The sequence below is a fragment of the Leucobacter sp. VD1 genome (assembly GCF_037150695.1).
Lineage (GTDB): Bacteria > Actinomycetota > Actinomycetes > Actinomycetales > Microbacteriaceae > Leucobacter.
In genome coordinates this window covers 1038090-1094065 of the sequence record NZ_JBBCPO010000001.1, presented here as the reverse complement: position 1 = coordinate 1094065, position 55976 = coordinate 1038090, and the positions used below count along the sequence as shown (strand labels likewise).

The following is a 55976-nucleotide window of genomic DNA, read 5'->3' as shown; positions in this document are numbered from 1 at the left end:
CCTGTCAGGCTCACCAGCAGCGCCGAGTTCATGGCCTCCGTCGAGCGCGCCAAACGGCACATCGTCGACGGCGACATCTTCCAGGTGGTGCCGTCGCAGCGCTTCGACCAGCGCTGCGACGCCGACCCCCTCGACGTCTACAGGGTGCTCCGCCACCTCAACCCCAGCCCCTACCTGTACCTGCTGCAGCTCACCGACAGCAACGGCGCACCCTTCGCCGTCGTCGGATCAAGCCCCGAAGCCCTCGTCACCGTGCAAGAAAGCGGGCACGTGATGACGCACCCCATCGCAGGGTCACGCCCCCGCGGCGCCACAGTCGACGAAGACCAGCAGCACGAACGCGATCTTCTCGCCGACGAAAAAGAGCGGGCCGAGCACCTCATGCTCGTCGACCTCGCCCGCAACGACCTGCTGCGGGTGTGCCAGCCCGCAAGCGTCGAAGTGACCGAGTTCATGCGCGTCGAACGATTCAGCCACATTATGCACATCGTCTCAACCGTTGAGGGGCGCACCCGTGACGGTCAGAACCCCGTCGATGTATTCCGCGCCACCTTCCCGGCAGGCACGCTCAGCGGCGCTCCCAAGCCGCGCGCGCTCGAGATCATCGACGAACTCGAACCGGTCCAGCGGGGGGTCTACGGCGGTGTGGTCGGCTACTTCGGCCTCGGGGGAGCGGCGGATCTCGCGATCGCGATCCGCACCGCCACGATTATGGGCGGCACAGCGACCGTGCAGGCAGGTGCCGGGATTGTCGCAGACTCCGTGCCCGCAACCGAGGATGCTGAATGCAGCAGCAAAGCGGCCGCCCCGCTGCGGGCCATCGCAATCGCGAACACCCTGCATGAGCTTCGTAACGACGTGACGGAGGGTTCTGATGCGCGCTAAACCGATATCGCTCGCAGGCATCGCCCTCGCTGGCGGCCTCGCCCTGCTTGCCGGCTCGCAAACCTGGATTTCCTTCATGCTCGACAGCGCGCACGCCGTCGAAACAGTCACCGGCCACGAAGTGAACGCCGCCCTGTCGCCGGTCTCGATCGCGATCGTCGCATCAGCACTCGCCCTCACCATCGCCGGCCCCATCTTCAGGCGGGTGCTCGGTGGGCTCGTGGCGCTGCTCGGCATTGGCCTCGTCGCCCTCACCTCAACCGCGCTGCTGTCACCCGCCGGCGCGATCAGCGGCCGCGTCACAGAGCTCACGGGCATCGCAGGCGGCGACGGAGGAGCCGTTATCTGGAGCAGCCTCTCGGGATGGGCGTGGGCGTGCGCAGCCGCCGGAATTCTCGCCGCAGGGCTCGGGATCGCGGTCGTCGTCACCGGTGGGCGCTGGATCGCCGCTGGACGCAAATACGACGCTGCGCAGTCAACGCCCACCGCTGGGAAAACAGACCGCATCTCCGACTGGGACTCGCTGTCCGAAGGCGGTGACCCGACTTCGTCGGATTGAGTCATCCTGAACCGCTCGCGGGGCGCTCGCGGCGGCGTGGCCGCGAAACGCTGGCGCGTTTCTCTGGGCGGCCGGCCGGGCGGTGACCCGACTTCGTCGGATTGAGTCATCCTGAACCGCTCGCGGGGCGCTCCTTCCGAAGCGCACACCAGCCGAGTGGGGAAAATCCCGGTCACATGAGACGAAACGGCCGAAAAACCCTCCACTCGGCGAGGCGCCGACTCCAGCTGAGATTTCAGGTAGGCTGGAATCCTTCACGTCTGTTCAGAGGAGATTCATGAGTACCCAGCACGGAGACCCTGGTCACGGTGACTCGCCCGCCGCATGGACGGCGGTCGTGGTGATGCTGCTCGGCATCGCAGCCGGAACCGTTTTCTTCTTCCTGCACAATGCGACGATGGTGTGGGTGTGCGCCGGTGTGGTTGCATTCGGCTGGATCCTCGGCTGGATTCTCTCCAAGGCCGGATTCGGCGTGAACGGCCCGCGGTTCAGCCCCAAGTCGCACGACTGACGTGCTCGAGAACCTGCTTGCGGGCGCCCTCGAAGACGCATACAGTCGTCGCGAGGTGCGCCCCTATGCGCAGCTCGAAGCCGCTGCGCTCGAACGGCCAGCGGCCCTCGACGCACTGGTAGCGCTGGCACCCGCCGATCACATGAAGGTGATCGCCGAGGTCAAGCGCGCAAGCCCGTCACGAGGCCACCTCGCCGAGATCCCCGAACCGCAGGCACTTGCCGCGCAGTACGAGGCAGGCGGGGCGAGCGCGGTCAGTGTGCTCACCGAAGAACGCAAGTTCAAGGGATCACTCTCTGACCTCGAAGCCGTGCGTAAGGCCGTGAGTATCCCGGTGCTCCGCAAGGACTTCATCGGTGACGAGTATCAGGTGCTCGAAGCCCGTGCCGCCGGAGCCGATCTGGTGCTGCTCATCGTCGCAGCACTGCCGCAGGACCGTATTGAGCGGCTGCACGCAATGATCCGCGAACTCGGCATGACGCCGCTCGTCGAAGCGCACTCGGCTGACGAGGTCGCACGCGCCGTCGACCTCGGCTCCCAGCTGATCGGCGTCAATGCCCGAGACCTCCGCACCTTCGAGCTCGACCGAGACCTGTTCGGGCGCGTCGCCGACCAGATCCCTGCCGGCGTCGTGCGCGTCGCAGAGTCGGCGGTGCTCGACGTCGCCGATGTGCAGCGCTACCGCGAAGCCGGGGCAGATGCCGTGCTCGTGGGCGAAGCGCTCGTCACCGGTGACCCCATCGCCACGCTGCAGGCGTACCTGAGCGTCTGAGCGGCCGCGATGGGGAGTAGCGCCGCACCACGCGGGCGGCCCCCATCCGATCACAAGCTCGGCACTCCGGGCACCCCAACTGAGAGGTCGACATGACAGAGCAGGCGGGCGGAGTTACGAGTCTCCGCGACCAGCACGGACCCTTCTTCGGCGACTACGGCGGGCGCTACATGCCCGAATCGCTTATCGCTGCGATCGACGAGCTCACCGAAGCCTACGAGTCGGCGAAGCGCGACCCGGCGTTCCAGGCTGAGTTGCTCGAACTCCTTGCGTCCTACGCGGGCCGGCCCTCGCCGATCACCGAGGTGCCCCGCTTCGCGGAGCACGCCGGCGGTGCACGCATCTTCCTCAAGCGAGAAGATCTCAACCACACGGGTTCGCACAAGATCAACAATGTGCTCGGCCAGGCGCTGCTCACCAAGCGCCTCGGCAAAACCCGCGTAATCGCTGAAACCGGTGCGGGCCAGCACGGTGTCGCCACCGCCACCGCGGCAGCCCTCTTCGGGCTCGAATGCACCATCTACATGGGCGAGGTCGACACCGAACGCCAGGCCCTCAATGTTGCCCGTATGCGGCTGCTCGGTGCCGAGGTGGTGCCCGTGACGGCAGGCTCGCGCACCCTTAAGGACGCAATCAACGAGGCCTACCGTGACTGGGTGGCGAGCGTCGATCGCACCAACTACATCTTCGGCACGGCAGCCGGCCCGCACCCCTTCCCCGCAATGGTGCGCGACTTCCAGAAGATCATCTCCGAGGAGGCGCGCGCGCAGCTGCTCGAGCGCACCGGCAGGCTTCCCGACGTCGTCGTCGCGTGCGTCGGCGGCGGCTCGAACGCCATCGGCATGTTTGATGCCTTCCTCGACGACGAGAACGTGAAGATCTACGGCGTCGAAGCCGCAGGCGAGGGCGTTGACACGGTGCGTCAGGCCGCTTCGATCGCCCGCGGCCGCCCCGGTGTGCTGCACGGCGCAAAGACCTACGTGCTGCAGGACGAAGACGGCCAGACCATCGAATCGCATTCGATCTCTGCTGGTCTCGACTACCCCGGCGTCGGCCCCGAACATGCCTGGCTCGCCGACATCGGTCGTGTGGAGTACATCCCCGCAACCGACGACGAGGCGATGCAGGCGTTGCGACTGCTTAGCCGCACGGAGGGCATCATCCCCGCCATCGAGTCGGCGCACGCGCTCGCCGGGGCGATCCGCATTGGCCGTGAACTCGGCCCTGAAGCGATCATTGCCGTGAGCCTATCCGGCCGCGGCGACAAAGACATGGCAACCGCCGGCCGCTACTTCGGCCTGCTCGCCGGTGAAACGGAGCTCGAGGCATGAGCGCGCATGCATCACAGGTGGCCACCGCGATCCGCGCCGCGAAACAGGAGCGTGCAGGCGCGCTCGTGGGCTACCTTCCCGTCGGCTTCCCCGACCTCGACACCAGCGTTGAGGCCGCCATCGCGATGGCTCGCAACGGCGTCGATGTGCTTGAACTCGGGCTGCCCTACTCCGACCCGGTGATGGACGGGGCCGTGATCCAGGAGGCCACGCAGACCGCGCTCGCGCAGGGGTTCCGTGTCTCTGACGTCTTTGAAGCCGTGCGCCGCGTGCGCGAAGCCGTCGATGTGCCCGTGCTCGTGATGACCTACTGGAACCCGGTGCTGCAGTATGGCGTCGAGCGGTTCGCGACGCAGCTCGTCGAAGCGGGCGGTGCCGGGCTGATCACGCCCGACATCACCCCCGAAGCTGCGCCCGAGTGGATCGAGACGAGCGACAGGCTCGGCCTCGATCGCGTGTTCCTCGCCGCGCCCAGCTCGAGCGATGCGCGACTGCGCCTCGTGGTCGAGCAGTCGCGCGGCTTCGTCTACACGGTTTCCACGATGGGCATCACCGGTGAGCGGGCGCAGCTCGACGCCGCCGCTCGCGCGCTCACCGCTCGTCTGCGCGAGCAGGGCGTCGACCTGGCCTGCGTCGGTATCGGTCTGTCGACCGCTCAGCAAGTGGCCGACGCGCTCGGCTACGCCGATGGCGCAATTGTTGGCACGGCGTTCGTGCGTGCGCTGCGTGACGGCGGCGTTGAGCGGCTGGCTGAGGTGGTGCGCGACATCGCTGCCGGAGCTCAGCGCTCCGGTGACGCGGTCGCCGAGGGCCCCTCGCTGTAGGATTGACTTGATCGCCGTGAGGATTCCATCCGCGCGGCTCCCCAACGACAGTTTCCGCGGCAGCACGTCGCGAGCGATCACCGGCACGTGCCGGAGGCGAAAGAGGAGTGGATGATTCTCCCGTTCAGTATCCCGAGCCCCGAGATGCAGTTCTTCCAGATCGGGCCGCTGCGCATCTACATTTACGCGCTGTGCATCATCGTCGGCATCATCCTTGCCGCAATCTGGACGGGCCGCCGCCTCAGCAGCCGCGGCGGTGAGCGCGGAGCGGTTTTCGACTTCCTCGTGTGGGCGCTGGTGCTCGGCATCGTGGGCGCGCGTCTGTACCATGTGGTCACTCACTGGGGCGACTATTTTGGGGCGGATCGCAACCCGCTCGACGCCCTCGCCTTCTGGCAGGGGGGTATCGCCATCTTCGGTGCGCTGCTCGGCGGGGCCGTGGGCGTGCTCATCGCTTCGCGCATCACCGGGATTCGTTTCTGGTCGTTTGCCGATGCGCTCGTGCCTGGCCTGCTGCTCGCACAGGCTGTTGGGCGTCTGGGCAACTGGTTCAACCATGAGCTGTTCGGTGGCCCGACCACCCTCCCGTGGGGGCTTGAGATCGAGTCTTCCAACCCGGCGTTCCCGATCGGGCTGCCTGAGGGCACGCTGTTCCACCCGACCTTCCTCTACGAGGCTGTCTGGAACCTGCTCGGCATCGTGGTGCTGCTCGCCATCGAGCGCAAGTGGCGCCCGCGTTGGGGCACGTTCTTCGCGCTCTACCTCGTGTGGTACGGCATCGGCCGCACCTTTACCGAATCGCTGCGAGTCGATCCGAGCCTGCTGTTCCTGGGGATCCGCACCAATGTGCTGGCGGCCTTCCTCGCTGTGGTGGTGGGTGTCATCATCTTCATCGTGCAGCGTCGCCGTCACGTCGGCATTGAATCGTCGGTGTACCTCCCGGGCCGTCGCAACCCGAGCGACTCGGTGCTCGCAGACACCGCGAACCCCGACGAGTTCTTCCACGTCCTGCCGCACGGCGACGCCCCGGCGGTGCCATTCAGAGACGGACAGGCGGCAGAGGCACCCGCGGTGTCCGACGGCGCTGCAGAGCCCGCTCGTACCGTCTAGCCTCCGCACAGGACCAAGCAGCAAGGAGCCGACATGCGTCACGCCAAGATCGTCGCCACCTGGGGACCCGCGGTCTCCAGCTACGACCACACTCTCGATCTGATCCGGGCGGGCGTCAATGTCGCACGGCTCAACATGTCCCACGGCACCTACAACGTGCACGAGGGCATCTACCGCAATATCCGCCGCGCCGAGACGGAGGTCGGCCGACCGATCGCGGTGCTCGCCGACCTGCAAGGACCGAAGATCCGCCTCGGCAAGTTCGAGGGTGGCCCGTACCACCTCGAGGTCGGCGACGAGTTCGCGATCACCACGCGCGATATCGTGGGCGATCGCACTATCTGCAGCACCACCCACAAAGGCTTGCCCGGTGATGTGAATCCCGGCGATCCGTTGCTCATCGATGACGGCAAAGTGGCGCTGCGCGCCGAGCGCGTCACCGAAGATACCGTCTACACGACAGTGGTGGTTCCGGGAGCGGTGTCGAACAACAAGGGCATCAACCTGCCTGGCGTCGCCGTCAACGTGCCCGCGCTCTCCGAGAAGGATGAGCAGGATCTGCGCTGGGCCCTGCAGCTCGGCGTCGACTACATCGCGCTGTCATTCGTGCGGGACGCGGCCGACATCACCCGTGTGCACGAGATCATGGACGAGGAGGGGATCCGCCTCCCGGTGATCGCCAAGATCGAGAAGCCGCAGGCTGTTGATCACCTTGAAGAGATCGTCATCGCGTTTGACGGCATCATGGTTGCGCGAGGTGATCTGGGTGTCGAACTGCCGCTGGAGCGCGTGCCGCTCGTGCAGACCGAGGCGATTGCGCTGGCGCGACGCAACGCGAAGCCCGTGATCGTGGCGACGCAGGTGCTCGAATCCATGATCGAGAACCCGCGCCCCACCCGTGCCGAAGCATCTGACTGCGCCAACGCGATTCTCGACGGCGCCGACGCCGTGATGCTCTCGGGCGAGACCAGCGTGGGGGCGTACCCGGTGCAGGCCGTCGAGACGATGGCGCGCATCATCACCGCCACCGAGGATCACGCCCTCGATCGCATCGAACCGCTCGGCTCGGCACCCCGCACCCAGGGTGGTGCGCTCACCCTCGCTGCCTCCGACGTCGCAGACTTCGTGGGTGCGCGCTACATTTGCGTGTTCACCGAGTCCGGTGACACCGTGCGTCGCATGTCGCGTCTGCGTCGTCCGATCCCGATCATCGGCTTCACCCCCGAGGTCGATACGCGACGCCGCATGGAACTCACCTGGGGTGCTCGAAGCTACGAGGTGCCGCGGGTGGGCAGCACCGATGAGATGTTCGCGCAAGTCGACGATGTGCTGCTCGATCACTCTCGTGCGGAGATCGGAGACAAGGTTGTGATTATTGCCGGATCGCCTCCCGGTGTGGTGGGCACCACGAATACGCTGCGCATCCACAGGATCGGAGAGGCCACCGGTCAGCTCCCGGAGGCGGGGCCGCGCAAACACGCCCTGGGTCGCGGCAGTATCCCCGTGTGATCCGATAGACTGGGTTGCTGGCCCAGTCAGGCTTCGCGAGTGCATCCCACCAGATACACTCATCTGCGGAGCCACACATGCCGGATTGGTGGAATTGGCAGACACGGCGCACTCAAAATGCGCTGCCGAAAGGTGTGCGGGTTCGAGTCCCGCATCCGGCACCCGCGGTGCGGGATCGTGAGTATCGATCCCGCACCGGACACCCCGTTATCCCTCGATCGCAGGAGTACACTTCTCAGCATGACTGAACAGAGCACCGCACCCGCGCGACGCGTCGTCGTAGCGGAAGACGAGTCCCTGATCCGCCTCGACATCGTCGAGACGCTTCGCGATAACGGCTATGACGTTGTCGGTGAGGCTGGTGACGGCGAGGAAGCAGTGCGCCTCGTCGAGGAGCTGCGCCCCGATCTGGTGGTCATGGATGTGAAGATGCCCAAGCTCGACGGCATCTCGGCGGCCGAGCAGATCAACAAAGATCACATCGCCCCCGTGGTGCTGCTTACGGCGTTCAGCCAGCGCGAGCTCGTGGAACGGGCCACCGAGGCGGGTGCGCTCGCCTACGTGGTGAAGCCGTTCACCCCCGCAGACCTCATTCCCGCGATCGAAATCGCACTTTCGCGTTTCCAGCAGATCGTGGCACTCGAGAGCGAGGTCGCCGACCTCGCCGAGCGCTTCGAGACCCGCAAGCTCGTTGACCGTGCCAAGGGCATCCTCAATGACAAGATGGGGCTCAGCGAGCCCGAGGCGTTCCGCTGGATCCAGAAGGCCTCCATGGACCGTCGACTCACGATGCAGGATGTCGCGAAGACGATCATCGACCAGCTCGGTCCGAAGAAGGACTAACCTCCGCACGCAGCAGCGCCCCCGGCCGAATGGTCGGGGGCGCTGCTGCGTGTGCGGGCCGAGCGTTAGCGGAGCTGCTTGTAGAAGTTGGTGATGCGCACGGTCGAACAGCGACGGCCCTGTTCGTCACTCACCACGATCTCGTGCACGGTGATGGAACGCCCCAGCTTGATGGGGGTGCAGACTCCGGTGACGAGACCCGATGTGGCCGAACCGGTGTGGGTTGCATTGATGTCGACACCCACGGCGACGTGTCCCTCGGGGGCTACGAAGTTTGCGTGCATCGACCCGAGCGTTTCGCCGAGCACCACGTAGGCGCCGCCGTGCAGCAGCATGACCGGTTGCGTGTTGCCTGCGACGGGCATGGTGGCGACGGCGCGGTCGCGCCCGAACTCGATGACCTCGATGCCCATGCGGTCTGCGAGGGCGCCGAGGCCGCGCGCGCGAATGTACTCGAGCCCCGGCATGGACGCATCCTGCGCGGGTGCCTGCGGTGCGGTGGTCTCGGGGGATTCGGTCATCGTGCTGCTGTGTCCTTGTCAGTGGTGGCTTGTAGGCTGTTCACGTGTCGAATTCTCAGCCTACCCTCATGATCATCGACGGCCACTCGCTGGCCTTTCGGGCGTTCTACGCCCTGCCGGTCGACAGTTTCCAGACCCAGACGGGCCAGCATACGAACGCCATCCACGGCTTCATCTCGATGCTCATCAATCTGCTCGGCAATGAGAACCCCGATGCACTCGCGATCGCCTTCGATATTTCGAGGCATTCCTTCCGCACCGAGGAGTACCCCGAATACAAGGGCACCCGCGGCGAGACCCCGCCGGAGTTCAAGGGCCAAGTGCCGCTGCTGCAGGAGGCGCTGCACGCAATGGGGATCCGCACCCTCGAGAAAGAGAACTACGAGGCCGACGATATCCTCGCGACCCTCGCAACGCGCGGCGCAGATGCCGGCTACCGAGTGCTCGTAGTCAGCGGCGACCGCGACACGATTCAGCTCGTCGACGACCGCATTACGCTGCTCTACCCCTCGAAGCAGGGAGTGAGCGAACTCACCCGCTACGACACCGAGAAGGTGATGGAGCGGTACGGGGTGCGCCCCGAGCAGTACCCGGAGATCGCGGCGCTGGTCGGCGAGACGAGCGACAACCTGCCGGGTGTGCCGCGCGTCGGCGAGAAGACTGCTGTGAAGTGGATCAACCAGTTCGGTTCGCTCGAGGAGATTTTGCGCAGGCAGGATGAGATCGGCGGCAAGGTGGGCGAAAGCCTGCGCGAGAACGCGCACCTCGCTGAACGCAATAGGCGCCTCAACCGCTTGGTGCGCGATGTTGAGCTCGATGTCACGCTCGATGAGCTGAAACGCGGCGAGATCGACATGGCTGCAGTGCAGCAGGTGTTCTCGCGGCTGGAGTTTCGCACGCTGTTGCAGAGGGTGGGCAAGCTCGCTGGCGCTGAGGTGCCTGCGGGGGGTGCGACAGCGGTGTCGCTCGTGCCCGAGCAGCCGCAGGCGAAGAACCTCATCGATGAGGAGCTTGCCGACTGGCTGGCGAAGGTTGAACGTCCCGCGGTGCTGATGCAGCTGAGCGGCGACGGTGTCGAGGTGGGCGTCGCCACGGCTGATGCTTCGGTGCTGTTCCACTGGTTGCCTGGCGGGCGCGACTACGCCCTGTTCGAGCAGTGGCTCGCCTCCGATGCGCCCAAGGTATTCTTCGACGCCAAGCAGCAGATCGCGGTGGCGGCGAGCGTTAATGCGGTGATCGGTGGAATCGATGGCGATCTGCTGATTGCATCGTGGTTGCTGCGGCCGCAGACCCCTGAGAAGTCGCTTTCCGAGGCGGTGTTCCGGTTCTTGGGGGAGCAGATTCCCGAGGGCGACCCGAATCAGCTCGTGCCCGATGAGGGCTCCGTTGCCGATTCGGCTGCGCTGGCTTGGTACATTGCTCGCGCTCACGAGTCCGCGGTGTCGCGATTCGAGTCGCGCACCGGGGAGATCTACCGCGATATTGAGCTGCCGCTGGTGCCGGTGCTCGCGGCGCTCGAACATCGCGGTGTGCAGATCGACCTGCCGCTGCTTGAGGCGCACGACGCCGAACTGACCGCGCGAGTGGCCGAACTGCAGCAGCAGGCGTTCGATGCGATTGGTCGCGAGGTGAACCTCTCCTCGCCGAAGCAGCTGCAGGAGGTGCTCTTCGAGCAGCTTGAGATGCCGAAGACCCGCAAGACGAAGAGTGGATACACCACCGATGCGGCGGCGCTCGCCGAACTGCAGCTGAAGAATCCGCACCCCTTCCTCGACGCGCTGCTTGCGCACCGCGACGCCAATAAGTTGCGGCAGATGGTCGAGACGCTTATCAAGGCGGTGCAGCAGGACGGTCGCATCCGCACCACCTTCGTGCAGGTCGGGTCGAGCACTGGTCGTCTCGCCTCTACCGACCCGAATTTGCAGAACATTCCGGTGCGTTCAGAGGAGGGTCGTCGCATTCGCGAGGGCTTCATCCATGCCCCTGAGTTCGAGACCCTTATGACCGCCGACTACTCGCAGATCGAGATGCGGATCATGGCGCACCTCTCGGGCGACGAGGGGCTGATCGAGGCGTTCTTGCAGGGAGAAGATCTGCACCGCTTCGTGGGCTCCCGCATTTTCGGTGTGCCGCCCGAGGAAGTCACCAGCGATATGCGCTCGAAGGTGAAGGCCATGTCATACGGCCTCGCCTACGGCCTGTCGGCTTTCGGACTTTCGAAGCAGTTGAATATCTCGGCGGCCGAGGCCAAGCAGCTGATGGAAGACTATTTCGAGCGCTTCGGCGGGGTGCGAGACTATCTGCGTTCAGTGGTGGATCAGGCCAAGCGTGACAGCTTCACGGAGACGATCTTCGGTCGCCGTCGTCCCTTTCCTGATCTCGCGAGCCCGAACCGCATCCTGCGCGAGAATGCGGAGCGCGCGGCGCTTAATGCCCCCATCCAGGGCTCGGCGGCAGACATCATCAAGCGCGCCATGATCAAGGTCGAAGATCGCATGGTTGCTGCCGGTATGCAGTCGCGAATGCTGCTGCAGATCCATGACGAACTCATGTTCGAGGTTGCCGAGGGGGAGTGGGACGCGCTCGAGGAAATCGTGCGCGCCGAGATGGCCGGCGCTGCCGAGCTGTCGGTGCCGCTCGAGGTGCAGGTGGGTCGCGGCGCGAACTGGAATGCCGCCGCGCACTAGCCCGGGATCAGCAAGCGGGGTCTCCGGTGCGGCGTGTGATCGCGCGGGAGCCTCGCGGGTAATGGGCGACTTCCGCGTGATTCCGCGACTGGCCGAACGGTCGAGTCGCGGAATCACGCGTTTTGGGGCTGCGTGCGCGCACCCGCTGCTTGGATCGAGAACATGAACATGGACATCACCAAACAAGACTTCGGACGCTTCGTCACGGAACGTCGCCGCGCCGCCGGCCTCACCCAGCGCCAGCTCGCCGAGCGGCTGCACGTCACTGAATCGGCGGTCTCAAAATGGGAGCGCGGGCTCTCGTACCCAGACATCACCCTGGTGCAGGCGATCGCCTCCGAGCTCGGCGTCAGCGGGCAAGAACTCATCAGTGCGAGCGAAGATCACGAGGGCCGAGCCGAGAAACGCGACGCCCGCAGCTACCGCGGCTGGCGCAACGCGATCCTGTGGTCCACGCTGTTTGCCTGGGCCGCAGCCGTCATCACCTGCTTCATCGTCAACCTGTCGGTGCAGCACACCCTGAGCTGGTTCTGGGTGGTGCTGCCCGCAGTGGGTCTCGCGTTCTCACTCACCACGCTGCCCCTGCTGCCGGTGCCACGGCCAGGCTGGCTGGCCCTTGCCGGTGCCACGATCTGCCTGATGGCGCTGCTGCTCGTGGTCTGGATGCAGTTCGCCGCCGGATCGTGGCTCGCGATCACGGTTTCGGGGGTGTTGTTCGGGCTGCTGCTCGTCTTCGCGCCGATTTGGGTGGCGCTGCTGGAACTCCCTGCCGGGCTTGCGCGCCATCGCACCCTGCTCACCCTGGTGATCGACACCGTGGCACTGATCGTGTTCCTGCTCATCGTGTTCGTGGCCCTCGGATACCCTGAGCTGTGGGTGTGGCCCGTGCTGCCGATTCTGGCCATCGGGGCGACGCCGATCTGGGTGACGGCGCTCGCGATCCGCTATCTGCCGTTGTCCGGGCTCGCGATCGCAGCGATTGTTACCGCGTTTCTCGGTGCCTGCGCTCCGGTGATCAACCGTGCGATCGAGGCGGTGCTCGGCACCGGTGAGCCGTGGACACTCGATCTCTCCACTTGGAACGCAGCCACGATGGATGCGAACATTCAGTTCTTGATCTTCATCGCCTGCATGGGTGCGGCGCTGCTGCTCGGTCTGGCGGCGGTCGTGCGCGCCGTTTCGGGCCGCCGTGCGGGCATCGCCGAGGCCCAGTGAACCCTGCGCGCAGTGCTCGTCGACATCCTGCAGGCACGGCGTGCGATCTCGGCTGCGCGCCGCGAAACGCGGGCGGCTTTCTACTTGATCCCGGGCGTGTCCGCGGGATAAGATCGAGTGTCACAGTTCTGTGGCGACTCAACCATGTCCACATGCGTGAACGCCTCGCGGATCATCCCGATCCGACCGGCCCTCGGTGCGATCCCGCCTGATTCCATGTCCATTCTGGAGACCAATTTCATGACGAACGCAACGACCGAGAGCAAGCAGGTCGCAGTTAACGACATCGGCTCAGCCGAAGACTTCCTTGCAGCGGTCGAATCGACCCTGAAGTTCTTCAACGACGGCGACCTCATCGAGGGCACCGTGGTGAAGATCGACCGCGACGAGGTGCTCCTCGACGTCGGTTACAAGACCGAGGGTGTCATCCCCTCGCGCGAGCTGTCCATCAAGCACGATGTGAACCCTGATGAGGTTGTTCAGGTCGGCGATCCCGTCGAGGCACTCGTGCTCCAGAAGGAGGACAAGGAAGGTCGCCTCATCCTGTCCAAGAAGCGTGCTCAGTACGAGCGCGCCTGGGGCGACGTGGAGAAGATCAAGGAGAACGAGGGTGTCGTCACCGGCACCGTCATCGAGGTCGTCAAGGGCGGCCTGATCGTTGACATCGGGCTCCGTGGCTTCCTCCCCGCCTCGCTGATCGAGCTGCGCCGCGTGCGCGACCTGACCCCTTACCTGGGCCAGGAGATCGAGGCGAAGATCCTCGAGCTCGACAAGAACCGCAACAACGTGGTGCTGTCGCGTCGTGCGCTCCTCGAGGAGACGCAGTCGGCCACTCGCTCCTCGTTCCTCGCCGAGCTCAAGCCCGGCCAGGTGCGCAAGGGCGTTATCTCGTCGATCGTCAACTTCGGTGCGTTCGTCGACCTGGGCGGCGTTGACGGCCTCGTGCACGTCTCTGAGCTGTCGTGGAAGCACATCGAGCACGCCTCCGACGTTGTCGAGGTCGGCCAGGAAGTCACCGTCGAGGTGCTCTCCGTCGAGCTCGATCGCGAGCGCGTCTCGCTGTCGCTCAAGGCAACCCAGGAAGATCCGTGGCAGGTCTTCGCTCGCACCCACGCGATCGGCCAGATCGCCCCGGGCGTCGTCACCAAGCTCGTTCCCTTCGGTGCCTTTGTGCGCGTTGCAGACGGCATCGAGGGCCTCGTGCACATCTCGGAGCTGTCGGGTCAGCACGTCGAGCTCGCCGAGCAGGTCGTGTCGGCCGGCCAGGAGGTCTTCGTCAAGATCATCGACATCGATCTCGAGCGTCGCCGCATCTCGCTCAGCCTCAAGCAGGCCAACGAGGGCGTCGATCCCGAGGGCACCGAGTTCGATCCGGCTCTGTACGGTATGACCACCGAGTACGACGAGAACGGCGAGTACAAGTACCCCGAGGGCTTCGATCCCGAGACTCAGGAGTGGAAGGAAGGCTTCGAGTCGCAGCGCGAGAAGTGGGAGCAGGAGTACGCTGCTGCCCAGGAGCGCTGGGAGGCTCACAAGAAGCAGGTCGCCGCTTCGCTCGTCGAGGCTGCCGCTGCTCCCGCCGCCGATTCCTCCGCTTCGAGCTTCTCGAGCGAGTCGTCGTCGACCGGTGCGCTCGCTGACGACGCGGCTCTTGCCGCTCTGAAGGCGCAGCTCGAGGGCAACTAAGAGTCGCCCGCTGAGCTTTTCGCTCGGTGATGAGTGCACGAAGGCCCGGTCCCCGTTCGGGGGCCGGGCCTTCGGCGTATATGGGCTCGGGGAGCAGCCGAGGTGGTCAGAGGGTGCCGGGCGCCGCGACGCCGGAGGCTTGTTCGCGGCGTCGCCGCTGCAGCCGTTGCAATCGACGCACGAGCGTGACGATCACGATGACCAGCAGCGCGAATGCGAGCAACGGCACGATGACTGCGAGGAGCGTGAGCAGCACAGCGCCGACATCCTCGAGGAAACTCGTCACCGCGGCACCCGCGCCGGCAGTCAGCGTGTTGATGACGGGGCGCGCGATCGCTTTCAGCAGGTGCGGCACGAGCGCAATGACCACGCCCAGCACGAACGGCCAGAACGCGGCGGAGGAGACGAAGGAGGCGGGGTCGGTGACGGCGATGGTCTGGCTCGACGCTCCGGCGCTGAAGACCATGCCGCCCGATGCCGGGCGCACCACCGTCTGCAACACATCGTTGGCGGTATCGAGCACCGGGAACTTGTCGACGAGCACCTCCACGACAAGCAGCACCCCGAGGATGCCGAGGCTCCACTCATTTTCGAGCCACGCCCACGCGGGCGGTAGCTGCACGATCTCGGTGAAGCGCGAGAGTAGACCGAGACCGAGCAGCGGAATATAGGCGTTGAGCCCTGCCGATGCGGCCAGGGTGATCCCGGTGACGACTTCGAGCATGCCGCCAGCATAGACCCGCCCGCCGTGCGGCTGCCGGTATCGTGACAGTCATGACAGTGATCGCACTCACAGGGGGTATTGCCTCGGGCAAGTCGACGATCGGACGGCGTCTCGCCGAACTGGGGGCGGTGCGCATCGACGCCGACGAGCTGGCGCGTGAGGCGGTCGCGCCGGGCTCACCCGGTCTCACTCGGGTGGTGCAGCGTTTCGGCAGTGACATGATCGGGGCGAACGGTGAGCTTGAGCGGGCAGCGCTCGGTGCTGTCGCGTTCAGTGATCCTGCGGCTCTCGCAGAGCTCAATGCGATTGTGCATCCCGAGGTGCGGCGGATCGCGGCGGATCGGATCGCCGCCGCAGAGGCGGCCAACCCTGACGCTGTCGTGGTCTATGAGATCCCGCTGCTCGTGGAGACAGGCTCGGCGCGCGATGGCGACTGGGATCTGGTGTTGGTCGCAGATGCGCCGGCGGAACAGCGGATTGCGCGCATGGTTGAGTTGCGGGGGATGTCGGCTGCTGAGGCGCGCGCACGCATCGCTCATCAGGCGAGTGACTCTGAGCGGCTCGCGGTGGCCGACGCGGTGATCGACACTTCGCGCAGCGAGGCAGAGACCCTGGCGCAGGTGGATGCGCTGTGGGCTGAGCTGCGTGGGCGCTGAGAGCGGATCGCCGAAGCCGGATCAGGCTCTGGCGAACTCCGAGAGCCAGTCGAGGCGCATCTGCGCGAGGAAAGCGAGCACCACGTAGCAGAGCAGAATGATCACCCAGGTCCACGAGTACAGGCGCGAGAAGAGTCGCTGTGTGTTGGCGCCGAGGGGGATGTCGCCCACTGCATAGGGGCGGAATGCGGTGATCCACCACAGGGGAATCGTGACCGACCACACCACCATGCACCACGGACAGAGGGTGCCGAGCACGAAGACGCTCTGCGAAAACAGCCAGCAGATGAACACGAATCCGCCCAGCAGGCCGAGTTGGTAGAGCCGCCAGAACCAGGCCGAGAAGCGGGCCCCTGCGAGCAGAGCCACCCCTACCGCGATCGGGGCGATGAAGGCGGAGACGCCGATGATCGTGTTGCTGAATCCGAAGAGCGACCCTTGCCAGGATCCCATGTTGGGGCCGCAGGTGACGAGTACGCTCACGGTGCAGTTGGGTACGTAGTCGGGATTCGCGAGCGTCTTCATGTACTCGGTGAGCAGTTCGAAGGAGGCGAACCAGCCGATCGCTCCGGCAATGATCGAGAAGACGGCGAAGGCGACGGGGCGCGTGGCTCTGGGCTCCTGGCTCATGCGCCGATCCTATCCCTCGGTTCCTGCGAAGACGCGGGTCGAATGGCAATCCGGCGACGGTGGCGACTCCGTGACATAATGGAGTGCGGTGCGAGATGCTGAGAAGGCGGATCGCACGCACAGTCTTTTGGCGGCCGAGAGGCGGTCACCGGTCGAAGACCGACCGAGCGCGAGTGCGCGGCATTCGCGGAGAACAGGATTTGCGGATCACACCGCACGAATAGGGTTTCCGGCGAGAGCGAGACGCTCCCCGGGTAGAGGAGACACCAGGAATGGTGAACAGCGCAACAGAAGACCACCGCGACGAGACTGCGGGCGAGCAGTTCGAAGATGCGAAGCTGCAGGGCGAGGAGGCCACTGCGGCCGATGCGCCCGAGGGCGCGATCGAGGCGGGTGAGGGCGGCACCGCCGAACCCGACACGAAGCCTGAGGCACCCAAGCTGCTGCTGCCGCTCGCCGAGATGACTCCCGAGGAGCGCTTCCGGGCGACCACGCGACTCATCTTTCTCGCGCCGGACGTGCCGCCGGTGCAGCCGCGCCCGCGTCGCCTCGAATGGCGTCAGAGCGACGCGTTCCAGCGTCATGAGGAGCCTCGCCAGGGTGAGCTGAGCCAGCTTGACGACCTGCTCGATCAGCGCTTCCAGCGCGATGACGAAGCCTCCGACCGCGATGGCGGCTCGTCTTCGCGTCGCACCCGCCGTCGTTCGGCCGGGGGAGACGCGAACGGTTCGGAAGACGAGCCGCGCCGCCGCGAGCGCCAGGCCCCGGTGATCACCGAGCCCCAGAAGGTCAAGGGATCCACCCGGCTGGAAGCGAAGAAGCAGCGCCGCCGCGACGGTCGCGATGCCGGTCGTCGCCGCATGGTGATCACCGAGTCCGAGTTTCTTGCGCGCCGTGAGGCCGTGGACCGTGAGATGATCGTGCGCACCACCGCGGATCGCGTGCAGATCGGCGTGCTCGAAGACAAGGTGCTCGTTGAGCACTACGTGGCACGGTCGAGCGAGTCTTCGCTGATCGGCAACGTTTATCTGGGCCGCGTGCAGAATGTGCTGCCGAGCATGGAAGCCGCATTCGTCGATATCGGCCGCGGCCGCAACGCCGTGCTGTACTCGGGCGAGGTTGATTGGTCGGAGTTCGAGGGTGGCAATACCGCCCGTCGTATAGAGAATGCCCTGAAGCCTGGCGACCAGGTGCTCGTGCAGGTCACGAAGGATCCGGTGGGGCATAAGGGTGCCCGCCTGACGAGTCAGATCTCGCTGCCGGGTCGCTTCCTCGTGTATGTTCCGGGCGGTGCCATGAACGGCATCTCGCGTAAGCTCCCTGATACCGAGCGCGCGCGCCTGAAGAAGATCCTCAAAGAGGTGCTGCCGAGCGGCGCGGGTGTGATTGTGCGTACCGCCGCCGAGGGCGCTAGCGAGGATCAGCTCACGCACGATGTGCAGCGGCTCACCCGCCAGTGGGAGTCGATTCAGAAGCGCGTTGAGAAGGGTGGCGGGCCGGTGCTGCTGCACTCGGAGCCCGACATGCTCATCAAGATCGTGCGCGACGTCTTCAACGAAGACTTCCACCGGATGCGCATCTCCGGCGACGAAACTTACGAGACGATCGAGCGCTACCTCTCGCAGGTGGCTCCTGATCTGATGCAGCGTGTCGAGCGCTACAGCGGTGAGCGTGACATCTTCGACGAGTACCGGGTGACTGAGCAGATCGCGAAGGCGCTTGATCGCAAGGTGTGGCTGCCTTCGGGCGGGTCGCTCGTGATTGACCGCACCGAGGCGATGACCGTTGTCGACGTCAACACCGGCAAGTTCGTCGGCTCGGGCGGCAACCTCGAGGAAACCGTCACGAAGAACAACCTGGAGGCGGCCGAGGAGATCGTGCGTCAGCTGCGGTTGCGCGATATCGGCGGCATTATCGTGATCGACTTCATCGACATGGTGCTTGAATCGAACCGTGACCTTGTGCTGCGTCGTCTGGTCGAGTGCCTGAGCCGTGATCGTACGAAGCATCAGGTTGCAGAGGTGACCTCGCTCGGTCTGGTGCAGATGACGCGTAAAAAGCTGGGGCTCGGTCTGCTGGAGTCGTTCAGCGAGCCCTGCGAGGTCTGCGCCGGGCGCGGGGTCATCGTGCACCACGAACCCGTTGCCAAGCACCGCAGCGAAAGCCAGCCGCGCAACTCCAAGCGCAGCAAGGGCGGGCAGCCTCAGCAGCAGGAAGCCAAGACCCAGAATCAGACGCACGCCATTACCGACGGCGCGAAGAATATGCTTGCGCAGGTGGCTGCATCCACTCTGCAGGCCGCAAAGGCTGATGATCGCCCCGCTGGTGAGACGCCAGCGGCGGCGGAGTCGGCAGCACCTGCTGCGGCAGTGTCCCCGCGCACCGATACTGAGGTGAAGGTGAGCGGCAAGGTCTCCTCGCGTCCCGCACGCGAGTCGGCTGCGCCGCGCACGCGAGTCGCGGCCGAGGCTCCCGCGAGCGGAGGCTTGCTTGATTCGGTGCTCGACGCATTGCCGGAGGCACCGAGCGCCGGCACCGGCCGTGCCCGCAATCGGCGCGTCTCGACGGCACCGATAACAGGTGGTGCTGAACGGCCCGTCGTCGCGGAGAGCGACGATGCGAAGTCGGCTCAGCAGGCGCTTGCGGAGGCGCTCGATGCGACGGCCCGCCGAAAGGGCGCCGGTCGGGAGTGACACGCGGGGTGGCCTATTTGACCGCATCCGGTGATTCACGGTATTATTGAGCGTTGGTGTCACCCGATAGGCGACGGCACCTCAGACTTCGAAGGCGGCACGGCCGCACTTCGACACGGAAGAAGATCCTCAAGAAAAGGGTGACAAGTGGTTTACGCAGTAGTGCGCACAAGCGGCCGTCAGGAGAAGGTCGAGGTCGGCTCGATCATCACCGTCAATCGTGTGGCGGGCGACGCCAAGGGCAAGCTTCAGCTTCCCGCGGTACTCCTCGTTGATGGCGACAAGGTGACGACCGACGCCGCGGCTCTTGCCAAGGTGAAGGTGACCGCAGAGGTGCTCAACGACCTCCGTGGTCCGAAGATCGTCATCCAGCGTTACAAGAACAAGACCGGTTACAAGAGCCGCCAGGGTCACCGTCAGGATCTGACCCGCATCAAGGTCACCGGCATCAAGTAATCGCCTCGGCATCACTGAAGGAGTAGAGACTCATGGCACATAAGAAGGGCGCAAGCTCGACCCGTAACGGTCGCGACTCGAACCCCCAGTACCTCGGCGTGAAGCGCTTCGGCGGCCAGCAGGTCGGCGCGGGCGAGATCCTCGTCCGCCAGCGCGGCACCAAGTTCCACCCGGGTGCGAACGTCGGTCGCGGTGGCGACGACACCCTCTTCGCACTTGCGGCCGGCGAGGTCGAGTTCGGTGTGAAGGGCGGCCGCAAGGTCGTCAACATCGTGGCTGCTGCCTAACCACAGGCATTCGACGGCGAGTCGGCCCCTCGATCAGCTCGAGGACCGGCTCGCCGTTTGCCGTATTCAGAGATAGTGGTCATCCCGCAGCCCGAAACGGCAGGGCCGGGATGATTCCCTGCAGTTTGATGCAGGGAGACGCAGGGCGGGAGACGCAGTTATGGTGACCTTCGTGGATCGGGTGCAGGTGCACCTTCAGGCGGGACGCGGCGGAAATGGCTGCGTGTCGGTTCGGCGCGAGAAATTCAAGCCCCTCGCGGGCCCCGATGGCGGGGCCGGGGGTCATGGCGGCGACGTCGTACTCGTTGCCGATCCGCAGGTCACCACTCTGCTTGAATACCACCGCCGCCCCCACCGCACCGCCGAGAACGGCGGCTACGGTGCCGGCGGCTACCGTGAAGGCACCCACGGTGCCGAGATGGTGCTGCCCGTGCCCGTCGGCACCGTCGTGAAGGACGAAGCGGGGGAGACCCTTATCGACCTCACCGAGCCGGGAACCCGCTATATCGCTGCGAAGGGCGGCATCGGTGGCCTCGGCAACAACCAGCTCGCCAGCACCAAGCGCAAAGCCCCCGGCTTCGCTCTGCTCGGCACCGAGGGTGCCCAGTGCACAGTGACCCTCGAACTCAAGACCATCGCCGACGTGGCATTCGTGGGCTACCCGTCGGCCGGTAAATCGAGCCTCATCGCCGCGATGAGCGCGGCGAAGCCGAAGATCGCCGACTACCCGTTCACCACCCTGCACCCCAACCTGGGCGTCGTGCAGGCCGGCGACCACCGCTACACCGTCGCCGACGTTCCCGGTCTCATCGAAGGTGCCAGCGAGGGGCGCGGCTTGGGCCTCGACTTTCTGCGCCACGTCGAGCGCTGCAGCGCGCTGCTACACGTGCTCGACTGCGCCACCCTCGAACCGGGCCGCGATCCGCTCTCCGACCTCGAAGTGATCCGCGGCGAGCTCGCCGCTTACCCCGTGCCCGAAGGTCAGGTGCCGCTGCTCGAACGGCCGCAGCTCGTCGCGCTCAACAAGATCGACGTGCCCGAAGCCCGCGAACTCGCAGACTTCGTGCGCCCCGAGCTTGAATCGCAGGGCTACCGCGTCTTCGAGATCTCCACGGTCTCGCACGAGGGCCTGCGCGACCTCAGCTTCGCCCTCGCAGAACTCGTCGAGCAGTCGCGCGAACGCGAACTCGCTGAGGCCGCCCACCAGCCGCGCATCGTGCTGCAGCCGAAGGCCGTCGACGACAGCGGCTTCCGTGTGGTGCCCGAGGGTGGCAGCTACGGCACCATCTACCGCATTCTCGGCACGAAGCCGCAGCGCTGGGTCGAGCAGACCGACTTCAAGAACGACGAAGCCGTGGGCTACCTCGCCGACCGACTGCAGAAGATCGGCATCGAAGACGCCCTCGTCAAGGCCGGTGCCACCGCGGGCTCCACTGTGGTCATCGGGCCGGGCGCCGGCGTCATCTTCGACTGGGAGCCGACCGTCACCAGCGCCGCCGAAGTACAAATGGGCTCCCGCGGCTCCGATCTGCGCGTCGACCAGAATCAGAGACGCACCAACAAGGAACGCCGCGTCGACTACCACGAGATGATGGACGCGAAGGCTGAGGCCCGCGCCGAACTCGAACGCGAGCGCAAGTCTGGCATGTGGGAGAGCGAATCGTGACTCCCGGATCGCTCACCACCGGCGAGGAGCTGCTCGGCGCCCGCCGCGTGGTGGTGAAAGTCGGTTCGTCGTCGGTCAGCGGTGACAACGCGGGTCAGATCCCCCATCTCGTTTCCTGCCTCGCACGCATGTATCGGGCCGGTGCCCAGGTGATCCTGGTCTCCAGCGGCGCAATCGCCACGGGTGTGCCCTTCCTGCGCCTGGACGAGCGGCCCGATGATCTCGCAACGCAGCAGGCCGCAGCCGCCGTGGGGCAGAATATTCTCGTCAACCGCTACCAGCGGGCGCTCACAGCGCACGAGATCATCGCGGGTCAGGTGCTGCTCACCGCGCACGACATGGAGAATCCCACGCACCGAGGCAACGCCAGGCGCTCGATCGAGCGGCTGCTGCAGCTCGGGATCCTCCCCATCATCAACGAGAACGACACCGTCGCGACCCACGAGATTCGCTTCGGCGATAACGACCGTCTCGCCGCGCTTGTGGCGCGACTGGTGGGGGCCGACAGACTGGTGCTGCTCTCCGATGTCGACGCCCTCTACACCGCGCCCCCTGCAATGGCCGGCGCGGAGCGCATTGAGTTCGTGCCCTACGGTGATCCGCTCGACGGCATCGAGATCGGTGAGTCGCAATCTGGTTGGGGCACCGGCGGCGCAGCCACGAAGGTGCAGGCCGCGAGGCTCGCCGCCGACGCGGGCACCGCAGTGCTGCTCACGGAGACAAAGCTGCTGGCTCCCGTGCTCGACGGCGAACGCCACGGCACCTCCTTCGAAGCGAAGCGCGGCGGCGAATCGGTAGGCTAGGGGTCATGACCCAGGCTGATCCCTTCCTCGTCAAGCTCGAACGCGCGCGCGCCGCATCCAAGCGGCTCGCCACCGTCACCACCACGCAGAAAAACGCGGCGCTCGAAGCCATTGCGGCAGAACTCGAGAACAGCGTCGATGAGGTTGTCGCAGCAAACGCCCTCGATCTCGCCCGCGGTGTGGAGAACGGCATCGGGCAGGGGCTGCTGGATCGCCTGCGCCTCGATGCCGAACGCCTGCGCGGCCTGGCCGCAGCCGTGCGCGAGGTCATCGCGCTGCCCGACCCCGTGGGGCAGGTGGTGCGCGGCAGCACCCTCGCCAACGGGGTCGCCATCAGCCAGGTTCGTGTGCCCTTCGGCGTGGTCGGTGCCATCTATGAGGCGCGACCCAATGTGACCGTCGATATCGCCGCCCTCGCGCTGAAGAGCGGCAACGGTGCGGTGCTGCGCGGCGGCAGCGCGGCAGAGCACTCGAATCGGGTGCTCGTGGCGCTGATTCAGCGCGCCATCGATCGTGCGGGTCTCGACGGTGACGCCGTGCAGACCATCGACGAGTTCGGTCGAGAGGGAGCCTCCCGCCTGATGCGCGCGCGCGGCTACGTCGATGTGCTCATCCCACGCGGCAGCGCAGGGCTCATCTCGACAGTGGTGAACGAGTCGACCGTGCCGGTGATCGAGACAGGCTCGGGTATCGTGCACGTCTTCGTCGACGCGAGCGCCGACGAAGAGATGGCCGTCTCCGTGGTCAAGAACGCGAAGACCCACCGCCCGAGCGTGTGCAACGCTGCTGAAACGCTGCTCGTGCATCGCGACGCCGCCGAACGGCTGCTGCCGAGGCTCGCGAGCGAACTCATCGGTGCCGGCGTGGAGCTGAGCGGCGACGAGGCCGCTCGGGGCGTGGCTGAGGGAGTGCTTGCGGCGAACGACGAGACCTGGGCCACCGAGCATCTCGCGCTTGAGATGGGTGTGCGGGTTGTCGACTCGCTCGACGAGGCGCTGGCGCACATCGAGCGCTACTCGACCCGTCATACCGACGCGATCGTCACTCAGGATTACGCCAATGCCGAGCGATTCCTCGCCGAGGTCGACTCGGCTGTGGTGATGGTGAACGCATCCACCCGATTCACTGACGGCGGCGAGTTCGGCTTTGGTGCTGAGGTGGGAATCTCGACGCAGAAGCTGCACGCCCGAGGCCCCATGGGTCTTCCCGAGCTCACGAGCACGAAGTGGCTTGTGCGGGGCGCCGGTCAGATCCGCTGATCAAACCCGATACACTGAATGTATCTTCCTTTATCCGTCATGAATGCAGGGGTCTCAATGTCACTTGTCGCCACGATCGCCGTCGCCGCCGAAGAGGGGCACCACATCGTCAACGAGCTGCCCTTCCCGGCCCCTGTTTTCGGTGCCATCGCCTTCGTCGCCTTCACCGCGCTCGCGCTGGTGACGTTCTCGTTCCGCGACGTCGCGAACCGCCACGCTGAGAAGGCTGAGGCCTACGCTCGCGAGCACGGCGCCGCACAGCACCACTGAGCATCGGCACTCCGTGGCAACACGACGCCGCATCGGGGTGATGGGCGGCACCTTCGATCCGATCCATCACGGGCACCTGGTCGCGGCGAGTGAGGTCGCGCAGAGCTTCGACCTTGACGAAGTAATTTTCGTCCCAACTGGCCGACCCTGGCAGAAGCAGCATGTCTCGCCCAGTGAACACCGGTATCTGATGACGGTCATTGCGACCGCATCGAACCCCAGGTTCACGGTCAGCAGAGTAGATGTGGATCGCGCCGGCCCCACCTACACCGTTGATACGCTGCGTGATCTTCGCGCTCAGTACCCTGATGACGACCTCTTTTTCATCTCAGGGGCTGACGCCGTCGAGCAGATCCTTGGCTGGAAGGACATCGACAGGCTCTGGGATCTCGCCCATTTTATCGCCGTGTCGCGCCCCGGGCACGAGCTCTCGCTTTCGGGTTTGTCGGGTGACCACGTAAGCTTGTTAGAAGTCCCCGCTCTGGCAATCTCATCTACGGACTGCCGGGAGCGGGTGGCGCGGGGGTATCCGGTGTGGTACCTGGTGCCTGACGGTGTAGTGCAATACATCGCGAAGCACGGTTTGTACACCGAGGAAGCGACAGAGAATGAGTGAGCAGGACGAACAGCGACCGCTGAGCCGCCGTGAGCGGCGGTTGCGGGAGATGGCGGAGACCGGCGCGCTGGATCTCTCCGAGATCTCAGAGATGGTGGCTGAGCCGAAGCCGGTGAGCCAGCCGAAGATCGACAACGAGATCGAAATCTCGCCGTTCCACGAAGATGGCACGCCGCGCAGCCGTCGCGAGATGCGCGAACTCCGCGAGCGGGCACTTGCTGAGCGAGCGCAAGCGGCCCCGGAAGCTGCTGACGGCGCCGATGTTGAGGCGTCGGACCCTGCTGAGTCGACGACCGATGCTGCATCTGAGACCTCCGAGATCGATGACGTGGCTGCTGAAGATGCACCCGCAGAGGCGGCTCAGGCAGAGCGGGCCTCCGTTGAGGAGGTGCCGGTCGAGCCTGCAGGCGAGTTGATTCCCGAACCTGTACCCGCGGTACGTCCCGCTCCCACCCAGCCGTGGTCGTCGGCTCCTGAGGCCGACGCTGCAGTCGCATCCGCGGATGATGCGCCTGAGGCTTTTGGGGTTGATGGTGACACCTCTGAGGCTGACGCCGCTGAGCAGCTGGGGCACGATCCCGCGCCGGGCGATCAGACCGGTGCGATCGACTTCGATACGTTGATTGCCCCGCCGACCGAGCCGTTTACCGTGGCAGAGTTGCAGGAGGCGGAAGCCGCTGCAGCCGATGAGCTCGACGAGGAAGACGAGCCGGCGGGGGCCAGCGCAGACGAGCCCGCGCCCGTTGAGGCGGCGCCCGCTGAGAAGCCGAAGCGTCGCTTCCCCTGGCAGCGCAAGACCACCGCTGACGACGTTGCGGATGCCTCCCCGTCGGATGAGGCAAGCGCGGAAGGCGCTGCTGAACAGTCTCAGGCAGGCGACGCCGAGAGCGATTCGGTGACCACGACTGACGAAGTGCCCGAGGCTGCGACAGAAGCTGTCGCCGTCGAGGATGTCGTCGTTGTTGAGGAGACCGTGGCCATCGCTGAGGTGGCGGAGCCCGAAGCAGAACCCACGCCCGAAGAGGCGAGCCCTGAGCAGAAGGCCAGCTACTCCTTCCCGGATATCGCCCCGCCCGAGGAGTGGCGGTCGGTGTTCGATGACCCCACCTCCCGTAAGGTGCCCGATCAGGGTGGTCAGGGCGGCGACTTCGACGATCTCATCTCCCGGGCGGTCGCTCAGGAGGGCACGTCGACCACGGCGGGCACCTCGGCGCTGATCCTGCCGTCCATGCCGGAAGACACCGGTGGTCTCACCGGCCCGATCGGCGCCACCGGAGAGTTGTATGTGACCGGCTCCCTGCAGCTGCCGAAGTCGCTCGGTGAAACCGGGGGACACTCGGCGCTCCATGACTCGATCGAGATCGATCCGATCACGGGCGAAGAGTCCGCTGATCTCCATATGACCGGCGAGGGCCCCGCGCCTGTTTCGGCTCGGCACGCCGTGAGTGCGCGTGCTGCGTCGGGTCTTCCGATGGCGAAGCCCGTGACGGATCGCAGCAAGCTGCCGCTCGTACTGTCGCTCACCGGTGGTGGCCTGCTCGTGGTCATCGTTGCGCTGGGAGTCTGGGGCGCAAGCAACGGGATGTTTGGGTAGCTCCGAGCGAGTTCTCTCCTGCGGGCGTGTGCCCGCCGAACGAAGGAAACACACTGAAGACTGAAGTGAATCAGGCCAACGACGTGCTGTCCGATCTGCGGATCGCGGTTCGTGCGGCCGACGACAAGGGCGCAACTGCTCCTGTGGCGCTGCTGGTGACGGAGCAGTTCGGCCTCGCCGACGCGTTCTTGATCGTGACCGGCGCGGTGGAGCGCAATGTGCAGGCGATCTCAGACGCCATCGAAGACGCACTTAACGAGGCTGGTGTGCGCACCGTGCGTCGTGAGGGGCGCGAGACGGGTCGATGGGTGCTGCTCGATTTCGGCGACCTCATTGTGCACATCTTCCATCAGGAGGAGCGCGACTTCTACCAGCTTGAGCGTCTCTGGCAGGACTGCCCGGTGATTGAGGTGGCGCCTATGCTCGAGACCGCCGAAGACAGCGGCCAGGCCTAGCCGTGACAAGAGGTGCGACGCGCCCGGGAACGCCCGATTTGCGCGCTGCACCCCCTTCCGGTGTAAAGTAGAGGAGTTGTCGGGGGAGCATTTCTCCGACTTCCACGGGTCTGTGGCGCAGCTGGTAGCGCACCTGCATGGCATGCAGGGGGTCAGGGGTTCGAGTCCCCTCAGATCCACCATTCCTTGAAAAGCCCCGCTCCGGCGGGGCTTTTCGTCTTGAGAAAGGGACGGCGTGCTGTACTCGGGGCTGCTCTGGCCTGCCGGGAAGCGCCGGCGGAAACGTCGGTACAGTCTGTCGGGGGAGTGCGTCGACAACGCCACTCGGCCCCGATCCACCACGCCCCGATACACTGCGGACATGATCGACCTGAGCCACCCCATCTTCACAGGCATGACCGTCTACCCTGGCGACCCCGAGGTGCGCGTGCGCGAGGTCTTGAGCGTCGCCGCCGACGGTGTCGCGGTCTCAGAACTGCACCTCGGCTCCCACGCCGGCACCCACATCGACGCCCCTTCGCACACGATCTCGGGCGGCCGCACCATCGACCAGGTGCCGCTCGACGCACTCTCGGGCGACGCCCTGATTCTGCACCTCGCCGATCGAGTCACTGCAAGGGCCGGCATCGACTCCGCCATGCTCGGCCTTGACGCCTTCGAGTCGGTGCCCGCGATTGTCGCGATCTGCACAGGCTGGGATCGGCACTTCGGCGATGACCTCGCGCTGCAGCATCCCTTCGTGACAGTCGAAGCAGCTGAACGGCTATGGCAGCTCGGCATGCGGGTGCTCGCCGTCGACACGCTCAGCCCGGATCGCACCGCAATTGGTGAGGGCACCGCTGGGGGAGACACGGCTGGCGATCCCGATCCGCTGCCCGTGCACAGCGTGGTGCTGGGGCGAGGAGGCACAATTGTGGAGAACGTGCGCGGGCTCGATGCGCTCGGTGAGCGGGCCCGGATTGGCATCTTCCCGCTGCCGCTCCGGGGTGCCGACGGCGCGCCTGCCCGAGTCGTGGCGTGGACGGATGCGGATCGCTGATCCCGGGCGTTCCACGCGCCCGCGAGGGGTTGCGATCGCTCCCGGCCACTCGGGCTTGGTGTGCATCGCCCAGGGGTACTGCGGCTGAGGCTTGAGACGGAGCCGCGCGCACGGCGGTAAACTGCTGCGGTGCCCGGCGGCAGGGCTCACCGGAGCCAAGCCTGTCTCGGCAGGGCAGCGATCTCGGGCGCGGAAGTGAGGGGCGAACGTGGGAGACGAAGGGGTACGGTCGCTGGGCTACGCACGACCGGGCTTCGCGGCACTGCTGCCCGATCTTGCGGTGGTCGCACTTGGCGGATCCATCGGCTCGTTCGCACGCTATCTGCTCTCGACCTGGATCGCACCCAGCGGCGACTTTCCGCTCGCGGTCTTCTCAGTCAACATCGTAGGTGCGTTCCTGCTCGGGCTGCTTGTCGAGGTCATCACTCGGGCCGGGGGAGACGGCGGGCGCTGGCGCACGATGCGCCTCCTGCTCGGCACCGGCCTGCTCGGTGGATTCACCACCTACAGTCTGCTCGCAGCCGACCTTGCGGAGCTGCTGCTCGCCGGCGCTTTCGGAGTTGCGGCGCTGTATGCGCTGCTCACGCTTGTGCTCGGCGGCGCGGCGAGCTGGTGCGGGGTGCTGGCTGGGCGGATCCCGAGCCGTCTGCGAGCGCGGGGGGCGGCACAGTGAGCGGCGTGGCGGTCGCGATTGGTATCGCGCTCGCGGGTGGTTTCGGCGCTGCAGTTCGCCACCTCGTCGATACCAGCCTGCCTGATCGCGTGCGCGCTCGGTTCCCGTGGGGGATCATGCTCATCAATCTGAGCGGATCATTCGCGCTGGGGTTGCTCGTCGGCCTCGCGCTCGATCATCCGATCGCAAGCATGCTGTCGGTTGGATTCCTCGGCGGGTACACCACCTTCAGCACTGCGAGCCTCGACAGTGTGCGTCTGCTTGCTGCGCGGCGCTACGGTGCGGCCCTGTGGAACGGCCCGGGCATGCTGATTTTCGCCACAGCGCTCGCCGTGCTCGGCATCGTGCTGACGCGATCCTGATCCCTGATCTGCGCAGCGGCCGCCCCGCACTCGCGCCGCACCCGCCCTGCCCGGTTTGCCGCTCGTGCCTCCGGCACACACCTCATCGGAGTCATCCCAGTGGCCGTTTCACCAACGCGCAAACGACCACACGGGTGACCTCGATTGCTCAGCGCACTCGCCGGGCTTCGAAGGTGTGCGCCGGGTTCACGTATGCCTCCTGCGACTCGACGAGCTGCAGTTCGCGGCTGCCGGCCGCGAGGGTGCGCTCCAGCAGTTCGAAGACGCTCGCCGCGGTGCGCGACAGCGCCGCCGCCGCGTCTCCCGTGCGCCGCAGGTGCGCGGTGAAGAGGGCCGCGGTGACATCGCCAGAACCGTTGCGCTTGAGGGGGAGGCGCGGCGTCTCGAGCAGCCAGGCGCCGTCGCCGGTGACGGCGAGCATCTCGATCGTGGCCGGTTCGCCGTCGGCGGTGACGGGGCGATCGGGGCGCAGCAGGCTTGTCACGAGCACGGTGCTCGGGCCGAGTTCGCGGGCGCGATCGACAGCGTCGAGGGTTGATTCGAGGGTGTCGGGCGAGGTGCCCGTGATGAAGCCAAGCTCGAACTGATTTGGGGTGATGAGGTCGGCCTGTGGCACGACGCGGTCGCGGATTAGCTCCTGCACTTCGGGGGCAACGTGACAGCCCGATACTGCATTGCCGAGCACGGGGTCGCAGGCGTAGATGGCATGGGGGCTGTGCTGCTTCACACGCGCCACGGCGTCGAGGATCGCGTCGCCGATGCTGCTGCCGCCCTGGTAGCCGGAGAGCACGGCGTCGACGTTCTCGAGGCCGCCGCGTTCCTCGATGCCGGTCACGATCTCGCGCACGTCATCGCCGCTCAACATCGGGCCGCGCCAGGATCCGTAGCCCGTGTGGTTCGAGAAGCACACCGTCGAGACAGGCATCACCTCGACCCCGATGCGCTGCAACGGAAACACTGCCGCGGAGTTGCCAACGTGACCGTAGGAAACAGAGGACTGGATCGAGAGAATGCGCATGCATCGATCTTCGCACTGGTCTATTTCGTGGACCAATGACGCAGCGTGGCAGTAGACCACGGGTCGGCGAGCGTCGCCCCAGCCAGCTTGGTGAATGGGTGGGGTTAGATCGCCCTTCCCGGCGTGAGGATGTTGTGCGGATCGAGTGCGGTCTTAATCGCCTGCTGCACGTCGAGCGCCACCGGGTCGAGCTGCCAGGGCAGCTCGTGCCGCTTCACCGACCCGATGCCGTGCTCGCCCGAGATCGTGCCGCCGAGGGAGAGTGCGAGGCGGGTGATGTCGTCGATCACGCGGTCTGCGAGGGCGATGCCCTCTGCCGTATCGGGGGCTTCAACGGTGCTGTGCAGATTGCCGTCGCCCGCGTGCGCGACGGTCGAGACTCGCCTCCCGTAGTGCTCGGAGATCTCGGCGATGCCGTGGAAGACCTCGGCAAGTGCCGCCACAGGCACCCCTACGTCGCAGGAGATCTTGAGGCCGCGGGCGTTGAGCGCCGGGTTCGAGAGGCGACGCGCCTCGAGCAGCGCATCTGATTCGGACACCCCCGAGTCGGTCGCGCCGTGCTCAACGCACAGAGCGGTGATCGCGGCGGCCTTCTCGGCTGCGTCGAGCCCCACAGTCTGACCCACCAGCATCGCGCCGCGCGGAACCGTGAGACCGCTTGGATGGAAGGACTCGATGATCTCGACGCTGAGCGCGTCCATGAGCTCGAGCACCTCCGGCTGCACCGAGCCGCCCACAATCGCGGTGACGGCGCGCCCGGCGTCTTCGAGCGTATCGAAGCTGGCGCGGAAGGTGCGCGGTGTGCCCGGCGGCACGGGCTTCAGCCGAACGGTCGCCTCGGTGATGACGCCAAGTGTGCCTTCCGATCCCACGAACAGGCTGGTGAGGTCGTAGCCGACGACATTCTTGCGGGTGCGTGCGCCCACGCGCAGCACGCGCCCGTCGGCGAGCACCACCTCGAGTGCGGCGACCGAGTCGGTCGTCACCCCGTGCGAGACGCAGCGCAGCCCGCCCGCGTTGGTGGCGATGTTGCCCCCGACGGTGCAGCTGCGTGCGCTGGCCGGATCCGGCGGGAAGAACAGGCCCTGTTCGCGGCAGAGGGCATCCAGCTCTGCGGTGATGACGCCGGGCTGCACCACCGCAAGCCTATTGGGGGCGTCGATGTCGAGCACGCGGTTCATGCGCTCCAGCGACACGATGAGCCCGCCGTCATAGCCCATTGCGCCCCCGGTGAGGCCAGTGCCGGCACCGCGCACGCTCACCGGCACGCGGTGCTCGTGAGCCCAGGCAAGCGCAGCGGATACCTCAGCGGTCGATTCGGCGAGCACGAGTGCGAGCGGGGTGCCGTCTGGCACTGCCCGTGACGTGTCGATGGCGTAGGGCGCGATGAGGGCGGGGTCGCGCACCAGCCGTTCACCGAATACCCGCTGCAACTGCTGAAAAGATCCCACTCGGACTCCTTGATCGACGACGCTGTGCTGCAATCCACGCTAGCGCACGCCACAGGCACCGGGCCCGTGGCCGGCTGCGGCCTCGGCGGCCTGCAGTCCCGGTGGTGGGCGGCCGCGGTGGCGCACGGCCTCGCGTGGCAGGATGAGGGGGTGGATCAGCAGACGAGCGCGCAGACATCTTCCGGCGTGCATGCGCCGAACGGCGTCGGAGCCGGACGCTATGCCCCGAGCCCCTCAGGCGATCTGCACCTCGGTAATCTGCGCACGGCCCTGCTGGCGTGGTTGTTCGCGCGATCGAGTGGACGGCGCTTCCTCATGCGTGTCGAAGACCTCGATCGCGCACGCGACGCGGGCGCGGGGGAGCGGCAGCTCGATGATCTCGCCGCTCTCGGCATTGACTGGGATGGCCCGGCGGTGCTGCAGACGATGCGGGGGGCGGATCATGACGCTGCGATCAGCGCCCTCGCCGCCAGGGGTCTCGTCTACGAATGCAGCTGCACGCGCCGCGACATTCTCGCCGCGCCGAGCGCCCCTCATGCCCCGCCGGGGGCATACCCCGGCACCTGCCGCGACCGCACGGAGGAGGAGCGGGCGGCGGTGCGGGCCGCGATCCTGCCCCGGAAACCGGCCCTGCGGCTGCGCGCGCCGGAGGGAGTGCACGCGCTCGAGTTCGACGACCTCGTGCTGGGGCGCACCCGCGGCGATATCGACGACTTCGTGCTGCGGCGTGGCGATGGCACCGTCGCCTACAACCTCGCCGTGGTCGTCGACGATGCTGCGATGGGGGTGAACCAGGTGGTGCGCGGTGACGATCTGGCGTCGTCGACGCCGCGTCAGATGCTGCTGCAGCGCATGCTGGGGCTGCCGTCGCCGCCGGCTTTGGAATACGCGCATGTGCCCCTGGTGCTGGGCCCGAGCGGTGCGCGTCTCGCGAAGCGCGACGGTGCGGTCACCCTCTTACAGCTGCGCGACAGCGGTGTCACGAACGGAATGGTGCTCAGCGCCATCGCGGCATCGCTCGGGCTGGCATCACCGGGGGAGCCGGTGACCACCTCGCAGCTGCTCGATCGTTTCGACCCGGCAGCGCTGCCCCGCGAGCCGTGGCTATGGCGCGACGGCACCGCTCAGTAGCGCGGTGCCTACTTCTTGAGCGCCCGGATAATGCGGGCCAGGGCGCGCCCTGCCACCCACACGAACGGCACGCTGACGGCGAGCAGCGCGATCACGTTCGGCTCGAAGCGGGTGTAGCCGTCGCGTGTCACATAGGCACCGACGGGCACCGACATGCCGCCCCCGCCGCCGCCGGAGCCTTCGCCCTGAGCGTCTTCGAGGTCGCCGCCTCCCTCGCCGCCACCGAAACCGTACGAGGTGCACGCGACGGGGATGATCGTGGTGCCGTCGACCTCGATGGGCTCGCCATACGCGGAGTGGACGCCCACCTGAGTGACCGTGTCTGCAAGCTGCTGGGTGAGTGATGCCATGCCCTCACCCTACCCGCTCGACCGCGATTGCGGGACGAGTCTCAGGCAGCTCACACCGGCGGCTGCGTCTCGCCCGCGGCGTCGCTGGAGCGCCCGCGCCGGGCGGGCTCGGGCTGGGGCCGCTTCGCCTGGATGCCGTCGCCCGAGGAGACATGCTTGATGCGGCGGATCACCCACGGCACCAGGTGCTCGCGCGCCCACACCACGTCTTCCTTGCGGGCCTGGCGCCAGGTGCGCAGAGGCAGGGGTGGCGGATCCATCGGTGCGAGCTCGTGCGGCACGTTCAGGGCGTCGAGCGCTGCGCGCGCGATCGTGTGGTGGCCGAGCGCGTTAAGGTGCAGGCGGTCGCCGGCCCAGTAGCGGCTGTCTTGCAGCTCTTCGAGCGCCCACTGATCCACCACCACGCAGTCGTGCCGCTTCGCGACCTTGCGCACATTCTCATTGAAGATTGCCACCTTGCCGCGGATCGTGCGAAACACGGGCTGAAAATTGGTGTCCACTCCCGTGAACAGGAGGATCGTGGCACCGCTCGCACTGAGGCGCGCAATGAGGCGGTCGAGCTTCGCAGCCACCTCGTCAGGGTCGCTGCCAGGGCGAATGACATCGTTGCCACCGGCGCACACGCTGATGAGGTCAGGGCGCAGATCCAGCGCCGCCTCCACCTGCTCATCGGCGATCTGCTGGATCAGCCTGCCGCGCACCGCCAGATTCGCGTACGCGAACTCGCCGTCGAAGGCGCTCAGCACCTCCGCGAAGCGATCCGCCCACCCACGCAACCCACCAGGGCTATCAGCATCCGGATCTCCCACGCCCTCCGTGAAGGAGTCGCCGAGGGCCACGAAACGCGACCAGGGAAGCTCGATTCCCGTCTGTTCCTCTGTCACTGACAACCCCTGTTCGTTGAGCGGCGCCCGTCTGAGAACGCTCGCGATCTACACCGCTAGTCTAGAACGCTGTGACAGATTCGGATCCAGCCCTCCATCTCCCGGGAACGAGCGCCGCCGAACACCTGCCCCCCGCCTACCCCGAGCGCGCCGCCCACGGCACGGCCCCGCGGCTGCGCGCCTGGCAGGAGGAGGCGATCAAGCAGTACCTCGAGCAGGCCCCCCGCGACTTCCTAGCCTCGGCGACGCCGGGCGCCGGCAAGACGACGTTCGCGCTGCGCCTCGCCTCAATCCTGCGCGCCAACCACACCGTCAGCCAGATCGTGGTCGTCGCCCCCACTGAGCACCTGAAAACCCAGTGGGCCGACGCGGCCGCCCGCGCGGGCATCCGCCTCAACCCGCACTACTCCAACAGCGACGGGCTCGGCTACGGCCGCCACTTCCACGGCGTCGCCGTCACCTACGCGCAGGTCGCCATGAAACCGGTGCAGCACCGCTTGCTCACGGAAAACGCCGACACGCTCGTGATCCTCGACGAGGTGCACCACGGCGGCGACGCACTCAGCTGGGGCGACGCGATCCGCGAAGCCTACGGCAGCGCGAAGCGGCGCCTCTCGCTCACAGGAACCCCGTTCCGCTCAGACGATGCGCCGATCCCGTTCGTGCAGTACGCCCCCCAGGGTGACGGGTCGCGCCTCTCGCTCACCGACTACGACTACGGATACGGGCGCGCGCTCGCCGACGGCATCGTGCGCCCGGTCATCTTCATGGTCTACGCCGGCAAGATGCGCTGGCAGACCTCGGCAGGCGAAGAGATGGAAGCCGCGCTCGGTGAGGGCAACACGAAAGACATCACCTCACAGGCGTGGCGCACCGCGCTCGACCCCTCAGGCGACTGGATCGCGAAGGTGCTGCGCGCAGCCGACCGCCGCCTAAGCGAGGTGCGGCAGCAGATCCCCGACGCCGGCGGGCTCGTGATCGCCACCGATCACGCCGCCGCGAAGTCGTATGCGCGGCAGCTGCGCGAGATCACCGGCGAAGAGGTGGCGCTGATCCTGTCGGATGATGCGGGTGCCTCGGAACGCATCGACTCGTTTTCGGCGGGGGATTCGCGCTGGATGGTCGCGGTGCGCATGGTGTCGGAGGGCGTTGACGTGCCCCGTCTTGCTGTCGGCGTGTACGCCACGAGCTCGTCGACGCCGTTGTTCTTCGCGCAGGCCATCGGTCGCTTCGTGCGTTCGCGGCGCCGCGGCGAGGTCGCTTCGGTGTTCATTCCGAACGTGCCCGCGCTCATGCAGCTCGCCGCCGAGCTCGAGAAGGAACGCAACCACGTGCTCGAGGGCCCCAAGAGCGCGGAGGAGATGTGGGACGCCGAGGCCGCGCTCATGGCGGAGGCGGAGCGCGAGGACCGCGCCTCTTCGGAGCTTGAAGAGGCCGAGTTCAAGTATCAGGCGCTCGGATCTGATGCGCACTTCGACAGGGCGGTGTTCGACGGGGCCGAGTTCGGTGGCTACGCCGAGGTGGAGAGCGAGGAGGAGCTTGATTTTCTTGGCTTCCCCGGGCTGCTTGAACCGCAGGAGGTGAAGGCGCTGCTGCAGCAGCGGCAGGCGCGGCAGGCGCGCCGCTCGGCGAACCGTCAGGGGCTGCTCGAACACGCGCCGGAGCGAGCGGAGGCTCCCGAGGCGCTGCACCGCACCCTTGGCGAGCAGCGCAAGCTGCTGTCGAGCCTCGTGGGCATGTACGCGAAGGTGTCGGGAGAGCCGCACAAGGATATTCACACCGAGCTGCGACGGGTCTGCGGCGGTCCGGCAGTGGCGCAGGCCTCGGTGACCCAGCTGCAGAAGCGGATCGAGTTGCTGCGGCGGCGACTGCGCCCGTAGCGGGTCGGGGCAGGATCAGGCGCAGTGCGTGGAGCTTCGTAGGATGGGCCTGTGGGAAAGAAACGCGCAGCAGCCTCGACTCCGGCAACACTCGCGCTCGTGGCGGCGGGCATCCCCTTCGAGTTGCGGGCCTATGAGCATGATCCCGGGGTGAGCGATTTTGGGGGAGAGGCCGCAGCTGCGCTCGGCGTCGTGCCCGAGCGCGTATTCAAGACGCTGCTCGCCGAAGTTGACGGTGCGCTCGCCGTCGGCATTGTGCCGGTTTCGGGTCGTCTCGATGTGAAGGCGCTTGCCGCCGTGCTTGGCGGCCGGCGGGCGGTGATGGCGGATCCCGTGCTTGCGGAGCGCAAGACCGGTTACGTGGTGGGTGGCATCAGCCCGGTCGGGCAGCGCACGCGTTTGCGCACGGTGCTCGATGAGTCGGCGCTGGATCACGGCACGGTGCTCGTGTCGGGTGGCCGCCGTGGCCTCGATATCGAACTCGCGCCGCAGGATCTGGTGCGCGTGACGGGCGCGGTGGTGGCGTCGATCGGGCGTGCGGCGTGAGGTGCGGCGTGAGCTGGGACCTGGGGTGCGGTGCGCAGTGCGGTGCGCGGGTCGCAGCGGATCGGATGCGGATCGGCGTGGCCGTGCGGCGCTCAGCAACCGGGCGCGGCACCGGTCCAACCGGCGCGACGCGCCCGGCCGGTCCCGCCGGATTCGTACCGCGCCGGGATCCGTGCTAAATTACTATCTGTTCGGCCGATGAAGGTCCGGATCGTTCGCGCGGGTGGCGGAATTGGCAGACGCGCTAGCTTGAGGTGCTAGTGCCCGTATTAGGGCGTGGGGGTTCAAGTCCCCCCTCGCGCACGTGAATGAGAACAACCCCCGGCAGGTCATTGCGACCGGCCGGGGGTTGTTTGCATGGGGGCAGGGGTGATGTCCACGGTGGCTGCCGTGTTTCAGCGTGAGCAGCAGGGCATGGCTCGCTAAGCTCGAGCCATGACCTTTGAGAGCATCCTCCAGCGCTTCGACAAGCTCGCGGGTGGCAGGCAAGCCGGCATTGCGATCTCCGATGAGCTGCGCAGCCATCCGAAGACTCGTCGCGCCTTCACCTGGATCATGTGGTTGCTGCTCGCTGAGCTGTTGCTCGGGGTTGCGGCCGTGGTGATCGCCGTTGCGATCGCTGCGGGCGGCGAGGCAGTGCCGTTCGCGGTGTGGATGCGCACGCTCGTGGTGTTCGGTATGACCGTCACCCTGTTCTACTTCGCGTGGCGGGCATCGCTCGGCTGGCGTTGGGCGTATCTGCGCTTGCGGCTCTTCTCGCAGATCTTCCCCGTCATTACCCTGGTGCTTGCGGCGATCCCCGGGCTGTATCCCGCGTGGATGGTCACCGAGCAGATCATCTTCAGCCTCATCATGATCGGCATCGCCGACTTCCTGACGAGCGATCACATGCGCGCGGCATTCAAGGCGCCCGAAGCGCCGTCGAAGCTGGACAACTCGACGCCTACTGACTGAGGGGGCGGATCACCGGCCTGCGCGATCCGCTGCGTGTTCCGGAGTGAGCACGAGCCCCCGGGGTGAGTACGACGACTGCGTGAGCCGCTGCAGCCACTCACGCGAAAGCTGCGGGCGCTCACGCTCCGAGAAGTGGAAGACGATCGGCACACCGGCCGAGATCCAGAGCGTGGTGGTGATCGCACGCTGCTGAGTGTCAGCGGTCCAGGTGAGAAAGAATGACTCGTTTCTTCGCATCCTGTTGACGATCACCACTCGCAGATGTTCCAGGGTTCGGTCGTCGAAGCGATACTCCTGGTTCCTGCCGTAAATGAGTGTTCCCACTGCTGCCTTCGTCTCCGGGCCTGAGCGACTCCTTGAGGCGGGGTGCCGGTTCCGGCGGATGGCTCGTCCGGCACGGTGGAGTTGGGGAAGAGGTGTTTCCCCCGGCAACTGTAGCCACGCAGGCCTCACCCGCAGGGGTGTATTCTCGTGGGCGCACACCCGGTATGGAGCACCGCTCAGGGCTATCGTTCAGGGGCGCAGGCAGGCGCGTTCGCGGCGAATCCCACCGCCGCATTACCTATACTCATCGTGTGCAAACTGAGCCGCTGAGTCTTCGTCTCCTCAACGACTACGAGGTTGTCGTGGCAGGGCTGCGCACCATGCTCGAACCCTTCGGCGAGCGGGTGCGCGTGGTCGAGGAAGATGTGCAGGAAGTTTCCGGGCGGCGCGTGGACCTCACCCTCTATGACACCTTCGGGCGTGCGCTTGCGGCGCAGCAAGATCTCGACGAACTTGCCGCCGATCCGCTGACAGGCACCGTCGTGGTGTACGCATGGAACACCGACGAGGCGGAGAAAAGCGCGGCGGGACTCGCCGCCATCGACAAGGCACTTCCCGCGCATCAACTCGTCGCCGAGCTCGAGCGGATCGCGGGCCGTGCACCCGCACGCAGCACCACCGCTCAGCGCGCCGCATTGCCCGCAGCGACCCTCTCGGAGCGTGCCGCGCAGCCCGCACGTCTGACCGAGCCAGAAAGCTCGTGGCCGGGCCGTGAGCACGGCCTCAGCATGCGCGAAGCCGAGGTCGTCGCCCTCATCACTCAGGGGCACACGAACGACGAAATCGCAGCCACGCTGTTTCTCAGCCCCAACTCGCTCAAGTCCTACATTCGGGCCGCCTACCGCAAGATGGGCGTTGAACGTCGCTCACAAGCAGTGCGGTGGGGCATTGAGCACGGCATGCTGCCTGAGCGGGCCCAACGCCGCTGAACTTCCGCAAACGCACCAGGAGCCAGGCCCGCTGGGGGATTGCCCTCGGCGCCACCCTCGCTGTGCTCGCTGCGGGCCCACTCGGTGGGATAGGATTCGGCTCGTCGGGTGGCAATAGCGATCACCGCAGGCCACTCGACGCACGGTAGACGGCAGGGATCCGCCTATTTCAGCCTCAATAAAGGAGTTCACCGTGTCTTTCTGGACATCATTCTGGGACATCATCGTCTGGTTCTTCTGGGTCTTCGTGTTCGTCGCCTACCTCATGGCGCTGTTCTCGATCATCGGCGACCTGTTCCGCGACCGCACCACCAAGGGATGGGTGAAGGCCATCTGGGTTGTCTTCCTGATCTTCGTGCCCTTCCTCACCGCGCTCGTCTACCTCATCGCGAGGGGCGAGGGCATGGGCCGCCGGGCCGCGGCAGCCGCCGATGAGCAGCAGCGCGCCGCCGAAGACTACATCCGCACCGTTGCCGGCGACAGCCCGGCCCAGCAGATCGAGCGCGCGCACCAACTGCTGACCGCAGGCGCGATCACCGAAGAAGAGTTCGCGACGCTCAAGCGCCAGGCGCTCGCCTGATTGGCGCGCACCACCAACTGACGGCCCCGTCGGTGCTTCGGCACCAGGCGGGGCCGTCAGGCGTTTCAGCCGAGCATCAGGCCGAGCTGGCCTGCCGCGTACGTCGCCGCGCCAGCACCCGCGTGGCGATGACGCCCTGACGTGGCGCGAACAGGTAGGCCAGCGCGAACGCGGTGCCCTGCGCGAGCACGATCATGGGCCCAGAAGCGGTGTCGAGGTAGTAGCTCGTGTAGAGGCCCACAACAGCGCAGCCCGCAGCGATCGCGGGGGCGATCCAGAGCATGCGGCCGAAACGGTCCGTGAGCAGGTAGGAGGTTGCGCCGGGAATGATGAGCATCGCGACCACCAGCACCACACCCACCGCCTGCAGCGCGACCACCGAGGTCATGGCGAGCAGCCCCAGCAGTATCGCGCCGAGCACGCGCGGGCGCAGGCCGATGGCGTGCGCGTGCGTGGGATCGAAGGCGAACAGTGTGAAATCGCGCCGCTTCACGACCAGCACCACGATGACGAGTGCGGCAAGCACCACGATCTGCAGCAGATCGGCGGTCGATACGCCGAGCAGATTGCCGAAGATGATGTGAGTGAGATCGGTCTGCGACGGCACGACCGAGATGATCACCAGCCCGAGCGCGAACAGCGTGGTGAAGACGATGCCGATGGCGGCGTCCTCTTTCACCCGGCTCGAGTCGCGCACGGCACCGATGAGGGCGACCGCGAGCACACCGAACACCACCGCCCCCAGCGCGAAGGGCGCACCTACGATGTAGGCGAGAGCAACCCCCGGCAGCACCGCATGCGAGACAGCGTCACCCATCAGCGACCAGCCGATCAGCACGAGCCAGCAGGAGAGCAGCGCGCAGATCACCGAGGCGATCAGGGCCGTTGCGAGGGCGCGGGTCATGAAATCGTAGCTGAGCGGGTCGAACAGCAAGTCGAGCGGGTTCATGCCTCGTCTCCTCGGTCGGGAAGGTCGCCGTCGCGGTGCAGCACATCGAGCCCGAAGGCGAGGGCCAGCGCCTTCGGTTGCAGCACCGCCTCGGGAGCGCCCTGCATGAGTACGCGGCGCATGAGCAGCACGGCTTCGTCGGCGAGGGCGGGGAGCGCGTGCAGATCGTGGGTGGAGACGAGGATCGTGTGCCCGTCGTTCGCGAGTTCTTTCAGGAGTCTGGTGATGGTGGCTTCTGAGCGTTTGTCGACGCCGGCGAATGGCTCATCGAGCAGCAGCGTGGTGGCGCCCTGCGCGATGCCGCGGGCCACGAAGGCGCGCTTGCGCTGGCCGCCTGAGAGCCGCCCGATCTGCCGGTCGGCGTAGTCGCTCAGCTCGACGCGTTCAAGCGCGCGATCGACGGCCTCCCGATCGGCCCGCCGGGGTCGGCGCGAGATGCCGAGGTGCCCGTAGCGCCCCATCATTACGACATCGCGCACCGAGACGGGAAACGCCCAGTCGACGTCTTCGCTCTGCGGCACATAGCCGATCCGCCCGTCTCCGCGGGCCCGCGCCGGCGGGTCGCCGTCGATGAGCACGGAACCGGCATCGGGGCGGATCATGCCCATGATCGCCTTGAACAGAGTCGATTTGCCTGATCCGTTCATGCCGACGAGGCCGCAGACGCGGCCCCGCGCGAGGGCGAAGCTTGCGGAATCGAGGGCGAGCACTTCGCCGTAGCGCACGGTGAGGTTGCGGACCTCGAGCGCGGGAGCGGGGGAGGCGGCGGTGTGGTCTGGGGTGCTCATGGGGTGCTCCCGGTGAGGGCTTCGGCGATGAGGTTGGCATCGTGGCGGATCAGCGCAAGGTAGCTCGGCACGGGGCCGCCGGCATCTGACAGTGAGTCGACGTAGAGCACGCCCCCGAAGACGGCGTCTGTCGATTCGACGACCTGACGCATCGGCTTGTCTGACACGGTCGACTCGCAGAACACCGCTGGCACATTGTTGTCGCGCACGAAGTCGATGGTGCCCGCGATCTGGCGCGGTGTTGCCTGCTGTTCGGCGTTGACGGCCCAGATATAGCGCTCGGTGAGTCCGGTGTCGCGGGCGAGGTAGGAGAAGGCCCCTTCGCAGGTGACGAGGGCGCGCTGCTGCTCGGGCAGTTCGGCGAGTTGCGCGGTGAGTTCGTCGTGCACGCTCTGCAGTTCGGTTTGGTAGGCCTGGCCGTTGGCGGCGTAGTCGTCGGCGTGCTGCGGATCGAGGGCGCTGAAGGCGGTCACGATGTTGTCGATGTAGAGCTGCGCGCTGCGTGGGCTCATCCAGGCGTGCGGGTTTGGCAGGCCGTGGTGGGCGTCGCCGGCGATGGGGATCGCTTCGATACCGTCGCTGACGACCGCGCGGGGAACGTCGAGATCGGCCACGAACTGTTCGAACCAGGCTTCGAGACCGAGGCCGTTGTTGAGGATCAGTTCGGCGTCTGCCGCGCGGCGCACGTCGCTCGGTGTGGGTTCGTAGCCGTGAATTTCTGCACCGGGCTTGGTGATCGATTCGACGCGCAGGTGGTCGCCGGCCACGTTGCGCGCCATATCGGCGAGCACGGTGAATGTGGTGAGCACGACGGGGCGGCCGTCGTCGGGTGCGGCTTCGTCTGCCGAAGTGGCCGATCCGCATCCCAGCAGGGTGCTTGCGGCGAGCGCGAGTGCGGCGAGGGTGAGGCCGCCGCGTGCGGCGGCGCGGTGGGTGCGGCGGGGCATGGGGCTCCTGTGCGGTTGCGGTGGGGGTTGGTGCTGATCGACGAAGAGGTTCGGTGATGTCCATCCTAAAGTTCGTCATGCCGAACTTTCAAGTCTGTTGTGTCGATGTTGCTTGGTGCAGTGATGCAACGGGCCCTCGCAGGCCGCAGCGGATCGCGATCCGCGAGCGGGTTCGGCTTGCAATGCCTTGTCTGGGCCGCAAAGGTATAAGAGCTGGAATGGTTCAGCTGATAGGGGCGGAGTGGCTATGAGTTCACAGGATCAGCAGGATGATGGGGCGGGGCAGGACAGGCACGACCCATCGCATCGGGCTGCCCACGGCGACGATGCGGCCGTGCCGGATCACGCCGCCACTGCGGGAATCGCATCAGAGGCTGAACTCGCCGCGCAGCTGAACCGGGTTGCTGCCGCGATCCCCTCCGATCCCGAACTGCCGGTCACCGTGCATCTGCCGCAGTCGGTGCAGATCGCCGAAGACGATTCCGATGCCCGCATCACCGAGAAGCTTCGGCGTCACGGGGTGCGTATCGGGAAAGGCATGATCTCGCCCCGAGTGTTCTGGCCCGCGCTCATCGTGATCCTCCTCGTCTCGCTGTTCGCGATTGTCGCTCCCGCGCTCGCAGATAACGTCTTCACCGCGGTGCAGAGCTGGATCGTTGAGAACCTCGGCTGGTACTACATGATCATCGTGGCGGTGTTCATCGTGGTCGCGGTCGGCATTGCGTGTTCGCGGCTCGGGCGGATCCGCCTCGGCCGCGATGACGACACCCCCGAGTTCGGGGCGCTCTCCTGGTTCGCGATGCTTTTCGCAGCGGGCATGGGCATCGGTCTCGTGTTCTACGGGGTTGGCGAACCCCTCACCTATGCGACGGTGCAGCCGAAGCCCGGCTGGGAAGGCGACCAGGCCGAACTCGCCGGCCTTGCCATGGCGCAGACCTTCGTGCACTGGGGGCTGCACCCGTGGGCGATCTACGCGATCATCGGCCTCTCGATCGCCTACGCCATTCACCGCCGCGGCCGGCCCGTGTCCATTCGCTGGGCGCTTGAACCTCTCTTCGGTGAGCGCGTCAAAGGTTGGGTGGGCGATCTGATCGATGTGCTCGCGATCTTCGGCACCGTCTTCGGCGTGGCGACCTCACTGGGACTCGGCGTGCAGCAGATCTCCGCGGGCATGGCCGAGATCGGAGTGGTCGACAGGGTGGATAACACCCTGCTCGTGGTGCTGATCCTCGTGATCACGCTCATCGCCATGTTCTCGGTGATCAGCGGTATCGGTGCGGGGATGAAGTGGCTTTCGAACATCAACCTGTCGGTTGCGGGATTGCTGCTCATCAGTGTGCTGCTGCTCGGGCCGACCCTGTTCCTGTTGCAGAACCTCACCGAGTCGATTGGCTTCTACCTCGCGAACGCCCTGCAGATGACCTTCGACATCGGCGCCTATCAGCGCTCTCCCGAAGCCACGAGCTGGTTCTCGGGCTGGACCATCTTCTACTGGGGGTGGTGGATCTCCTGGTCGCCGTTCGTGGGCATCTTCATCGCCCGCATTTCGCGCGGCCGCACCGTGCGCGAGTTCATCGCGGGAGTGCTGCTCGTGCCCACGCTCGTCGGTATCGTGTGGTTCTCGGTGATGGGTGGGGCCGGTCTCTACAGGCAGATCTTCGGTGCGGGCGACCTCGTCGTGAACGGCGAGGTGCACGTCGAGAGCGCCCTGTTCAAGGTGCTCGGGGATTTGCCCTTCGGCACGGTCTTCTCGGTGCTCGGAATCCTGCTCGTGGCGATCTTCTTCATCACCTCATCGGATTCGGGATCACTGGTGGTCGACATGCTCGCCTCTGGCGGCCACCCCAACCCTCCCACCTGGTCGCGAGTGCTGTGGGCGGTGCTCGAAGGCCTGGTCGCGATCGCACTGCTGCTCGCCGGTGGATTGCAGTCGTTGCAGGCGGCCGCGCTCGCCACAGCGCTGCCGTTCAGCGTGGTGCTGCTGCTGATGAGCTGGTCGACGCTGCGTGCGTTGCGTATCGACGACCGCGTGCTCGAACGCGCCGAACGCATCGCGCGCCTCGATCGGGTGACCGAGCACATCTCGAACGAGCTGGCCGGCACCATCACGGATATCCCAGAGCTCGAGTCGTGGGTGGACGACCGGATCGACTACCGCATCTCGCGCACCAGGGGAGCCTTCGGGCGCCGCCCCGGCGAGAAACGCTAGACAGGTCGGCGCCGGTGCATAGGTTGCCGGCGCACAAGGCGCTCGGTGCTGAGCCGGAAGCCGAGCGCGACGAGCGCCGAACGCAGGGCCTCGTGCGCCGGGGCGGCCGGGATCTCGACGCGCGCGGTCCAGGCACCGGCGTCGGCGAGTCCGTCGAGCAGCGCGCCGATGCGGAGGGGATCCGTGACGGTGCCCGCAGCGGCGGGGACGAGCTCCGCGATGCGGTCGGAGGAGACCCAGGTGTCGTCCGGGCCGGGCGAGAACTCCAGGGGGAAGCCAAGCTCTGCGGCGAGCGCGCGGAGCTCGGCGTCGGCTCCTGCCGACGTGCCGGCGGTGCCGGCGGTGCCGACTGATGCGCCGACGACGGCGCGCGATCCTGCCGCGCCTCCAACGGTCTCCCCACCGCCGGGGCGTCGCGACCGCAGCCAGCTCTCGGAGTGCGGGCGGTAGCCCTCGGCGAGGTACAGCTTGCGGGGGCGCGGGTTGCCGCCCATCACTTCGACCACGGCGGTCCCGATCCCGGCCGCATCGGCCTCCGCATCGACCGCGCGCATGAGCCGGGTGCCGACGCCAGCACCGCGCGCCTCGGGCAGCACGCTGAGCGTCTCGAGCACCACCGCCGGCAGGCCGTCGATCTCGTCGGCGTAGCTGAGTGCGTAGCCCACGGGGCACCCCTCCTGCACGCCGAGGTGGATCGAGACCCACGGGTGCTCCGCGCTGAGCCGCCGATAGTGACGCTCGCGCAGCGCCCAGCTCTCCTCGCGGTCGATGACCGCCAGCCCGGCGGCCCCGATCGCGACGTGATGGTCGAAGAGCGCCTCCCAGAGCGGTGCGAGGCGCGGCAGCGCTGCGACGCCGACGCGTTCGATCCTGATCGATCCGGGCATGAGCACCTCCGCGGGATAGGTTCCTGCCCGCAGTCTACGGGGCGCAGACGCGGCAACTGCTCGTTCTCCAGTAGCCCGTCACCGTCGCGCGGCGGACGTGCCGCGGTGCCGGAGGCGATTTCCGTGCAGTCGCCGAGCCCCCTGCCTGGGTAGCGTCATCGTCAGATTTACACCCAGCAAACCGTCTTCCTCCGCCTTGCTTGGCACCCCGCCCTGGCGCTGCTCGCAACGGCAACGATGTACGAAACGCACCCTAGCCCGCGAGCGCCGCCGAAACCGCCAGCTCCACTGTGGGGTGATCGAAAGCGAAGCCCGACCGTTCCAGCACCGCAGGCACCACCCTCGCATCCGCGAGCAGCAGGGAGTCTGCCGCATCGCGCCCGAGCCCCAACCGCAACGCCCACGCCGGTGCCGGCACCAGGAATGGGCGGTGCAGCTGCCGGGCCAGCTCCCGCCCGATATCGTTCGCGCTGGCGGGCTGCGGCCCGCACAGATTCACAGGCCCTTCGACGTCTGCGGTGATGAGGTGGCGGATCGCCCGCACCTCGTCGTCGAGCGAGATCCACGGCCACAGCTGCGTGCCGGCACCGAGCGGCCCACTCACACCCAGCTTCGTGAGTGGGAGCAGCGGCTTCAGCACCCCCTCGGTGTGCAGCAGCGGAGCCGTGCGCAGCAGCACCACCCGCGTCTCACGCCCAGCAGCACGGGCCTCCCGCTCCCACGCCCCGCTCAAATCTGCAAGAAAGGTACTGCCCTGCGGGCTCGACTCGTCAAGCGTCTCACCAGGGCGATCACCGTAGTAGCCCACCGCCGACGCGCTCAGGAACGCCGGAGCCCGCCCACCGAGCTCGCGCAGTGCGGTCGCGATCGTGCGAGTGGGGAGCAGCCGCGACTCTCGCAGCGTGCGGCGATACCCCGCCGTCCACGGCAGCTTGCCAATACTCGCGCCATTGAGGCACACCACAGCGTCAGCGCCGTCGAGCACCGCCGGGTCGAGCGGACGCCCATCCCTGAGCCACTCGACCTCATGCGGCCCCCGGGCCTGCCGCCGCACCAGGTGCGTGATCCGCCACCCCTCAGCCTGCAGCAGCCAGCTCAGCGCCCCACCAATCAACCCGGATCCGCCCGAGATCACCACATGTCCACCCATGCTGCGCCCCCTTCGCCTGACCCGATCCTAGCCCCGTGCCCTGCACGCTCGCAGCCCTGCGCAGCCCCTCACTGAGCGCGAGGAGAGGAAGCAGGCGTACCCTCGGGACATGCGCACGCCACATCAGACCGCGGCGGCCCCCGGCGACCCCCGCACAAGGAACGCGCGCAACACCCCTGCCCTCGGCTCAGCCTTCGCCGCGCAGCTCCCCGAACTCGCGCTGCCCTGGCAGGCGATGCGCCTAGAACACCCCGCGATCCGCACCCTCAACGAGCCACTCGCGCGAGAACTCGGCCTCGACCCCCAATGGTTGCGCAGCGAACAGGGCACGCGCTGGCTCATCGGCGTCGATCACCCCGAAGGCAGCCGCCACACCGCCCAGGCCTACGCCGGGCACCAATTCGGCGCCTATACCCCACGTCTCGGCGACGGCCGCGCCCTCCTCCTCGGCGACCTCACCGACACCCACGGCAGGCCACGCGAAGTGCACCTCAAAGGGTCGGGCCGCACCCCCTTCGCCAGAAGCGGCGACGGCCTCGCCGCCCTCGGCCCCATGCTGCGCGAACACCTCATGGGGGAGGCGATGCACGCACTCGGCATCCCCACCACCCGCGCGCTCGCGGTCGTCGCCACCGGCCAGCGCGTCATACGCGACCTCGACGCCCTGCCCGGCGCCGTGCTCACCAGGGTGGCTGCCAGCCACCTGCGCGTCGGCACCTTCCAGTACGCGCGCGCCCTCGGTGACACCGCAGTGCTGCGCCGCCTCGCCGACCTCGCAATCGACCGACACTACCCCGCACTCACGGAAGGCGACAGCCCATACCTGGGGTTGCTCACCGCCGTAATTGAAGCGCAGGCGCGCCTCGTCGCCTCATGGATGCTCGTCGGCTTCGTGCACGGCGTCATGAACACCGACAACACCGCAATCTCGGGAGAGACCATCGACTACGGGCCCTGCGCCTTTCTCGACGCCTACGACCCCGCAGCGGTGTTCAGCTCGATCGACACCCACGGCCGCTACGCCTACGGAGCCCAAGCCGCCATCGCCGGCTGGAACCTCACCCGCTTCGCAGAAACCCTGCTGCCACTCATCGCCGAAGAAACAGATGGAGACCCCGAAACCGCGGAGGGCCTGGCCGTCGCCGCACTCCACAACTTCGGTCCCGCCTACGACACAGCCTGGACCGCCGGCATACGAGCCAAGCTCGGCCTCGCCGCACACCCCGTCGAAGACCACACTGTGATCGCACTCGCCGCAGAACTGCTGCGAGAACTCGCAGAGGGGCGGATCGACTACACACGCGCATTCCGTGCGCTTGCCGAGACCGCACGTGCGGCGGCCGGGGGCTCTGGAGATGCCGGTGGTGCTGGCGATCGGGGTGCTGGGGCCGCGATTCGTTACAAAGAACTGCTCGGTGGGGCCGGCGGTGCCGGGGGATGGCTGGAAGCCTGGCTTGCGCTCAGCCCCGATCCCGACGCTATGGACGCCGTGAACCCCCTGTACATTGCCCGCAATCACCTCGTCGATGAGGCGCTCGCCGCCGCATCCGACGGCGACCTCGCCCCCTTCGAAGCCGCGCTCGCCGCCGTGACGCGGCCCTTCGCCCCGCGACCTGGCCTCGAAGCCTACGCGCTCCCCGGCCCGCCCGGCCGCCCCCACATCACCTACTGCGGCACCTAAAGCGCAGCCTGCCCTCCCGGCCGCCCCCGCGTCGCCCGGGGGTGAAAGGAGTAGGGGCTGGTAGGAGCAGTAGGGGCGAGAACGGGGGGGCGACGAGTCGCGGCGGTGCAGCGAGCCGGGTGGAGCACTACGTGGGCGGGCGGCACCATTCGGGCCGGAGGGGTAGCCTGGGCGGGAGGAAGCAGGCGCGCAAGGGAGCGGATCATGGACACACCTCGGCCTCGGACGGCGATCGTCACCGGAGGAGCCCGCGGGCTCGGGCGCGCGATCGCCCTCGAACTCGCGCGGCGCGGCGCGCGGCTCGCGCTCTTCGACCTCGATCTCGACGGTGCGACGGAGACCGCGCAGCTCATCCGCGCATCGGGTGGCGAAGCCGCAGCGTTCGCCGTTGATGTGAGCGATGAGCAGAGCGTGCGGGACGGGGTGGCCCAGGTCGCGGAGCGCCTCGGGCCGCCGCTCATCCTCGTCAACAACGCGGGCGTGCTGCGCGACGATCTGCTATTCAAGATGCCCGTCGAGAACTGGGACACGATCATGAGCGTGCACCTGCGCGGCGCGTTCCTGATGAGCCGCGAAGCGCAGCAACACATGGTGGATCACGGTTGGGGGCGGATCGTGAACATCTCCAGCACCTCGGCGCTCGGCAACTCGGGGCAAGCGAACTACTCAGCGGCCAAAGCCGGCATCCAGGGCTTCACGAAGACGCTCGCGCTCGAACTCGGCCGCTTCGAGATCACCGCCAACGCGGTCGCGCCGGGGTTCACGGTCACCGACATGACCCGCTCTGTCGCCGAGCGGCTTGGCATTGGCTTCGACGAGCTCGTCGCGCGCGAGACCGCGGCGGTGCCGGTGCGGCGCGTGGGCACTCCCGAGGACATCGCGCACGCGGTCGCCTTTTTCGCTGACGAGGCGAGCGGCTTCGTGTCGGGTCAGGTGCTCTATGTGGCGGGCGGTCCGCGCGGCTGAAGTGGTGACGGGGACGCAGCAGGGCGTCCGGCCCGCCCCGAGGGGAAGGCTGGACGCCCTGCAGAGCAGGCCCGCTAGGCAGTTTGCCCGCGGTGCTTGCCCTCGGCGATCTCCTCCACGAGTTTCGCGTTGAATGCTGGCAGGTCGTCAGGGGTGCGGCTCGTGACGAGGCCCTGATCGACCACCACCTCTTCATCCACCCAGGTTGCGCCGGCGTTGCGCAGATCGGTTCGCAGGCTCGGGTACGAGGTGACGGTGCGACCGTGCAGCACGTCTGCGTCGGCGAGGATCCAGCCGCCGTGGCAGATTGCGGCGACCGGCTTGTGCTGCTCGAAGAAGTCGCGGGTGAAAGCCACGGCGTGCTCGTCGAGCCGGATGCGGTCGCCGTTCACCACTCCGCCCGGCAGCACGAGTGCGTCGTAGTCGGCGGCGCTGGCCTCGGCGGAGGAACGACTCACCGGGGCCTCATGCCCATTCTTGCCGCGGATCGTGCCGGTGTTCGTCGAAACGATGTCAACCTCGGCACCGTGCTCTCGCACAGCGGACAGTGGCTCGGTCAGCTCTGAATCTTCGAAGCCGTTCGTGGCGAGGATCGCTACGCGCTTTCCGGTCAGGTGCGTCATGGAGTTCTCCTAATCTCGTTGCGTGCATCGGATCAGTTCCAGTCAACCGTCTCGGCGCCTGGGCGGACACCCCGTTGCGCTGGCTCGCGCAAATCGCTATCTTGCGCGCGGTGCTCTCGCCGGGGGCGGATCGCCGGCCGTTGGGGCGCATTTCGCCCGACGCGCCGATCACTCGCTCGTGGTGGTGGCGCGTTCCAAAAGACGGTCGGGGATCACGGAGATGAGGGGCTTGGTGAGTCGGTAGCGCCAGTCCGAGACGACCACGGCACGGCCCCGGTACAGCCCGCGAAGTCCCTCGCGGGCGACTCGGCAGGTCTCGGCCCAGGCGATGCGGGGGAGCCAGGGGAGATGATCCGCCCCCATGCGCTCGTGGAACTCTGTGTCGAGCAGGCCGGGGCAGAGGGCCGTGATCCGCACCCCGCTGCGCCGGTACCGGGCGTTCAGCGACCGCGACAGTGAGACGACCGCGGCCTTCGCCGCGCCGTAGCTGCCGCTCGGGGTGAATGCGGCGACGCTCGCGACGTTCATGATCCAGCCGCGGCGGCGCGCGAGCATGCCCGGGATCGCGGCGTGCGCGAGCCGCAGCGGCACCCACGACAGCAGCTCGTGCAGTTGCCGTTCGTCGGCGATACGGCTCGACTCGAAGCCCTCATATACGCCGAAACCGGCGTTGTTGATGAGAATGTCGACGGGCGAGCTGGGGTCGGCGACGCGCTGCGCCGCGCGTTCGAGGCCGTCAGGCTCGGTGAGGTCGGCAGCGAGCACTTCGACGGTGACGCCGTGCTCGCTGCGCAACTGGCGGGCGAGGGTTTCGAGTCGTGCCTCGTCGCGGGCGACGAGCACCAGGTTCACGTGGCGCTGCGCGAGCTGCCGAGCGAGTTCAGCGCCGAGCCCGGCGGAGGCTCCGGTGACGAGCGCGAGATATGCCATGTCGCCCAGTCTCTCATCCGGCACCTAGGCTGATGATGTGCCAGCGCCTCAGATCATCGCAGTTGTCGGATTCGTGCTGCTCGGCGCGCTGGCGCTCGGATCGCTGCTGCTGGCGCGCAGGCTTGTGTCGCGTCGTGCGAGGATCGCGGCGCTGTCGACTGGGATTGTGCTGCTGCTCGGTGCTGCGGCCGGTGCCATAGGGGCGGTTGCGGTCGGTTCGGCACAGCGTGTGCCTCCGGCCCCGGCCGAGGAGCGGATCGACGAGCGCGCGGACGCCGCGGAACCGCGCACCATGCCCGACGACTTTGTCGACGCCCGTGAGCTCGAACCCGGCATCGAGGTCGAGCTGCGCTACGCGGGCACCCGCAACTTCACGGGGCATGTAGTCGACGGCTACGAGGCCGACGACAGGGTGATCCTGCAGCGCGATGCGGCGGCCGCGCTTGCCGGAGTGCAGCGGGAGCTCGAGGCGGAGGGCCTCGGCCTCCGCGTCTACGATGCCTACCGGCCCACGCGGGCGGTGCGCTTCTTCATGGACTGGGCCCGCACCGACGATGATTCGACCCGCGCGGAGTACTACCCCGACTTCGAGAAGCCGCAGCTCTTCGAACTCGGCTACATCGCCGAGCGCTCCAAGCACTCGCTCGGAGGCACCGTCGACCTCACACTCGTCGACTTGGCCGGCGGCGAGCCGCTCGACATGGGTGGCCCGTTCGATTTCTTCGGCGAGCGGTCGCACTACGATGCCGAGGGTCTCGCGCCCGAGCATGCAGCCAACCGGGCGCGGCTGCGCGAGGCGATGATCGCCGGCGGTTTCGAGCCCTACGAACTGGAGTGGTGGCACTTCTCATACCCGCTCGGCGACGACGCCCGAGCTGTTGACGCGCCGGTGCGCTAGGAGGCGGTCGGCGTCTCGGCGGGCGATGCCGCGTCTGCGGCACCGACCGAGGGAGCGGGTACAAAGCAGACCGCCGCCCAGGTGGTGATGGGTACGGCGAGCACAAGGCCGATGCTGCCGCACAGGGTGCGCACCACCTCGATCGCGATGTCCTCGTGCGTGAGCAGCGAGAGCAGCGGCCGGTCGGTGAGGTGCAGCAGGATCAGCACGCCGAGTGCCGCCCCGACGTACGCGAAAAACACCGTGTACACGGTCGAAGCGATGTGGTCGCGGCCGATCCGCATCGCGCTCGCGTACAGCTCGCGCCGCGGCATCGCGGGGGCGGCCGCGCGCAGCTCCCACACCGACGAGGCCTGGGTGATGGTGACGTCGTTGAGGATCCCGAGTCCGGCAATGATGACGGAGCAGCTGAGCAGCCCGCGGAAGTCGATGTGCTCGGCCACGCCTGCAAGGGTGCCCGAGGCCTCATCGCCGATGCCACTGAGGCGCGTCGCCTGCGTGGCGATCAGCGAGATGCCGGCCATGATCGCGATGCCGCACAGTGTGCCGACGAGCGCCGAGGTGGTGCGCATGTTGAAGCCGTGCACCAGGTACAGGATCACGAACATGATCGCGCTCGACGCGACGACCCCGACGGGCAGGCCGGGGGAGCCGGCCACGAGCGCGGGCAGCAGGAAGGCGAGGATCACGGAAGCGCTGATCCCGAGTGCGACGATGGCGAGCAGGCCCCTGATCCTGCCCACCGCGATCACAACCGCGATGCAGACGAGCGCGAGGATCGCGAGCGGCAGGCCGCGGAAGACTCCTGAGACGCTGTACTGATTCGCGAGCCGGTAGTGGGTCTCGGCGGCGGGCACGAGCGGGGAGGCCATGAGCTCGATACGGTCGCCGACTTGCAGGCCGGCCCGGGCGACGGCGCCCCGGGCGGTGATGTCGACGAGCTGGCCGGCGTCGTCGCCGCTGCGAATGCCGATGGAGAAGGTCAGGCAATCGTCGGCCGTGCTGCCGGGGGCTTCGGCGCAGCCTTCGGTCACCGCGAGCAGTTCGCCGGTTTCGAACGTGGTGCCTTCCGCCACGAGGGGCGCGCGGTCTGCTGCCCGAGTGACGCGTTCGGCGTCGGGCCAGAGAGCGATGATGCCCCAGACGGTCGCGGCCGCTACGAGGGTGAGCATCACGACAGCAACGAGCTTGAATGGATTAATGATTCTCATTACCAATTATCGTAGTGCCGCGGGCGCTCTCCGGCGTCATGCTTCGACGCCGTGTCAGAGGCTGCGGCTACGCTGGAGCCATGAGCAGCGAGATCACCGACCCCCAGCTCTCCGAGACCGCGCGCGTGGCGCGCGATCTCATCCGCATCGATACCACCAATCGCGGTGGCGGCGACGCCGAACCCGAGCTGCCAGCAGCAGAGTACGTGGCGGCATACCTGCGAGATCTGGGCCTCGAGCCGCAAATCTTCGAGTCGCTGCCGGGCCGCGCCAGCGTGGTGGCGCGCGTGCCTGGAGACGAGCCCGGCCTGCCGGCTCTGGTGCTGCACGGTCATCTCGACGTGGTGCCTGCTGATCCTGCCGGTTGGAGTGTCGACCCCTTCGCCGGGGTGATCGCCGACGGCATGCTGTGGGGGCGGGGCGCTGTCGACATGAAAGACATGGACGCCATGATTCTCACGGCGATCGCCGAGCTGCTGCGGGCGGGGGAGCGGCCCCGCCGCGAGATCATCCTGGCTTTCTTCGCTGACGAGGAGAACGGCGGTGTCTATGGCTCGCACCACCTCGTCGAGCACCACCCCGAGCTCTTCGCCGGCGCTACTGCGGCGATCAGCGAGGTTGGTGGCTACTCCATTGATGTGGCGGGCACGCGCGCCTATCTGGTGCAGACGGGCGAGAAGGCCCTCGACTGGATTCGCCTGCGCGCCCGTGGCACCGCCGCCCACGGTTCCCGGGTGTGGCACGACAACGCCGTGACGCGGCTCGCCGAGGCCATCGCGGCGCTCGGGCGGCACGAGTGGCCAGTCACCCTCTGCGACACCACACGCGAGCTCATCGACGAGCTTGCCGCGATCCTCGGCGAAGACCCCCGCGAGGTGGCGCCCGATGAGCTCGTGCTGCGCCTCGGTAAGAGTGGCGGCTTCATCCAGGCGAGCCTGCGCAACACGAGCAACCCGACGGTGCTCTCCGCGGGCTACAAGCACAATGTCATCCCCGACACCGCCGAAGCGCTCGTCGACGTGCGCTCGCTGCCCTCCGAGCAGGGTGAGGTGCTGGCCCTGGTACAAGAGATTGTCGGCCCCGACATCGAGATCGAGACCGTGCACTCCGATATCGGCCTCGAGGTGCCGTTCGCCGGTGAACTCGTCGACGCGATGACGGCGTGCTTGCGCCGCGCCGATCCCGAAGCGCGCGTGCTGCCCTATCTGCTCTCAGGCGGCACCGACAACAAGGCCCTGTCACGCCTCGGCATCGCGGGCTACGGCTTCGCCCCGCTGCGATTGCCGGCCGACCTCGACTTCCCGGGCATGTTCCACGGCGTCGATGAGCGGGTGCCGCTCGACGCCCTCGATTTCGGGCACCGAGTGCTTGTAGACCTGCTGCGCAGTTACTGAGCAATGCGGCAGATCGGTGCTTGCGCGGTGCCGAGGCGGCGGATCAGGCCGGTGCGACGCCGATCCGCCCCGATCCTCCTGGTCCGCGCCGCACCCGATCCGCCGCTCCGAGAGTTCGCGGCGGCCCTGAGCTATTCTTGACCGCGGCCCGCAACGGCCGCACGCCGCCATCCGCCACCGAAAGGACATGATGGGCTTCTTCGACGCGATTCTGCTGGGTATCCTGCAGGGTCTCACCGAGTTCCTTCCGATCTCCTCCAGTGCGCATCTGCGTATCGCGAGCGAGCTGCTTGGCATCGGCGACGCCGGTGCCGCGTTCACCGCGATCACGCAGATCGGGACCGAGGCGGCGGTCATCGTCTTCTTCTGGCGTGACATCGTGCGCATTCTCGGCCAGTGGTTCCGTTCGCTCGTCGGCAAGGCACCGCGTCGCGATCCCGACGCCCTGATGGGGTGGTGGATCATTCTCGGCTCGATTCCCATCGTGGTGCTGGGTCTGCTCTTCGAGAACGCGATCGACACCACGCTGCGATCGCTGTGGTTCACGGCGACAATGCTGATCGTGTTCGGTGTGCTGCTGGGTGTTGCCGACAGGGTGGGGCGCAAGGAACGCCCTCTGAAGGAGCTCACTTGGAAGCACGGCCTGCTCTACGGCGGTGCGCAGGCGCTTGCGCTGATCCCCGGCGTGTCTCGCTCGGGCGGCACGATCACCGCTGGCCTGTTCATGGGATACACCCGTGAGGCTGCGGCCCGGTACTCGTTCCTGCTCGCGATTCCCGCGGTGCTCGGATCGGGCTTCTACAAGCTGTTCAAGGAGGTGCGCGAGCCGAGCGGCGGCGCCCCCATGTCGCTGACGCTGCTCGCCACCGTTATTGCGTTCGTCGTTGCCATCTTCGTGATCAAGTTCTTCATGGGCTACATTTCGAAGCGCAGCTTCATGCCGTTTGTGATCTACCGTGTGGCGCTCGGCGTGGTGATCTTCGTGCTGCTCGGCACCGGTCTGCTCGATGCCGAGGGCGGCGCGGCGGTTGCGCAGCACGCTGGCGCGGCGACGGCCGGGGTGATCCGATGAGAACCTGGACTCCCCCCGAGCTGCCCGCGCTGCCGGGAACCGGCGTCGCTCCAAAGCTGTTCAACACTGCGACCGGACGCTTCGAACATCCCGCGATCTCCGACGACAAGGCGCTGCTCTACGTGTGCGGCATCACGCCCTACGACGCCACCCATCTCGGGCACGCGTTCACCTACCTCGCCTTCGACATCATGCAGCGGGCTTGGCGCGATGCCGGGCTTGAAACGGTGTATGCGCAGAACATCACCGATGTCGACGATCCGCTGTTGGAGCGTGCCGAAGCGACCGGCGTTGACTGGCGTGCCCTTGCAGATGAGCAGATCGGGCTGTTCCGATCTGACATGCACCGCATGGGCATGATTCCGCCGGAGCACTATGTGGCGGTGACTGAGCAGATCGATGAGATCGCTGCTGGGGTTCGCGAGCTGGTGGAGCGGGGGCTCGCTTACGCCGTGCCCACCGATGATGCCGTCGGCGATGATCTCTACTTCGACACCGATGCCGCCGAGCGCGAATCACAATGGCGGCTTGGTGATGTGGCACCCTACGATCGCGGCACGATGCTGCAGTTGAGTGCCGAGCGCGGCGGCGATCCGCAGCGGCCGGGCAAGCGCAACCCGCTCGATCCGCTGCTGTGGCGCGCGGCGCGCGCGGGAGAGCCGAGCTGGCCGAGCCCGGTGGGTGAGGGGCGGCCGGGCTGGCACATCGAGTGTTCGGTGATCGCGACGCGCGCGCTCGGTGGTGCGTTCACAGTGCAGGGAGGCGGATCCGATCTCGTGTTCCCGCACCACGAGTTCACCGCGGCGCACGCGACCGCCAGCTCGGGAACGCCGCTTGCGCACGCCTACTGCCACGCTGGCCTGGTGGGCTACCAGGGGCACAAGATGTCGAAGTCGCGCGGCAACCTCGTCTTCGTGTCGAAGCTGCTTGATGGCACGCACGGCGCCTGTGCGGGAGTACCGGCTGACCCGTCGGCCATTCGTCTGGGTTTGCTGGTGCATCACTACCGTTCCGAGTGGGAGTGGCACGACGCCGACCTGGAGACAGCGAACCGTCGGCTCGAGGCGTGGCGGGAAGGGCTTGCGCGGCGCGGCGACGATCCGGCCTCTGCGGTCGCGGTGCTGCAGCAGTTGCGGGCTGCGCTCGCGAACGATCTCGACACCCCGGTGATGCTGGCGACGCTCGATGCGGCGCTGGATCGCGGCGTTGACGACCCGGCGCTCATCGCTGACGCGGTTGACGCGCTGCTGGGCGTGAAGCTGTAGCGCAGGCTGCTTCGGCGGGGTCGTCTGCGGCTGCCCGTGTTGACCCGGCCCCTTGGTGTCGAGTCGGCCTACGATTCACGCAAATCGTAGGCCGAGTCGATACGAACAGGCCGACTCAGTCGCAGGTTGCAGGTCGCAGGTCGCAGCTCGCAGATTGCGGGTCGCTGATCGCGGTGCGGGTCAGCGCGGCTCGGGGCCGGGTTCGGCGTCGTCGTCACTCGGGTCGGTCGGGCCGGGTTCTTCGGTCTGCTCGACGCCGCGCGATCCGCCTTCGAGAAATTTCTCGAATTCAAGCGCGAGCGCGTCACCGGTGGCTTCGGCCG

At 67.1% G+C, this 55976-nt stretch carries 56 protein-coding genes and 3 tRNA genes (2 of these 59 cut by a window edge); 42 read left to right on the top strand and 17 right to left on the bottom strand.

Annotated features, from left to right (window positions below; genetic code table 11):
• The 10 genes from WFL22_RS05110 to WFL22_RS05065 all read left to right on the top strand — a co-directional run.
• On the top strand, nt 1–885 hold the 3' portion of the coding sequence (locus WFL22_RS05110) for an anthranilate synthase component I (protein ID WP_336991735.1). 708 nt of this gene lie to the left of the window's left edge; only the last 885 of its 1593 coding nucleotides appear in the window; its start codon lies beyond the left edge, outside the window; the stop codon is at nt 883–885.
• Entirely contained in the window at nt 875–1444 is a 570-nt protein-coding gene (locus WFL22_RS05105; protein ID WP_336650828.1) for a Trp biosynthesis-associated membrane protein, read from the top strand. Before WFL22_RS05110 ends, WFL22_RS05105 begins: the two co-directional genes overlap by 11 nt.
• Nucleotides 1445–1721: 277 nt before the next feature.
• Nucleotides 1722–1955 (top strand): DUF6704 family protein, encoded by a 234-nt coding sequence (locus WFL22_RS05100; RefSeq protein ID WP_336650829.1) that lies wholly within the window; start codon nt 1722–1724, stop codon nt 1953–1955.
• Nucleotide 1956: 1 nt separating this feature from the next.
• The gene (gene trpC, locus WFL22_RS05095; RefSeq protein ID WP_336991734.1) at nt 1957–2727 is read left to right on the top strand and encodes an indole-3-glycerol phosphate synthase TrpC; all 771 of its coding nucleotides are present in this window, start codon (nt 1957–1959) and stop codon (nt 2725–2727) included.
• Nucleotides 2728–2819: 92 nt separating this feature from the next.
• Complete coding sequence (gene trpB / locus WFL22_RS05090; protein ID WP_336991732.1) at nt 2820–4058, top strand: tryptophan synthase subunit beta; 1239 nt, start codon at nt 2820–2822, stop codon at nt 4056–4058.
• A complete protein-coding gene (gene trpA, locus WFL22_RS05085) occupies nt 4055–4882 on the top strand; it encodes a tryptophan synthase subunit alpha (RefSeq protein ID WP_336991731.1) in 828 nt (275 codons plus the stop codon). Before trpB ends, trpA begins: the two co-directional genes overlap by 4 nt.
• Nucleotides 4883–4993: 111 nt before the next feature.
• The gene (gene lgt / locus WFL22_RS05080; protein ID WP_336650833.1) at nt 4994–5992 is read left to right on the top strand and encodes a prolipoprotein diacylglyceryl transferase; all 999 of its coding nucleotides are present in this window, start codon (nt 4994–4996) and stop codon (nt 5990–5992) included.
• A gap of 33 nt (nt 5993–6025) precedes the next feature.
• Nucleotides 6026–7501, top strand: a complete 1476-nt coding sequence (gene pyk / locus WFL22_RS05075; protein WP_336991729.1) for a pyruvate kinase — start codon at nt 6026–6028, stop codon at nt 7499–7501.
• Nucleotides 7502–7580: 79 nt separating this feature from the next.
• Nucleotides 7581–7662: transfer RNA gene (locus tag WFL22_RS05070), tRNA-Leu, on the top strand.
• Between the two features lie 79 nt (nt 7663–7741).
• A complete protein-coding gene (locus WFL22_RS05065) occupies nt 7742–8344 on the top strand; it encodes an ANTAR domain-containing response regulator (RefSeq protein WP_024355737.1) in 603 nt (200 codons plus the stop codon).
• Nucleotides 8345–8409: 65 nt separating this feature from the next.
• On the opposite strand, the gene WFL22_RS05060 is transcribed toward WFL22_RS05065, so the two are convergent.
• On the bottom strand, nt 8410–8811 hold the full coding sequence (locus WFL22_RS05060; protein ID WP_442918464.1) for a hotdog fold thioesterase: 402 nt from the start codon (nt 8809–8811) through the stop codon (nt 8410–8412).
• Nucleotides 8812–8933: 122 nt separating this feature from the next.
• Between WFL22_RS05060 and polA the strand changes: the two genes are divergently transcribed.
• The 3 genes from polA to rpsA all read left to right on the top strand — a co-directional run bounded on the left by polA (nt 8934) and on the right by rpsA (nt 14453).
• The gene (gene polA, locus WFL22_RS05055) at nt 8934–11552 is read left to right on the top strand and encodes a DNA polymerase I (protein ID WP_336651623.1); all 2619 of its coding nucleotides are present in this window, start codon (nt 8934–8936) and stop codon (nt 11550–11552) included.
• A gap of 162 nt (nt 11553–11714) precedes the next feature.
• Nucleotides 11715–12767, top strand: a complete 1053-nt coding sequence (locus WFL22_RS05050) for a helix-turn-helix domain-containing protein (protein WP_336991728.1) — start codon at nt 11715–11717, stop codon at nt 12765–12767.
• Between the two features lie 240 nt (nt 12768–13007).
• On the top strand, nt 13008–14453 hold the full coding sequence (rpsA, locus tag WFL22_RS05045) for a 30S ribosomal protein S1 (protein ID WP_024355741.1): 1446 nt from the start codon (nt 13008–13010) through the stop codon (nt 14451–14453).
• A 106-nt stretch (nt 14454–14559) separates the two neighbouring features.
• Here the strand turns inward: rpsA and WFL22_RS05040 are convergent, their stop codons facing one another.
• The gene (locus tag WFL22_RS05040) at nt 14560–15177 is read right to left on the bottom strand and encodes a DUF4126 domain-containing protein (protein WP_336991727.1); all 618 of its coding nucleotides are present in this window, start codon (nt 15175–15177) and stop codon (nt 14560–14562) included.
• A gap of 50 nt (nt 15178–15227) precedes the next feature.
• Here WFL22_RS05040 and coaE point away from each other — a divergent pair, with 50 nt between their 5' ends.
• The gene (coaE, locus tag WFL22_RS05035) at nt 15228–15833 is read left to right on the top strand and encodes a dephospho-CoA kinase (RefSeq protein ID WP_336991726.1); all 606 of its coding nucleotides are present in this window, start codon (nt 15228–15230) and stop codon (nt 15831–15833) included.
• A gap of 21 nt (nt 15834–15854) precedes the next feature.
• Here coaE and WFL22_RS05030 read toward each other — a convergent pair whose 3' ends face one another.
• Nucleotides 15855–16463: a vitamin K epoxide reductase family protein gene (locus WFL22_RS05030; protein ID WP_336991725.1), complete on the bottom strand. Its 609-nt coding sequence runs from the start codon at nt 16461–16463 to the stop codon at nt 15855–15857.
• A 272-nt stretch (nt 16464–16735) separates the two neighbouring features.
• Here WFL22_RS05030 and WFL22_RS05025 point away from each other — a divergent pair, with 272 nt between their 5' ends.
• The 14 genes from WFL22_RS05025 to WFL22_RS04960 all read left to right on the top strand — a co-directional run bounded on the left by WFL22_RS05025 (nt 16736) and on the right by WFL22_RS04960 (nt 28636).
• The gene (locus tag WFL22_RS05025) at nt 16736–19156 is read left to right on the top strand and encodes an Rne/Rng family ribonuclease (protein ID WP_336991724.1); all 2421 of its coding nucleotides are present in this window, start codon (nt 16736–16738) and stop codon (nt 19154–19156) included.
• 147 nt (nt 19157–19303) lie between these two features.
• The gene (gene rplU, locus WFL22_RS05020; RefSeq protein ID WP_024355746.1) at nt 19304–19612 is read left to right on the top strand and encodes a 50S ribosomal protein L21; all 309 of its coding nucleotides are present in this window, start codon (nt 19304–19306) and stop codon (nt 19610–19612) included.
• Nucleotides 19613–19644: 32 nt separating this feature from the next.
• Nucleotides 19645–19899, top strand: a complete 255-nt coding sequence (gene rpmA, locus WFL22_RS05015) for a 50S ribosomal protein L27 (RefSeq protein WP_017884564.1) — start codon at nt 19645–19647, stop codon at nt 19897–19899.
• A 160-nt stretch (nt 19900–20059) separates the two neighbouring features.
• Nucleotides 20060–21565: a GTPase ObgE gene (gene obgE / locus WFL22_RS05010; RefSeq protein WP_336991722.1), complete on the top strand. Its 1506-nt coding sequence runs from the start codon at nt 20060–20062 to the stop codon at nt 21563–21565.
• The gene (gene proB, locus WFL22_RS05005; protein ID WP_336991721.1) at nt 21562–22368 is read left to right on the top strand and encodes a glutamate 5-kinase; all 807 of its coding nucleotides are present in this window, start codon (nt 21562–21564) and stop codon (nt 22366–22368) included. The genes obgE and proB overlap by 4 nt, the downstream gene beginning before the upstream one ends.
• A gap of 5 nt (nt 22369–22373) precedes the next feature.
• Entirely contained in the window at nt 22374–23627 is a 1254-nt protein-coding gene (locus WFL22_RS05000) for a glutamate-5-semialdehyde dehydrogenase (RefSeq protein ID WP_336991720.1), read from the top strand.
• A 57-nt stretch (nt 23628–23684) separates the two neighbouring features.
• Nucleotides 23685–23897, top strand: a complete 213-nt coding sequence (locus WFL22_RS04995) for a hypothetical protein (RefSeq protein WP_336650844.1) — start codon at nt 23685–23687, stop codon at nt 23895–23897.
• 13 nt (nt 23898–23910) lie between these two features.
• Nucleotides 23911–24513 (top strand): nicotinate-nucleotide adenylyltransferase, encoded by a 603-nt coding sequence (nadD, locus tag WFL22_RS04990; protein WP_336650845.1) that lies wholly within the window; start codon nt 23911–23913, stop codon nt 24511–24513.
• Nucleotides 24506–26107 carry a hypothetical protein gene (locus tag WFL22_RS04985; protein WP_336991719.1) on the top strand — a complete coding sequence of 534 codons (1602 nt, stop codon included), beginning with the start codon at nt 24506–24508 and terminating at the stop codon, nt 26105–26107. The genes nadD and WFL22_RS04985 overlap by 8 nt, the downstream gene beginning before the upstream one ends.
• Nucleotides 26108–26172: 65 nt before the next feature.
• Complete coding sequence (rsfS, locus tag WFL22_RS04980) at nt 26173–26562, top strand: ribosome silencing factor (protein ID WP_336991718.1); 390 nt, start codon at nt 26173–26175, stop codon at nt 26560–26562.
• 106 nt (nt 26563–26668) lie between these two features.
• A tRNA-Ala gene (locus tag WFL22_RS04975) sits at nt 26669–26744 on the top strand.
• Between the two features lie 179 nt (nt 26745–26923).
• On the top strand, nt 26924–27601 hold the full coding sequence (locus WFL22_RS04970; protein WP_336991716.1) for a cyclase family protein: 678 nt from the start codon (nt 26924–26926) through the stop codon (nt 27599–27601).
• A gap of 208 nt (nt 27602–27809) precedes the next feature.
• On the top strand, nt 27810–28274 hold the full coding sequence (locus WFL22_RS04965; RefSeq protein ID WP_336991715.1) for a fluoride efflux transporter FluC: 465 nt from the start codon (nt 27810–27812) through the stop codon (nt 28272–28274).
• Entirely contained in the window at nt 28271–28636 is a 366-nt protein-coding gene (locus tag WFL22_RS04960) for a fluoride efflux transporter FluC (protein ID WP_336991713.1), read from the top strand. The genes WFL22_RS04965 and WFL22_RS04960 overlap by 4 nt, the downstream gene beginning before the upstream one ends.
• A gap of 148 nt (nt 28637–28784) precedes the next feature.
• Here WFL22_RS04960 and pdxY read toward each other — a convergent pair whose 3' ends face one another.
• Both pdxY and WFL22_RS04950 read right to left on the bottom strand, forming a co-directional pair.
• Nucleotides 28785–29654 carry a pyridoxal kinase PdxY gene (gene pdxY, locus WFL22_RS04955; RefSeq protein WP_336991712.1) on the bottom strand — a complete coding sequence of 290 codons (870 nt, stop codon included), beginning with the start codon at nt 29652–29654 and terminating at the stop codon, nt 28785–28787.
• A gap of 104 nt (nt 29655–29758) precedes the next feature.
• Complete coding sequence (locus WFL22_RS04950; RefSeq protein ID WP_336991711.1) at nt 29759–31105, bottom strand: FAD-binding oxidoreductase; 1347 nt, start codon at nt 31103–31105, stop codon at nt 29759–29761.
• Between the two features lie 186 nt (nt 31106–31291).
• Between WFL22_RS04950 and gluQRS the strand changes: the two genes are divergently transcribed.
• Nucleotides 31292–32236, top strand: a complete 945-nt coding sequence (gene gluQRS / locus WFL22_RS04945; protein ID WP_336651624.1) for a tRNA glutamyl-Q(34) synthetase GluQRS — start codon at nt 31292–31294, stop codon at nt 32234–32236.
• A gap of 8 nt (nt 32237–32244) precedes the next feature.
• Here the strand turns inward: gluQRS and WFL22_RS04940 are convergent, their stop codons facing one another.
• Nucleotides 32245–32586: a spore germination protein GerW family protein gene (locus WFL22_RS04940; protein ID WP_336650853.1), complete on the bottom strand. Its 342-nt coding sequence runs from the start codon at nt 32584–32586 to the stop codon at nt 32245–32247.
• Nucleotides 32587–32636: 50 nt separating this feature from the next.
• Nucleotides 32637–33470: an SGNH/GDSL hydrolase family protein gene (locus WFL22_RS04935; RefSeq protein ID WP_336650854.1), complete on the bottom strand. Its 834-nt coding sequence runs from the start codon at nt 33468–33470 to the stop codon at nt 32637–32639.
• A 71-nt stretch (nt 33471–33541) separates the two neighbouring features.
• On the opposite strand from WFL22_RS04935, the gene WFL22_RS04930 reads away from it, so the two are divergent.
• From WFL22_RS04930 to WFL22_RS04915, 4 genes are all read left to right on the top strand, one after another.
• On the top strand, nt 33542–35350 hold the full coding sequence (locus WFL22_RS04930; protein ID WP_336991708.1) for a DEAD/DEAH box helicase: 1809 nt from the start codon (nt 33542–33544) through the stop codon (nt 35348–35350).
• A gap of 51 nt (nt 35351–35401) precedes the next feature.
• On the top strand, nt 35402–35896 hold the full coding sequence (ybaK, locus tag WFL22_RS04925) for a Cys-tRNA(Pro) deacylase (protein WP_336650856.1): 495 nt from the start codon (nt 35402–35404) through the stop codon (nt 35894–35896).
• A 217-nt stretch (nt 35897–36113) separates the two neighbouring features.
• Nucleotides 36114–36199, top strand: a tRNA-Leu gene (locus WFL22_RS04920).
• A 132-nt stretch (nt 36200–36331) separates the two neighbouring features.
• Nucleotides 36332–36850: a hypothetical protein gene (locus tag WFL22_RS04915; protein ID WP_336991707.1), complete on the top strand. Its 519-nt coding sequence runs from the start codon at nt 36332–36334 to the stop codon at nt 36848–36850.
• A gap of 9 nt (nt 36851–36859) precedes the next feature.
• On the opposite strand, the gene WFL22_RS04910 is transcribed toward WFL22_RS04915, so the two are convergent.
• Nucleotides 36860–37174, bottom strand: a complete 315-nt coding sequence (locus tag WFL22_RS04910; protein ID WP_336650858.1) for a DUF7882 family protein — start codon at nt 37172–37174, stop codon at nt 36860–36862.
• Nucleotides 37175–37425: 251 nt separating this feature from the next.
• Between WFL22_RS04910 and WFL22_RS04905 the strand changes: the two genes are divergently transcribed.
• A complete protein-coding gene (locus WFL22_RS04905; protein ID WP_336991706.1) occupies nt 37426–38103 on the top strand; it encodes a helix-turn-helix transcriptional regulator in 678 nt (225 codons plus the stop codon).
• Between the two features lie 193 nt (nt 38104–38296).
• A complete protein-coding gene (locus tag WFL22_RS04900; RefSeq protein WP_336650860.1) occupies nt 38297–38683 on the top strand; it encodes an SHOCT domain-containing protein in 387 nt (128 codons plus the stop codon).
• A 76-nt stretch (nt 38684–38759) separates the two neighbouring features.
• Here the strand turns inward: WFL22_RS04900 and WFL22_RS04895 are convergent, their stop codons facing one another.
• Genes WFL22_RS04895 through WFL22_RS04885 form a run of 3 tightly spaced genes read right to left on the bottom strand, consistent with a single transcriptional unit; the run spans nt 38760 to nt 41367 of the window.
• Nucleotides 38760–39632 carry a metal ABC transporter permease gene (locus WFL22_RS04895; RefSeq protein WP_336991704.1) on the bottom strand — a complete coding sequence of 291 codons (873 nt, stop codon included), beginning with the start codon at nt 39630–39632 and terminating at the stop codon, nt 38760–38762.
• Nucleotides 39629–40420: a metal ABC transporter ATP-binding protein gene (locus tag WFL22_RS04890; protein WP_336991703.1), complete on the bottom strand. Its 792-nt coding sequence runs from the start codon at nt 40418–40420 to the stop codon at nt 39629–39631. The genes WFL22_RS04895 and WFL22_RS04890 overlap by 4 nt, the downstream gene beginning before the upstream one ends.
• Nucleotides 40417–41367, bottom strand: coding sequence for a metal ABC transporter substrate-binding protein (locus WFL22_RS04885; protein WP_336991702.1), 951 nt, complete (start codon nt 41365–41367; stop codon nt 40417–40419). The genes WFL22_RS04890 and WFL22_RS04885 overlap by 4 nt, the downstream gene beginning before the upstream one ends.
• Before the next feature lie 247 nt (nt 41368–41614).
• Between WFL22_RS04885 and WFL22_RS04880 the strand changes: the two genes are divergently transcribed.
• Nucleotides 41615–43576 carry a BCCT family transporter gene (locus WFL22_RS04880; protein ID WP_336991701.1) on the top strand — a complete coding sequence of 654 codons (1962 nt, stop codon included), beginning with the start codon at nt 41615–41617 and terminating at the stop codon, nt 43574–43576.
• Here WFL22_RS04880 and WFL22_RS04875 read toward each other — a convergent pair.
• Nucleotides 43573–44463: a GNAT family N-acetyltransferase gene (locus WFL22_RS04875; RefSeq protein ID WP_336991700.1), complete on the bottom strand. Its 891-nt coding sequence runs from the start codon at nt 44461–44463 to the stop codon at nt 43573–43575. The genes WFL22_RS04880 and WFL22_RS04875 overlap by 4 nt on opposite strands.
• Nucleotides 44464–44716: 253 nt before the next feature.
• Complete coding sequence (locus tag WFL22_RS04870) at nt 44717–45613, bottom strand: TIGR01777 family oxidoreductase (RefSeq protein WP_336991699.1); 897 nt, start codon at nt 45611–45613, stop codon at nt 44717–44719.
• A 109-nt stretch (nt 45614–45722) separates the two neighbouring features.
• Here WFL22_RS04870 and WFL22_RS04865 point away from each other — a divergent pair, with 109 nt between their 5' ends.
• Entirely contained in the window at nt 45723–47294 is a 1572-nt protein-coding gene (locus WFL22_RS04865; protein ID WP_336991697.1) for a protein adenylyltransferase SelO, read from the top strand.
• 204 nt (nt 47295–47498) lie between these two features.
• Nucleotides 47499–48260: an SDR family oxidoreductase gene (locus tag WFL22_RS04860; RefSeq protein WP_336991696.1), complete on the top strand. Its 762-nt coding sequence runs from the start codon at nt 47499–47501 to the stop codon at nt 48258–48260.
• A gap of 74 nt (nt 48261–48334) precedes the next feature.
• On the opposite strand, the gene WFL22_RS04855 is transcribed toward WFL22_RS04860, so the two are convergent.
• The gene (locus tag WFL22_RS04855) at nt 48335–48883 is read right to left on the bottom strand and encodes a type 1 glutamine amidotransferase domain-containing protein (protein ID WP_336650869.1); all 549 of its coding nucleotides are present in this window, start codon (nt 48881–48883) and stop codon (nt 48335–48337) included.
• A gap of 168 nt (nt 48884–49051) precedes the next feature.
• On the bottom strand, nt 49052–49813 hold the full coding sequence (locus tag WFL22_RS04850; RefSeq protein WP_336991695.1) for an SDR family NAD(P)-dependent oxidoreductase: 762 nt from the start codon (nt 49811–49813) through the stop codon (nt 49052–49054).
• Nucleotides 49814–49850: 37 nt separating this feature from the next.
• On the opposite strand from WFL22_RS04850, the gene WFL22_RS04845 reads away from it, so the two are divergent.
• Nucleotides 49851–50711 carry a M15 family metallopeptidase gene (locus WFL22_RS04845; RefSeq protein ID WP_336991693.1) on the top strand — a complete coding sequence of 287 codons (861 nt, stop codon included), beginning with the start codon at nt 49851–49853 and terminating at the stop codon, nt 50709–50711.
• Here the strand turns inward: WFL22_RS04845 and WFL22_RS04840 are convergent.
• Nucleotides 50708–51922, bottom strand: a complete 1215-nt coding sequence (locus WFL22_RS04840) for a YibE/F family protein (protein ID WP_336991692.1) — start codon at nt 51920–51922, stop codon at nt 50708–50710. The two genes, WFL22_RS04845 and WFL22_RS04840, sit on opposite strands and share 4 nt — an antisense overlap.
• Nucleotides 51923–52002: 80 nt before the next feature.
• On the opposite strand from WFL22_RS04840, the gene WFL22_RS04835 reads away from it, so the two are divergent.
• The 3 genes from WFL22_RS04835 to mshC all read left to right on the top strand — a co-directional run bounded on the left by WFL22_RS04835 (nt 52003) and on the right by mshC (nt 55653).
• Entirely contained in the window at nt 52003–53316 is a 1314-nt protein-coding gene (locus WFL22_RS04835; protein WP_336650873.1) for a M20/M25/M40 family metallo-hydrolase, read from the top strand.
• Between the two features lie 190 nt (nt 53317–53506).
• Nucleotides 53507–54388: an undecaprenyl-diphosphate phosphatase gene (locus WFL22_RS04830; protein ID WP_336651625.1), complete on the top strand. Its 882-nt coding sequence runs from the start codon at nt 53507–53509 to the stop codon at nt 54386–54388.
• Nucleotides 54385–55653 carry a cysteine--1-D-myo-inosityl 2-amino-2-deoxy-alpha-D-glucopyranoside ligase gene (mshC, locus tag WFL22_RS04825; protein ID WP_336650874.1) on the top strand — a complete coding sequence of 423 codons (1269 nt, stop codon included), beginning with the start codon at nt 54385–54387 and terminating at the stop codon, nt 55651–55653. The genes WFL22_RS04830 and mshC overlap by 4 nt, the downstream gene beginning before the upstream one ends.
• Nucleotides 55654–55833: 180 nt before the next feature.
• On the opposite strand, the gene WFL22_RS04820 is transcribed toward mshC, so the two are convergent.
• Nucleotides 55834–55976, bottom strand: partial view of a PAC2 family protein gene (locus WFL22_RS04820; RefSeq protein WP_336991691.1) — the 3' end only. It continues 826 nt past the right edge of the window; the window shows 143 of its 969 coding nt (coding positions 827–969); its start codon lies off the right edge, out of view; it ends in the stop codon at nt 55834–55836.

What these genes read in the sequence shown, in the direction of transcription:
- WFL22_RS05105 (WP_336650828.1), top strand. Translation starts at nt 875, where the DNA reads ATGCGCGCTAAACCGATATCGCTCGCAGGCATCGCCCTCGCTGGCGGC.
- WFL22_RS05100 (WP_336650829.1), top strand. Translation starts at nt 1,722, where the DNA reads ATGAGTACCCAGCACGGAGACCCTGGTCACGGTGACTCGCCCGCCGCA.
- trpB (WP_336991732.1), top strand. Translation starts at nt 2,820, where the DNA reads ATGACAGAGCAGGCGGGCGGAGTTACGAGTCTCCGCGACCAGCACGGA.
- trpA (WP_336991731.1), top strand. Translation starts at nt 4,055, where the DNA reads ATGAGCGCGCATGCATCACAGGTGGCCACCGCGATCCGCGCCGCGAAA.
- lgt (WP_336650833.1), top strand. Translation starts at nt 4,994, where the DNA reads ATGATTCTCCCGTTCAGTATCCCGAGCCCCGAGATGCAGTTCTTCCAG.
- pyk (WP_336991729.1), top strand. Translation starts at nt 6,026, where the DNA reads ATGCGTCACGCCAAGATCGTCGCCACCTGGGGACCCGCGGTCTCCAGC.
- WFL22_RS05065 (WP_024355737.1), top strand. Translation starts at nt 7,742, where the DNA reads ATGACTGAACAGAGCACCGCACCCGCGCGACGCGTCGTCGTAGCGGAA.
- WFL22_RS05060 (WP_442918464.1), bottom strand. Translation starts at nt 8,811, where the DNA reads ATGCCGGGGCTCGAGTACATTCGCGCGCGCGGCCTCGGCGCCCTCGCA.
- polA (WP_336651623.1), top strand. Translation starts at nt 8,934, where the DNA reads ATGATCATCGACGGCCACTCGCTGGCCTTTCGGGCGTTCTACGCCCTG.
- WFL22_RS05050 (WP_336991728.1), top strand. Translation starts at nt 11,715, where the DNA reads ATGAACATGGACATCACCAAACAAGACTTCGGACGCTTCGTCACGGAA.
- rpsA (WP_024355741.1), top strand. Translation starts at nt 13,008, where the DNA reads ATGACGAACGCAACGACCGAGAGCAAGCAGGTCGCAGTTAACGACATC.
- WFL22_RS05040 (WP_336991727.1), bottom strand. Translation starts at nt 15,177, where the DNA reads ATGCTCGAAGTCGTCACCGGGATCACCCTGGCCGCATCGGCAGGGCTC.
- coaE (WP_336991726.1), top strand. Translation starts at nt 15,228, where the DNA reads ATGACAGTGATCGCACTCACAGGGGGTATTGCCTCGGGCAAGTCGACG.
- WFL22_RS05030 (WP_336991725.1), bottom strand. Translation starts at nt 16,463, where the DNA reads ATGAGCCAGGAGCCCAGAGCCACGCGCCCCGTCGCCTTCGCCGTCTTC.
- WFL22_RS05025 (WP_336991724.1), top strand. Translation starts at nt 16,736, where the DNA reads ATGGTGAACAGCGCAACAGAAGACCACCGCGACGAGACTGCGGGCGAG.
- rpmA (WP_017884564.1), top strand. Translation starts at nt 19,645, where the DNA reads ATGGCACATAAGAAGGGCGCAAGCTCGACCCGTAACGGTCGCGACTCG.
- obgE (WP_336991722.1), top strand. Translation starts at nt 20,060, where the DNA reads ATGGTGACCTTCGTGGATCGGGTGCAGGTGCACCTTCAGGCGGGACGC.
- WFL22_RS05000 (WP_336991720.1), top strand. Translation starts at nt 22,374, where the DNA reads ATGACCCAGGCTGATCCCTTCCTCGTCAAGCTCGAACGCGCGCGCGCC.
- WFL22_RS04995 (WP_336650844.1), top strand. Translation starts at nt 23,685, where the DNA reads ATGTCACTTGTCGCCACGATCGCCGTCGCCGCCGAAGAGGGGCACCAC.
- WFL22_RS04985 (WP_336991719.1), top strand. Translation starts at nt 24,506, where the DNA reads ATGAGTGAGCAGGACGAACAGCGACCGCTGAGCCGCCGTGAGCGGCGG.
- WFL22_RS04970 (WP_336991716.1), top strand. Translation starts at nt 26,924, where the DNA reads ATGATCGACCTGAGCCACCCCATCTTCACAGGCATGACCGTCTACCCT.
- pdxY (WP_336991712.1), bottom strand. Translation starts at nt 29,654, where the DNA reads ATGCGCATTCTCTCGATCCAGTCCTCTGTTTCCTACGGTCACGTTGGC.
- WFL22_RS04940 (WP_336650853.1), bottom strand. Translation starts at nt 32,586, where the DNA reads ATGGCATCACTCACCCAGCAGCTTGCAGACACGGTCACTCAGGTGGGC.
- WFL22_RS04915 (WP_336991707.1), top strand. Translation starts at nt 36,332, where the DNA reads ATGACCTTTGAGAGCATCCTCCAGCGCTTCGACAAGCTCGCGGGTGGC.
- WFL22_RS04895 (WP_336991704.1), bottom strand. Translation starts at nt 39,632, where the DNA reads ATGAACCCGCTCGACTTGCTGTTCGACCCGCTCAGCTACGATTTCATG.
- WFL22_RS04890 (WP_336991703.1), bottom strand. Translation starts at nt 40,420, where the DNA reads ATGAGCACCCCAGACCACACCGCCGCCTCCCCCGCTCCCGCGCTCGAG.
- WFL22_RS04885 (WP_336991702.1), bottom strand. Translation starts at nt 41,367, where the DNA reads ATGCCCCGCCGCACCCACCGCGCCGCCGCACGCGGCGGCCTCACCCTC.
- WFL22_RS04880 (WP_336991701.1), top strand. Translation starts at nt 41,615, where the DNA reads ATGAGTTCACAGGATCAGCAGGATGATGGGGCGGGGCAGGACAGGCAC.
- WFL22_RS04875 (WP_336991700.1), bottom strand. Translation starts at nt 44,463, where the DNA reads ATGCCCGGATCGATCAGGATCGAACGCGTCGGCGTCGCAGCGCTGCCG.
- WFL22_RS04870 (WP_336991699.1), bottom strand. Translation starts at nt 45,613, where the DNA reads ATGGGTGGACATGTGGTGATCTCGGGCGGATCCGGGTTGATTGGTGGG.
- WFL22_RS04865 (WP_336991697.1), top strand. Translation starts at nt 45,723, where the DNA reads ATGCGCACGCCACATCAGACCGCGGCGGCCCCCGGCGACCCCCGCACA.
- WFL22_RS04860 (WP_336991696.1), top strand. Translation starts at nt 47,499, where the DNA reads ATGGACACACCTCGGCCTCGGACGGCGATCGTCACCGGAGGAGCCCGC.
- WFL22_RS04855 (WP_336650869.1), bottom strand. Translation starts at nt 48,883, where the DNA reads ATGACGCACCTGACCGGAAAGCGCGTAGCGATCCTCGCCACGAACGGC.
- WFL22_RS04850 (WP_336991695.1), bottom strand. Translation starts at nt 49,813, where the DNA reads ATGGCATATCTCGCGCTCGTCACCGGAGCCTCCGCCGGGCTCGGCGCT.
- WFL22_RS04840 (WP_336991692.1), bottom strand. Translation starts at nt 51,922, where the DNA reads ATGAGAATCATTAATCCATTCAAGCTCGTTGCTGTCGTGATGCTCACC.
- WFL22_RS04835 (WP_336650873.1), top strand. Translation starts at nt 52,003, where the DNA reads ATGAGCAGCGAGATCACCGACCCCCAGCTCTCCGAGACCGCGCGCGTG.
- WFL22_RS04830 (WP_336651625.1), top strand. Translation starts at nt 53,507, where the DNA reads ATGGGCTTCTTCGACGCGATTCTGCTGGGTATCCTGCAGGGTCTCACC.
- mshC (WP_336650874.1), top strand. Translation starts at nt 54,385, where the DNA reads ATGAGAACCTGGACTCCCCCCGAGCTGCCCGCGCTGCCGGGAACCGGC.